39 protein-coding genes and 1 tRNA gene (2 of these 40 running past the window's edge) are annotated in these 57,671 nt (G+C 67.7%); 22 read left to right on the forward strand and 18 right to left on the reverse strand.

From position 1 onward, the window contains the following. The 3 genes in view from ML01_RS05600 to ML01_RS05610 are tightly spaced (each overlapping or abutting the next) and all read right to left on the reverse strand, a layout consistent with a single transcriptional unit that may run on beyond the window. Positions 1-390, reverse strand: partial view of a hypothetical protein gene (locus tag ML01_RS05600; protein WP_058554421.1) — the start only. Its footprint begins 633 nt before the window's first position; 390 of the gene's 1,023 nt are visible here — the first part of the coding sequence; its start codon is at positions 388-390; its stop codon lies off the left edge, out of view. Then, on the reverse strand, positions 387-1,460 hold the full coding sequence (locus ML01_RS05605) for an AAA family ATPase (protein WP_058554422.1): 1,074 nt from the start codon (positions 1,458-1,460) through the stop codon (positions 387-389). Before ML01_RS05605 ends, ML01_RS05600 begins: the two co-directional genes overlap by 4 nt. Further along, positions 1,460-2,803 (reverse strand): toll/interleukin-1 receptor domain-containing protein, encoded by a 1,344-nt coding sequence (locus tag ML01_RS05610; protein ID WP_058554423.1) that lies wholly within the window; start codon positions 2,801-2,803, stop codon positions 1,460-1,462. Before ML01_RS05610 ends, ML01_RS05605 begins: the two co-directional genes overlap by 1 nt. Positions 2,804-2,974: 171 nt before the next feature. Between ML01_RS05610 and ML01_RS05615 the strand changes: the two genes are divergently transcribed. Next, positions 2,975-5,185 (forward strand): DUF3376 domain-containing protein, encoded by a 2,211-nt coding sequence (locus ML01_RS05615; protein ID WP_058554424.1) that lies wholly within the window; start codon positions 2,975-2,977, stop codon positions 5,183-5,185. A gap of 231 nt (positions 5,186-5,416) precedes the next feature. Here the strand turns inward: ML01_RS05615 and ML01_RS05620 are convergent, their stop codons facing one another. The 14 genes from ML01_RS05620 to ML01_RS05685 all read right to left on the reverse strand — a co-directional run bounded on the left by ML01_RS05620 (position 5,417) and on the right by ML01_RS05685 (position 28,173). After that, entirely contained in the window at positions 5,417-5,668 is a 252-nt protein-coding gene (locus ML01_RS05620) for a ribbon-helix-helix domain-containing protein (RefSeq protein ID WP_058554425.1), read from the reverse strand. A 155-nt stretch (positions 5,669-5,823) separates the two neighbouring features. Then, entirely contained in the window at positions 5,824-6,273 is a 450-nt protein-coding gene (locus ML01_RS05625) for a hypothetical protein (protein WP_058554426.1), read from the reverse strand. Between the two features lie 62 nt (positions 6,274-6,335). After that, positions 6,336-8,567 carry a hypothetical protein gene (locus ML01_RS05630; protein ID WP_058554427.1) on the reverse strand — a complete coding sequence of 744 codons (2,232 nt, stop codon included), beginning with the start codon at positions 8,565-8,567 and terminating at the stop codon, positions 6,336-6,338. 120 nt (positions 8,568-8,687) lie between these two features. Then, entirely contained in the window at positions 8,688-9,320 is a 633-nt protein-coding gene (locus ML01_RS26890; RefSeq protein ID WP_082673986.1) for a toll/interleukin-1 receptor domain-containing protein, read from the reverse strand. Positions 9,321-9,332: 12 nt separating this feature from the next. Next, positions 9,333-12,029, reverse strand: coding sequence for a hypothetical protein (locus ML01_RS05640; RefSeq protein ID WP_058554429.1), 2,697 nt, complete (start codon positions 12,027-12,029; stop codon positions 9,333-9,335). A gap of 56 nt (positions 12,030-12,085) precedes the next feature. Further along, positions 12,086-14,665, reverse strand: coding sequence for a hypothetical protein (locus tag ML01_RS05645; protein ID WP_058554430.1), 2,580 nt, complete (start codon positions 14,663-14,665; stop codon positions 12,086-12,088). Positions 14,666-14,675: 10 nt separating this feature from the next. Then, positions 14,676-15,872, reverse strand: coding sequence for a hypothetical protein (locus ML01_RS05650; RefSeq protein ID WP_058554431.1), 1,197 nt, complete (start codon positions 15,870-15,872; stop codon positions 14,676-14,678). A gap of 169 nt (positions 15,873-16,041) precedes the next feature. After that, complete coding sequence (locus ML01_RS05655; protein WP_058554432.1) at positions 16,042-19,026, reverse strand: zinc ribbon domain-containing protein; 2,985 nt, start codon at positions 19,024-19,026, stop codon at positions 16,042-16,044. 17 nt (positions 19,027-19,043) lie between these two features. Continuing rightward, entirely contained in the window at positions 19,044-21,095 is a 2,052-nt protein-coding gene (locus tag ML01_RS29885; RefSeq protein WP_058554433.1) for an Hsp70 family protein, read from the reverse strand. A gap of 8 nt (positions 21,096-21,103) precedes the next feature. Then, positions 21,104-22,774, reverse strand: a complete 1,671-nt coding sequence (locus ML01_RS05665; protein WP_058554434.1) for an Hsp70 family protein — start codon at positions 22,772-22,774, stop codon at positions 21,104-21,106. Positions 22,775-22,933: 159 nt separating this feature from the next. Continuing rightward, positions 22,934-23,662: a hypothetical protein gene (locus tag ML01_RS05670; RefSeq protein ID WP_058554435.1), complete on the reverse strand. Its 729-nt coding sequence runs from the start codon at positions 23,660-23,662 to the stop codon at positions 22,934-22,936. A 631-nt stretch (positions 23,663-24,293) separates the two neighbouring features. Then, positions 24,294-24,485: a hypothetical protein gene (locus ML01_RS05675; protein ID WP_058554436.1), complete on the reverse strand. Its 192-nt coding sequence runs from the start codon at positions 24,483-24,485 to the stop codon at positions 24,294-24,296. 366 nt (positions 24,486-24,851) lie between these two features. After that, a complete protein-coding gene (locus ML01_RS05680) occupies positions 24,852-25,778 on the reverse strand; it encodes a nuclease-related domain-containing protein (RefSeq protein ID WP_058554437.1) in 927 nt (308 codons plus the stop codon). A gap of 118 nt (positions 25,779-25,896) precedes the next feature. Next, entirely contained in the window at positions 25,897-28,173 is a 2,277-nt protein-coding gene (locus ML01_RS05685; RefSeq protein WP_058554438.1) for a COR domain-containing protein, read from the reverse strand. A gap of 1,226 nt (positions 28,174-29,399) precedes the next feature. On the opposite strand from ML01_RS05685, the gene ML01_RS05690 reads away from it, so the two are divergent. From ML01_RS05690 to brxL, 20 genes are all read left to right on the forward strand, one after another. Beyond that, positions 29,400-29,651, forward strand: coding sequence for a type II toxin-antitoxin system Phd/YefM family antitoxin (locus ML01_RS05690; RefSeq protein WP_058554439.1), 252 nt, complete (start codon positions 29,400-29,402; stop codon positions 29,649-29,651). Between the two features lie 363 nt (positions 29,652-30,014). Continuing rightward, a complete protein-coding gene (locus ML01_RS05695) occupies positions 30,015-30,443 on the forward strand; it encodes a DUF29 domain-containing protein (protein WP_058554440.1) in 429 nt (142 codons plus the stop codon). A gap of 51 nt (positions 30,444-30,494) precedes the next feature. After that, positions 30,495-33,023 carry an alpha-amylase family glycosyl hydrolase gene (locus ML01_RS05700; RefSeq protein ID WP_058554441.1) on the forward strand — a complete coding sequence of 843 codons (2,529 nt, stop codon included), beginning with the start codon at positions 30,495-30,497 and terminating at the stop codon, positions 33,021-33,023. Between the two features lie 382 nt (positions 33,024-33,405). After that, entirely contained in the window at positions 33,406-35,592 is a 2,187-nt protein-coding gene (locus tag ML01_RS05705; RefSeq protein WP_058554442.1) for an AGE family epimerase/isomerase, read from the forward strand. 82 nt (positions 35,593-35,674) lie between these two features. Beyond that, a complete protein-coding gene (locus ML01_RS05710) occupies positions 35,675-36,919 on the forward strand; it encodes a toll/interleukin-1 receptor domain-containing protein (RefSeq protein ID WP_058554443.1) in 1,245 nt (414 codons plus the stop codon). 22 nt (positions 36,920-36,941) lie between these two features. Continuing rightward, positions 36,942-37,841, forward strand: a complete 900-nt coding sequence (locus ML01_RS05715) for a hypothetical protein (RefSeq protein WP_058554444.1) — start codon at positions 36,942-36,944, stop codon at positions 37,839-37,841. Between the two features lie 65 nt (positions 37,842-37,906). Further along, on the forward strand, positions 37,907-39,487 hold the full coding sequence (locus ML01_RS05720; protein ID WP_058554445.1) for a DJ-1/PfpI family protein: 1,581 nt from the start codon (positions 37,907-37,909) through the stop codon (positions 39,485-39,487). A gap of 23 nt (positions 39,488-39,510) precedes the next feature. Then, positions 39,511-39,762 (forward strand): hypothetical protein, encoded by a 252-nt coding sequence (locus ML01_RS05725; RefSeq protein WP_058554446.1) that lies wholly within the window; start codon positions 39,511-39,513, stop codon positions 39,760-39,762. Further along, a complete protein-coding gene (locus ML01_RS05730) occupies positions 39,759-40,304 on the forward strand; it encodes a BrxE family protein (protein WP_216819113.1) in 546 nt (181 codons plus the stop codon). The genes ML01_RS05725 and ML01_RS05730 overlap by 4 nt, the downstream gene beginning before the upstream one ends. Further along, positions 40,304-41,089, forward strand: coding sequence for a BrxA family protein (locus ML01_RS05735; protein ID WP_058554481.1), 786 nt, complete (start codon positions 40,304-40,306; stop codon positions 41,087-41,089). Before ML01_RS05730 ends, ML01_RS05735 begins: the two co-directional genes overlap by 1 nt. Next, positions 41,070-41,645: a BREX protein BrxB domain-containing protein gene (locus ML01_RS05740; protein WP_058554448.1), complete on the forward strand. Its 576-nt coding sequence runs from the start codon at positions 41,070-41,072 to the stop codon at positions 41,643-41,645. Before ML01_RS05735 ends, ML01_RS05740 begins: the two co-directional genes overlap by 20 nt. Positions 41,646-41,701: 56 nt before the next feature. Then, positions 41,702-45,346 (forward strand): BREX system P-loop protein BrxC, encoded by a 3,645-nt coding sequence (gene brxC, locus ML01_RS05745; protein WP_058554449.1) that lies wholly within the window; start codon positions 41,702-41,704, stop codon positions 45,344-45,346. Between the two features lie 5 nt (positions 45,347-45,351). Continuing rightward, entirely contained in the window at positions 45,352-47,598 is a 2,247-nt protein-coding gene (locus tag ML01_RS30095) for an Eco57I restriction-modification methylase domain-containing protein (RefSeq protein ID WP_216819114.1), read from the forward strand. 9 nt (positions 47,599-47,607) lie between these two features. Further along, positions 47,608-48,096 carry a hypothetical protein gene (locus ML01_RS05755; RefSeq protein ID WP_058554450.1) on the forward strand — a complete coding sequence of 163 codons (489 nt, stop codon included), beginning with the start codon at positions 47,608-47,610 and terminating at the stop codon, positions 48,094-48,096. A 136-nt stretch (positions 48,097-48,232) separates the two neighbouring features. After that, entirely contained in the window at positions 48,233-49,519 is a 1,287-nt protein-coding gene (locus ML01_RS05760) for an RNA-binding domain-containing protein (protein WP_058554451.1), read from the forward strand. Further along, positions 49,516-51,420: a hypothetical protein gene (locus tag ML01_RS05765; RefSeq protein WP_058554452.1), complete on the forward strand. Its 1,905-nt coding sequence runs from the start codon at positions 49,516-49,518 to the stop codon at positions 51,418-51,420. The genes ML01_RS05760 and ML01_RS05765 overlap by 4 nt, the downstream gene beginning before the upstream one ends. 86 nt (positions 51,421-51,506) lie before the next feature. Continuing rightward, entirely contained in the window at positions 51,507-51,800 is a 294-nt protein-coding gene (locus ML01_RS05770; RefSeq protein WP_058554453.1) for a hypothetical protein, read from the forward strand. Continuing rightward, complete coding sequence (locus tag ML01_RS05775; RefSeq protein ID WP_058554454.1) at positions 51,793-52,209, forward strand: PIN domain-containing protein; 417 nt, start codon at positions 51,793-51,795, stop codon at positions 52,207-52,209. Before ML01_RS05770 ends, ML01_RS05775 begins: the two co-directional genes overlap by 8 nt. Positions 52,210-52,224: 15 nt before the next feature. Continuing rightward, positions 52,225-54,780 carry a PglZ domain-containing protein gene (locus ML01_RS05780; RefSeq protein WP_058554455.1) on the forward strand — a complete coding sequence of 852 codons (2,556 nt, stop codon included), beginning with the start codon at positions 52,225-52,227 and terminating at the stop codon, positions 54,778-54,780. A gap of 6 nt (positions 54,781-54,786) precedes the next feature. Next, positions 54,787-56,949: a BREX system Lon protease-like protein BrxL gene (brxL, locus tag ML01_RS05785; RefSeq protein WP_058554456.1), complete on the forward strand. Its 2,163-nt coding sequence runs from the start codon at positions 54,787-54,789 to the stop codon at positions 56,947-56,949. A 101-nt stretch (positions 56,950-57,050) separates the two neighbouring features. On the opposite strand, the gene ML01_RS05790 is transcribed toward brxL, so the two are convergent. Further along, positions 57,051-57,125, reverse strand: a tRNA-Val gene (locus tag ML01_RS05790). A gap of 189 nt (positions 57,126-57,314) precedes the next feature. On the opposite strand from ML01_RS05790, the gene ML01_RS05795 reads away from it, so the two are divergent. Further along, on the forward strand, positions 57,315-57,671 hold the 5' portion of the coding sequence (locus tag ML01_RS05795; RefSeq protein WP_058554457.1) for an ATP-dependent RecD-like DNA helicase. It continues 1,878 nt past the right edge of the window; 357 of the gene's 2,235 nt are visible here — the first part of the coding sequence; the start codon lies at positions 57,315-57,317; its stop codon lies beyond the right edge, outside the window.

Raw genomic sequence — 57,671 nt, forward strand, 5'->3', positions numbered from 1 at the left:
GGCCGGCCCGGCCAGCCAGGCGGGCGGTTCGGCGTCCGGTGGGGCCAGATCCGCCAGCTCCGTGAGGGTGCAGGCGCGCGTGCCCTCGGGCAGCTGCGGGCGGCGCGGCGGCTGCGGGAGCGCGGGCGGCTCCGCGGGCGCGCCGCGCCGCTCGGAGGGCGCCGCGGCGTCCACCGCGGAGCCCGAGACCAGGTGCGGCTGCCGGCTCGCCGCCGTGTCGGCGGCGCTCGGCGGGCGGAGCCCAAAGCCCAGGCAGGCGGCGATGGCCGCGGCCTGCCGCGGCTCGCGGCAGTCGAGCCGGGACAAGGCCCGGGCCAGGTCGCCCAAGTGGATCTCGCGCCGACGCTCATCCCGGACGCGCGGGGCCTGCTCGGGGTCGGCCGGGCTCATGGCTGCTCGCGGCGCAGGGCCGGGTCCTTGGCCAGGACCGCCCGTTGCAGATAGGACCAGACCGAATCCTTGTCTTCGTCGACGCGGATGCCGAGCTGCGTGCAGGCGTGCACGGCGTCGAGCAGCTCGGCGGCGCCGGGCTGGCGCACGCGCTGTCTGTCGGCCTCTTTGCGCAACGCGAGCAGCACCGCGATGACGGCCTCCAGCAGGGCCGGGTCGGCGTCGGGATGATGGGCGCGCGCGATCCGCGTCAGCCGGGCCGCGTTCGGGGCTTCGATGTCCAGCACGACGCACCGGCGCACGAAGGCCTGCGGCAGCTCCCGCTCGCCGTTGGTGGTGATGACCAGCAGGAACGGCGACCGCTCCGGGGCGGGCGCGGCGATGACCTTTACCGCGCGGCCGTCGCGATGCGCAAAGAAGCCGGCCGGCAGGGCGAACCGGCGCCGGTCCAGCGGCAGCAGCAGGTCGTTGGGCAGGTCCGGCTCGGCCTTGTCGATCTCGTCGATCAAAAGGACGGTGCCGGGCGGGTCGGCCGGCTCCGGCGGGGCCAGGGCCGGGTCGTGCTCGCGCACCTGGTAGGCATCGGCGTCGAGCTCGCGCAGCCCGCGCCGGGCGGCGCTGTCGGGGTCGAAGGCCCACCAGAAGATGCCGGGCTCCAGGTAGCAGCCGTCGGGTCGCAGGCCGTGCTGCCCCTGCCGGGCCAGCGCCCGCCGGGCGCGCCAGGGGTGCAGGCCCCCGGCAGCGGCGGGCGCGGGCGCGGGGGGCCGCACCTGGGCGTCGTTGAGCCGGCGCAACTGGTCCACGTCGGCGGTCAAGGTCTCCAGCCGGGTGCGCGACGTGATGGTCTCGACGAGCAGGCGCCAGCCCTGGGCCGCGGCGATGGCATGGGCGAGCTGGGTCTTGCCGCAGCCCGGCACGCCCGAGACCAGCAGCGGTCGCCGGGTCGCCAGGGCCACGTCGACGGCGAGCGTGATGCCGTCGTCGAAGACGTAGGGATCGAGGCCGTGCGCCGGGCTGGCGGGGAGCAGGCCGCCCTCCGGCCGGTTGAAGATTCTGGGCGTGTAGTCCATCAGTCGCAGCCTCGGTAATAGTCTTGGAGATCCGCGTGGGCCATCCGCTCGGCCATGTAGGCGGCGCGCTCGGTGGCGGGCACGAGCGGCGGCTCGGCCTGACGCAGGCCGTAGAGGGACGGCTCGCCGGCATCCGCGCAGGCCACCACGACACCCAGGCGCCGATAGATTGCCGGCAGCGTTGCGAGCTCATCCAGCAGCCGGCGGTCCGGCCAGCCGCCGGTTTCCGGGGCGGTGGTCAGCACCACCAGGATGTCCCGCTGCCTCTTGTTGACCATGGCGTCCTGCTCCTCCGGTGGAAACATCGGCGGCAGATGCTTTTTGAAGACCTGGCGGCGAATCTCGCGCCTGACATCCTCCAGCGACTCCCAGCGCGACACCGGCACGCAGATCGGCGGCTCGCCCCGCCAGGCGCGTTGCAGATAGCGCTCCAGCGTGTAGGACTCGGTGTCGAGATCCTGATCCGACAAGAACAGGAGCTGGCCGCAGAGGGCCAGGGTGCGTTGGTCCTGGAGACCGAGCGGCAGGTAGGAGGCGGCGCCGGGATGCACCCAGAGGGCGCGCACCTGCTTGAAGATCTGCATGGCCTGCTCCCGCGGAAAGCCGAGGTGCAGGTGCCGCAGGATCTCCGAGAAGGCGCCGAAGCAAAGCGCCGGCTCATCGGCAGACGCCAGCAGCAGCCGCCGCGCCAGCGCCGCCGCAACGGCCTCGGCACGCGTGGCCCGCGGCGTCTGCACGGCGCAGTCGAGCGCGTCCGCGGCGGCCTCCAGCGCGTCCTGCGTGCCTGCCTGCGCCAGGAGCTTCGCGACCATGCCTTGCAGCAGGTACAGCGGCGTGGCGCGGGCGGCCAGGGCCTCGATGTCGCCGAGACCATCGCGGATGCGCTCGGCGATCCGGCCCGCGTCGCGCGGCAGTGTCTCGCTCTGTACCCGATCCAGGTCCAGCGCCCCGAAGAAGCTGGACTTGAGATCCGCGCAAGTGCACTCGTCCTCGATCGGGATCAGCAGCAGCCGAAACTCCGGGTCCAGCGCCCAACGCCAGCCCAGGATCGCCGCCTCCTTCGCGACCCAGTCCGAGCGCTCCAGTGCCCGCCTGGTCACCAGCATCACCGCGGCATGGCACTCGGCGAGCCACAGGTTCAGTTGCCGCGTCCAGTCGTCGCTCGGCAGCAGGCCGCCGTCGTCGTCGCGATCCATCAGCAGCCGGATCGGCACCTCGGGAAGCGCCCGCAGCCGCGCGCAGACCTCCCGCAGCAGCCGCCAGTTCGCGTCGTCGTCGGGGTGCCGATGCGCGACATCGTCGAGGCGGGAGCTGTGGCTGATGAAGAGCTTGAGGGCGGGCATCCGTGATCTGCTTCTGCGGCGGGCGATTTCAGCCGAATTGTAGCGCGCGCTTCCACGGGGAGCCGGCACCTGCCGCCGCACGGCTGCCCAGTGCGCTTGCAGCCGCGCCGCGCCTCCGCGAGCATCGCGCCCGTCGGCGGCCGTGAAACAACAGCGAGGCGGCGCACAGCCATGCCCAACACCAAGACCCTCACCCCGATCTTCTACGGCGGCGCTTCGCTCGCCGTGTTCCAGGCGGGCGTGGTCTACGAGCTGATGCGGCTGGTGCAGTTCTCGCACGCCGCCGGGGCGCCTGCGGGCGTGCCGCGGCTGGCCGTGGACGTGATCGCCGGCACGTCGTCCGGCGGTGCCGCGGCGCTGCAGCTCGCGGCGGGCGTGGCGGGCGGGGACATCGACGGCGTGCTGGCGCAGATGCTCGAGATCTGGCTGGTGCAGGCGGACCTGCAGCGGCTCTTTCCGGCGCCCGGCGAGCGCGCCGATGCGCTGCTGACGGACCGCGTGAACCGGCAAGTGCTCGCCGAGCTGCTGCGCCGCGCCGCCGGCGACCGGCACGCGCCGCTGCAGGCGGACCTCGCGTGCTGGCTCAGCCTCACCAACATGACGGGCCTGAAGGAGCCGGTCAGCATCCCGCAGCCGGCGCGCGACGGCGCCCCGCGGCAGGTCTGCACCTTCCCGACGCTCCGCCACGGCGAGCACGAGCGCGTGAGCGCCGCGGATCTCCGCGACCCCGCCCGGCACGCCGCCATCATCGACGCCTTCCAGGCCAGCGCCGGCTATCCGGTGGCCTTTCCGCCGGTGGTGCGGCCGAGCAGCCTGCTCGCCGACGGCAGCACGGAGCGGTTCGTCTACGCCGACGGCGGCATCCTCGACAACCAGCCCATCACGGTCGCGCTGGACGCCATCGCCGAGCGCCCGGTAGCCGACCGGCACCTGATCCTGGTGGACCCGGGCACGCAGTGGGAGGAGCCCGACTTCGGCGCCAACCGCCCGCAGGAAGCGGCCGGCGAGCCGCGCACCGACCCCTGGTGGGTATTCAGCCAGGTCGGGCCGGTGGCGCGCACCGACAGCGTCTATCTTGACCTGGTGCGGCTGCGCCACCAGCAGCGGCTCACCGCCGCGCTGATGCCGACCCCGCGGGAGATCCTGGACAACGCCGAGCTCCGCCGCGCGCTCGTCGGCATCCAGCGACGGCTGCGCCCGGGGCTGCCGGAGGCCGCGCTGGCGCTTTGGGATCAGGTCGAGCCCGCCCTCGGCGCCGCGCCGACGCACGATCGAGTCCGCACCCTTTGGTCAGACTTCGTGACGCTGGAGCGCTTCCCGCTGCGCGCGCGCCTGGGCGAGCGCCGCTTCCTGCACGGCGAGCCGCCGCGGGAGCAGGCGCCGGCGCTGGCCGGGCACTGGCGCGCCTACGACGCCGCGGAGGCTGCCCTGGCCGCGCTGGACCGTGATTGCGCCGAGGTCCGCCACCGCCTGCTGCGCCACAACCTCTGCGGCGGCGGCTGCGCCGGGCTGGATGCCGAGTGCATCGCCGCGATCACCGAGCTGCTGACCCGCCTCGTCGCGGCCAAGGACGGGCTCGAGGCCGCCCGCGACGCCCTGCTGCGCCGCCTGCTGCGCGCGGACCCCGCCGCACCCACGCCCGCCCAAGACAAGCCCGGCCAAGCGCCGAGCCCTGAGGAACAAGACCCCATCGCCCGATTCCTCGACTACGCCCGCGCGATGCAGGCCATCGAGGCCATGAGCGGCAACGCCTTCACGCCGCAGCTCACGACCTATCGCATCACCCCTTTCGACATCTATGCCCCGACCGCCCACTGCCGGCACCTGAAGCCCCTGGCCGGCGGCAACTTCGCGAGCTTCGGCGGCTTTCTCAGCCGGCGCTGGCGCATCAACGACTTTCTGGTCGGGCGGCTCAGCGCGCGGGCGCACCTGTTCCAGCGCGAGCTGCTGGCGGCCGCGGCCCGCGACGATTACCTGACCTGGCTGCAACAAGCCGACGCCGCCGTGCCGCTGCCGAGCGCCCTCGATGCCGCCGAGCGCGCCCTGATGGAAGGCTTCCGCGCGCACCCGCCCGCCCCCGACGGCTTCGCCGACGACCAGACCAAGCCCCCCTACCTGCTCGCCCCGGACGCGATGGACCCCGAGCGCTTGCCCGCCGCCGAGCTCGCCGCCACCCTGCGCGGGCTGCTGCGCTCCGCCCGGCGGCTGGCGCGAGCGCATCGCGGGATGGCGTATCGCGTCGTGGGCCTCGCCGCCGTGCCGCTGGCCATCGCCGAGCTTGCGCTCAGGATCGCCGAGGTCGCGCTGCGCCACTTTGGCCCGCAGCGGCGCGAGCCTTCCGCGATCCCGCGCCGCCTTCGCCCTCCGAACCGACGCCCCTAGCGACGGGATCTGCCCCGGTCCAACAGTTGGACCATGGCGCGGGCAGTCAGGATGCGTGTCGCGCCATGCAGTTGGAACCTGCCCGCCTTCCAAGCTGCGTACACAAAATCGGGCCGTGTCCCGCGCACCATGAGCGCGGAGAGCAGGACGTTGGAGTCGAGCACCAGGCGCATGCCGAACACCCGGCAACCAATGCGCAGGCAGTCGGGCGGCCGGTGTGGCCGATCGTATTCATTCCGTGGCGGCGCCGCGACGGACGGCCCTTGCCTCCTCGTCGAGGAGCGCTTCCAGCTCGGACGGATCCATCTCCCCGTTGCGATCCTTGAGCGTCTGGACGGTGCGGTCCAGTACACGCCAGCGCACGGCATCCTCGACGAAGGCCGCAAGCGCCTGCGGCGGCAATCCATGCTCGTAGAGGATGGCGCGGACATCGCGGTCGGTCTGCTCCGACACGAGGATATTCCAGAGAACGTGCTCGGACATGGCTGACATCTCCCGAGGCAAGCGGCCGATGGGCCGAGGATAGCCGAATGGGGGCCAAGCAGCCGCGCGGTCGGCCTGGCCACCGCCGGAGGACCGAAGCCGGGCACGCGGCGGACGAGCAGCCCCCCGCAGCGTCGGAGCGTCGGAAGGGCTTCTCAGCCGCAGGGATAATGAATCTCGAAGCCCGGAAACTCGATCGAGTCGAAGTACCCCGTGATCGCGTTAATGGCAGCCAGACCGCCGAAATAGGCCAAGCTCCCGAATCCGCCAAGTTGTGCTGCGTAGAAAAGCGCCATGAACAACGTCAGGGCACCAATCAAGCCGCCGCGAATGCCCGTGCCGAGCGCGCTGTTCTTGGGCTCGGGCACGATGTTCGCGTGAATCGCCAGAAAATAGTTCTTCACGGCAATCCAGCTCGCGCCTAGAAACGCTATGGTCAGCATCACGACGGCAACAGTGGGGAGAAACACCAGCGCCGGCAAAATGATGGCTTGCAGCAGCCATAGCAGGACTGCTCCAATCCGCTGGATGAGCACCGGGATCAGGCAGACGACAACGTACCAGATAATGATGATGACAACGATAGCGCCAATGACGTGGGGCATGACAGAGCGCTCCCTGAACAGAATTTGGGTTACGAAGTAGGCCGCGATGCCGCGGGCCTACATCAGCGTGATTGCAGAACCACCTGAACACGCTTGTCGTACTCGTCTAGAAAAATATCGCGCCGCAAATCTTGGTATCCGGGCGCGGACACCAAGACGTCGTAATGCCGGAACGCCGGTAGGCGCATCTGATCCTCATATGGTGGCACGACGTTCATGACCCTGACTCGTGCATGGCTCGGCGTTGGCTCGACGGTCAGGTACTGAAACTTCGGTTCCAGGCGAATCCACACATCTTGCCGCGGGTCGGTCATTACTACTTCCATCCGCTTTGGCACAAAATCCTTGTGCTCCACCAAGATGTCGACCACGTCCTTGCCAGGCCGAATCCCTGGATAGTACTTGGGCGCTATGTTCATAATCCGCACCTGCGCGTCCGCCGGATCGGTCTTGACGAAAAGCCGGCAGCATTCTTCTGCCGTTGGCAGGGGCTGTCTCGGCAAGCTAGGGGCGGGCGGCGTCGGGGATGCGGGCTGCGGGCGTTCCATCAGGGTGGGCGGAACTGCGGGCCGAGGTCGGCTTGGTGCTGGAGTGTCCTGCGCCGGACCTGACGACGCTGCCTTAGGACGGGGCGGCGCTGGTTGCGGAGGAACGGCAGCGCGGGGCTGGGCTGCGCTCTCCGACCGGGCCTGCCCCGCCCCGAACCTACCGTAGACAACCGTCTCTGCGCGGTGATCGGCCGGGGCTTGAGCGCCGAGTGAGCCACCTCGCAGCATGATTGCGCCGACACCGATGCTGGCCGCAGCAGCCAGGGCTGCGACGCCGGCCGTCAATCCAGCAGGCGTCGATAGAACCCGCACGAACCACTCAGCCCGAGGGCGGGGCGGCTTGCCGGCCCACAGCGCATTCGACCGACCGAGCAGCCAGAGCACAGGCTCCATGATCCGCTTCGGCGCAAAGGGGTCGTGCCGCGCCTCATCCGGCGTGCGCCCGAGGGCTGATGCAGTATAGAAATTGACCGTGGCGAACCGCGTCTCGATGCGGTGAACAAAGCCGCCTTCGTCCCATTCCCGCAAGCGCTGGGTGATAAGCCGGTTTCGACGAGCCTGCTCGGTCTTATCTGCGGTGGTCGCGCCGCCCGCGCGCAGCGCCTCCTCGCCAATCTCATCCTCCAGCCGAAAGGCATCGATCTTGGTGAGGACCACGGCCACCGGAACCTTGATCTTGGCAGTGGGCGACAGTCCAAACTGCCCTTCCAGAACATTGATCAACCGGGTCAGGAGCTCGTCGGGCGGAAAGCGGCTGGGGCTGATGTTGAGATTGCTCTTCAGTTGCTCCGCGTAGCGGGACCGAACCTCCGGTATCGAGAATGGATCGACCAGGAACAGGATGCCGGACGGGTAATCGAGAAAGCGGTGCGGAATCAGCTCGTCGCTGCGCTGAAACGCCTCACCGGCGGGGTCGTAGAGATACAAGGTCAGGTCCGGGCGGCCAGGCCCGCGAAACAGCAGATCGAAGGCGCGGGGTAGGGTTTGCACGGTTTTCTCGGGCGGAACCCCGTGGTCGATGCCCGCGATGACCGCATTGTAGGCCCGCTCCTGGTCCGGCGATACGAAACTGCCGTGCATGCCAAGGCGCGGGGCCACCGAGTCCCGCAGCTCCCGTGTCAGCGCGAACAGGTAGGCGGACTTGCCCACCTGCGGGCCACCGATGATCGGCAGAAACTGCTTGCGTGTCTCCGTGTGCTCTCGCGAGAGCATATTGCCGCACGTCGGGCACTGCGACTGCAACCTGCCGCGATTGGTGAAGACCGTACAAGGCAGCTTCGCGCCGCATTTACAGCGATGGAACAGGATGCCGAAGGACGAAGGGATGAGCCGCGAATGGGTCCTTGTGCAGGAGTCACAACGATAGACGGGCAGCGGCAGCCGGGTATGGCAATGTGGGCACACCGAGACAAAGCCGCGAACCAGCATCAGGATGCGCTCGAATGCGAGCACCGCGGTGAAGGCCAGGTAGATCAGTCCAAAGAACAGACTCAAAATCAGGACGTGGACGACCGTAAGCCCGAGCGTCGTCAGTGTGCCGAAGACGCGCACCGACAGCGAGGCACCCACCCACCATGCCGACGGCAGCTTCTCGATCAGGTTGTCGCCGAGTACCCAGGCATCTCTGCCGCGCGTCCAAAGGTCACTGGCATCGCGTCGATTGTTCGCGAAGGCCCCGGCGATCGTCGCGCCGAGGTCTGCGAAGCCCTTGCCGAAGAAATAGCTGCGATAAGCCGACTCTGTCATTGGTCTGGGCATGCCCTGATACCCCTAAGCTGTGCCGATGTCCCGGTGGCCGGCCCTGTCGCCGGCATCCCGCAAGCCCCGTTTCTCATCTCATGCGCCGTTCGTTCCGCAAGCGGAACATCAAACTGGACCGTCAGCCGTGCGGGACGAGAAGCTGCGGATGGCCTCGACAAGCTGTTCGAAGCCCCTGCTCCAGTCGCCGCGCAAGTCCACGCGGATGCGGTCCTGAAGCAATGGCGGCAAAACAGGGTCTCCGGCGGCCGTATCCAGGATGACGGGAATGAGCCCCTTGCCGTGGAGGCTGGCTTGATGCCAAAAAGCTTTGTATTCCTCGCGCTGCCAGGGACCGAGGCCTTCCCGGCCGATCAAGACCGCGACGCAGGGAATCGCAGAGACCTGCTGCTCCAGAGCATCGTGCCAGGATTGGCCAGGGTGGAGATCCCTTTCATCGAACCAGGGACAGATACCAGCCGCACACAAGCGCTTGTATACATAGCGTGCCTGTGGGGCGTCGGAAGTGCAGTACGAAAGAAATACCTGGAATCGGGTAGCGCCTGCTTGTCTTGCTTGTTCGGATCTATCGGCTTCACTAATGTGCGTGCGGTATGGAGAACGCTCCTGATGTCTAGGTGCTTGTCTTTGCTCATTGTCCGGTGTCACCATCATGTCTCCTGCGGACGTAAATGCATCCCTGACAGGGCCGTGGAAATTGATTGTCTGATGTACGTTAGTCTTGGGATCGGACCCGCTCATGGAAGTTTTCCTCTACGTAAGCCAGAGAATGCCAGAAAGGGTGGCACCAGCGGCCAGGATCAGCCAAAAGACAACCCAAGCATTCGCGTCAAGGGCTCGCTTCAGCAGCAGCGCGATGCGCTCGATATCAGGGTCTGCAATCTCTTTGTCGGTCGGGTCGCTCCAACGATCCAGCACCGCCATCAGGCTCTTGTTGCTGCTGCCGTAGCCTGCGGCGACCGCGTACAGTGCCTTGATGACGCGCTTGTACTGGAGGCGGTTCAGCGTTACCAGGAACGGGACGAAGGAAAAGCGGGTGCGGACCTTGAGCGGGGTGCTCGCCAGATCCGGTTCCTCGTCGCCAGCCGCCTCCTTTTCCTTTTCACGCGCATCCTTGATCTCCTGGATGCGCTGCTTCTCCGCATCGTGCAGCAGGCTCTCGAACATCACCCAACTCTGCAGTGCAAGTTGCTGCGTAAGCGCGGTGGCATCGGCGTCCGTCAGCCAGCCGAGCAGGGTGCGCTCGATGTTGGTCAGCGGGCGCAGGCTGTCTACCCAGATGGGGTATCGAATACCGTCATGCTGAAGCCAGGCGTCGCCGCCTTCCAGGGCGCGGCGCTCCGTCTTGAACATTTCGCGGAGCGCGCCGCGGATGAAGCCCAACTCGTCTTCGCGAACGTTGTCGACCACGCGGCGCAACGTTGCGGAGAACCGGTCGAAGTCCCGTCCTCCGATTGCTGCGAGCGCGGCCACCAATCCCACGCGAACCACCGGATGCTTCTCGGCTCGAAGCACCTCCTCCAGACGATCGTCAATGTCGGCTTGGTCGCCGGACTCCGGGTCAAGGAGCCCATACGCGAACACCACCGTGAGCAGGAGCTTCTCGCGATCGCCAGGTGCCTGGAAACGGGTTCGTGTCGGCTTCATGGCTGAGGCCTCGGTGAACCACTCGTCGAGAATCGCCAAGCTGCCCACGGGATCGGCGCGGTAGGCGATGGCGAGGCTGCGTGCGATCGCTCCGGTCAATTCAAGATGGCGGGTCATTCCCTTGAGGGTATCCTTCAGCAGCTGTGCGTGGAGGGGTACCAGCAGCGGCAGCGTCCATGACCCAAAGGCCTCCCGCACGACTGGGGCCGAGTCATCCGCAAACTCCTCCACGCGATCGAGCAGGTTCTTCGCCAGTCGATTCGCAGGGTCATAGCGGCCTGCGTATCCCACCGTCAGCGCAATGGTGGCTCGCAGATAATCCTCCGGGTTGCTGGTTTGCCGCTGTTGCTGCTGGAACAAGGCGCGAATGAAGCGGCGGGCATAGGCGTCTTGCTGCCAAGCCTCCAACCGGGCGAACAGCTGATCGTGCTTGTCGTACTGCCGCCAACGCGCCATGGCGCGTGCGGCCACCGCGCGCGCCCCGGCGCTAGGATGGGCGGCGAGTTTCAAGAGCTCGTTCTCCACGGCCTCCGGAGAGACGAGTCCGACGTCCGACAAGGAATCCGCGACGGCATCGCGAAGTCGCCTGCGGCGGTCTTGATCCCCGAGCAGCTCGCGGTCCGTGGTCGCGCCGTCGTCGGATACTGACTCCGATACCATTTTCACCAGCACTGGCATCGCGGCCAGGATCTGACGGCGACGGGAATACCAAGCGGCCTGCATGAGCAAGGAACGCTGCTCGGCAACCCGGCCCTGCACCAACCTGCTATTGCGCTCGATGGAGACGAACTCGAACAGATTGCCTTCAAGTGCCGCCAAGTCACAGTAGTCGGGCACCGTGAGAGTTGGATTTCGCTCTTTCCACGCCTCTTGATACAACCTCTCTACGGCGCGAAAGGCTTGGTCGTCGAGCAGCCCCTCGAAAAAGGAGAAGCCGATTGCCGCTAGCGGCTGCCCGCCGCTGTCGAGCGACCGAAAGGCCTGATCAATGGTTCGGGCCGGGTCCGCAGCGATCTCGAGCAGCGCGTCGACGCGGGCCGCATCTAACGGTCCAGTCTCCGCGCGGAGCGTATTGACGAAGGTGGCGACTTGCCCCGGGCTGCGCAGCCGAGCGGCGATGTCGCGAATCGAGGAGCCGCCGACCAGTGGATCGTCCTGCCCCGACACGCTGTCGAACGGCGCCGGCATCTCGGCTCGTCGGCGGATGACCTCCTCGCGCAGCAGCCGGGAGAGGAACTCCTGATCGTACACATCCTCCGCGGACAGTTGCCGTGCCCATGCGCTTTCCGCGTGCGCCGGGAGATCCCATTTGCGCAGACTCCCGTCCATGGTCGCGATGATGAAGTGCTTGCCGTCAGCCACCTGGAACAGCCGATCCAGGTCCCAATTCGCGTCCTGCGGTTGTAGATCGATCAGCAGGAAAACGGTCGGGTCCGCTTCGTTCCTGATCGCGCTGACCAGGCTTCGCGACTCCGATCCGCGCAGCCACTCCTTTACCGCCAGGGTCTTACCGTGTGCCACCTTGTTGATCAGCGTCCACGTCAGATAGCGAGCGAGCTCGGCCTTGTCGACCTCCGGCTCACCGGTGAGCAGGATGAGACGCTCTGCCTGTAGGCTCCTCAGCAGCTTTCCCACGATGCGCGGACCGATATAGACGGATGGCCGGTAGCGATCCAGTGATGGCGTGACGAAGTCCGGTGCACGGTCGAAGAATGTTTGATGCGTTTGATGGATATCGCGACCGGCGATCAGAACCTGATCGACGGATTCGTGCACATCGACGCGCATCTCGTTCGGTGCCATCAATCAACCTCCGCTTGACCAGCTGAATCAAGTTGCCACGAGGGCAAATAAGGCGCTCAGGGTTTCCGTTGCATAAGCCGCCGGAACTCGCGCGCCAGGCTCGATCCCATTCCGTCCCGACTTGCGCTGAGGCGGGAGAAGGACTTCATCGCTCTGTCGCTCGCGGCGGTGCCTTTGAACTTGGCATAGGCAAGCTTGTAGTCCGCGTCGGAGTACCGCTTCAGGACTACGATCAGGTTGCGCTCTATCGCTCGGTATACGGTCTCGTACGCGGGATTCTCTGCGAGCGCATCACCGAGGGAGAGCCAGTCGGCGATATACCGGCCCAGGTCGCCGGGATCGGCTTCTGGGAGATGGCGCTGCATCCAGGCCGGGTAGGCCTTGCTCAGCAGCTTTGATTGCGGCCTGTACAAGGCCAGCAAGAGCCGGTGATGCGGGCGCGAGTCATCGAGTCTGTCGGCGGACAGGGTGTCGAGCATTCGCTCGATGAAGAGCGCGTACTCTTCGTTGCTCAGGTTGGCGATGAGACCCCTGTGCTTGGCGAGATCGTCCAGCGGAAAGGGGTCGTTACGGTTCGCGGCGCGCGCCAATAGCTCGCGCAGTTGCAGTACGCCGGTGTCGAGCGCTAGGCCAGAGGTCTCTGCGACGCGCAGCACCTCGGCTTCAAGTTCTTCATCCCTGGGGGCCGTTGGGTCCAACGGCAGCGTATTGCTCAAGGCCGCGAGGCAGGGCTTCAGCAATTCGGGCGCCAGCTCCGCGAGCTCCCGGCGCGCGAAGAAGTGTCGGCCGAGCCTCAGGGCCGCCGCGCCGCGAGCCACGTGGGGCTGCAAGTGCTCGCGCATCCAGGGCATGACCCGGGCCCTGTCGGCTTGCGGAAGCCGGTCGATGACTTGGCTATGGTGGTCCATGAACGCCTGAACCGGGTCCGTCGCCGAGTCCATGCGCAGCGACCACTCCCGCAGGATTACGTCCAGCGCAAGCTTTGGGCGAGCCTGACTCAGCGCCCCGGTTGGGAACCCGGGCTCGGCTTCAAGGAAAGCACCCGCGGCCGCGGCGGCGAGCTGCGGGTCTACCGGCGAATCCGTGAGGCCGACGATGCCGCAGACCGACAGAAAGACATCGGCAGTGTCGGCGGCCGACAGCAGGCGCGGCAGTAACCGCGCAATCAGGGATGGACTGTGCTCAGCGACGCTTGCGATCCAGCCGACGATGTCCGGCTGCTCCAGTGCTGGCCTGATATTCAGGGTATCAGCGGCGTGGATCAGCGTTGTCAATGCGCGGTCCGCGGCTGCGTCGCCCTGGCGCGCAACATCCGCGAGCGTCTCTGCATGCCCGAGTACGAGCCGGGCCGTCTTGAGATCGGCGTCCGCAAGCGTCTCGCGAAGGATGGAATGCGCCTCCTCGGCAACACGGCGCCCGTCGTCGGCCCGCAGGTCTCGCTTCAAGAGCTCCACCCAGCCATCGAGGAGGCTTCGCTCATAGGCCGGGTCCGCGCCCGCGGTTGCCGTCACATGCTTGGCAAGCAGCCGGAACCACAACATGGGATGCGACAGGCGTAGCTCTTGAAGCAGTGGGGCTATGCGCGGGAACAGATCCCCCCAAATTCGCGTCGGCGCCGTGTCCAAAGCAAACTGGAGCAGATCCGCGGCGCCCGTTGGGTCCGGGGCTGCGCCCACGTCAGTCAATAGTGCGTACAGATCGGCGGCTCGTGCCAAGTCTGCGTCAATGGCTTGGAGATCGAACCCTTCGAGGAATGTCAGCAGTGCCGGGAGATCGCCTGATCCACGTCGGAGCGCCGCGACGGCGCGTTCGGCATAGCGCTTTGAAGACCTATACAGCCATTGTTCGTCGGCGTCGTCCGGCTCTGATAGCTGGCTGTCGCAGTTGTTGACCTCATCGAAGCAGTAGAATTGGTATTGCCGCTGGGTCGCGTCGCAATCAAGCTCGGTTCCGGCGACGGTGGCGGCCACGGCAGGCAATCCCATGCGGGCGTATTCGTAGCTGGAGACATCGAGCCCGCTTGCGAGACCACGCGGAAAGCAACGATGCAGCGTGGCCAACCACCAAACCGCGTCTTCCGTTGCAGTGCGGATCACCAAGGATCGTCCGGTGCGCTTGCTCAAAAAGCAGGCTTGAACCATGGCGCAGAGCCTGGATTCGCGGTCATCGCGCTGGCGCAGGAATTCGGCAAGGTGCTGCGGCGCAAAGGTGGGCCTCAGGCTAAGTTGCCCGGCCTCCAGCAATGGCAAGGGTTCCGGGCCTGCCTGATCTTCTTCCGGCAGCAGCGCCTTTTTCCACCCGTCCCAGGTGAAGTAGTCCGTCGGGTAAGCCGAGAGCTCGTCCGCCGGGAGCAATAGCGTGTGGGCGAACATGTTCCCTTCGCGGTTGGAATAGTCCACTCCAGTATAGCGGGTTGCATTCACGGCCAGGCGGCCCGAGGGGAGCAGATAGAAGCGATAGGCAAGCGGAAGCTCCGCGTCCGGCGGCCAGTTCAGCGGCCGGCGGTAGCCGCTGCGCCTGACCACGGCTTGCAGGTCGGCGGGATCGATGCCGTGCGAAGCCGCGCGTACCTGGAACCCGGCATAGCCGGTCGTTCCGTGCTGGCATGAGGTGTAGTGCACCTGTTGGACAGGCATGGAGAGTCTCCTAGCGTGACGTCTTGATCAGTCCGTGCTGGGCCAGCAACCACAGAAACGGGTCCACGACCCGGCGGGGAACGATGTTCTTCACGTTGCGTGCCGCATCAGGATGACCGCCCAAAGCGGTCAGCGCGAAGAAGCCGGAGCGCTTGAAGTGCGTACGGACCTGTTGCAGCAGGTATTCCGAGTCCCACTCGGCGATCAGGCTGCGAACTTCACCGTCGACGGCCACAAAGTCCCGGCGGTCGAAGCGGGTGCTCGGGCTCGGCGCCGCCTTCAGCGGCGATTGCGGGTCGAGCAGCACCTCGACCGCATCGACCTTCGACAATGCAACAGCGAGGGGTGTAGGGATCTTGGCGTCGTTATCGAGGCCGCGCCCCCGGCGAATGAGCGTGGTTACGCGCGTGACGATGTCGCTGGTCTCGGCGTCGACGAGAGGTAGGCCCATGCTCGCCGGGAGGCGATCCCGCACCGGGCCGAGCTGCAGCGGATCGATCAACAGTATGATGCCGTCGGAACGATAGATGTACTTGTTCACAACGTTCATCGTGTCTTCTGCCTTTAGGTCTTCGCCCGCGGTGTCGAAGAAGGCCAGGCTGATGGACCGCTTGATGCGGTCGCCGCCGAGCAGACCCTTGCCGGTGAAGGTCAACGAGAAGGTCATCGGCAACTGGTTTGCACGCACCTGCAGGGCTGAAAAGGTTCCTTCAATAAGTTTGTGCTGATTGAACAACGGGTCGAAGAAATCGTTGCGGTAGCGGCTGATCGTGGCATCGTTCATCGGTTGCAGCAGCATGTCCATACGTGGGCCCACGTGTCGCTTGAGCTGCTCGATGAGAACCGGCAAGTAATGGCTCTTGCCGGATGTCTTGGCCCCGATCAAAGCGATGATGTAGTTGCGGTGCTCCGCAAAGGTATGCGGGAGCTCCTGGTGGCAATGCGGGCAGAGCCTTTTGTGGCTCTTCTCGCTGCAGTTGGGACATTGTTGAAACAGGACAAACCGCTTACCCGGCGCAGGCAGCACCCTGCCCGTAAGAACCTTGTCCTCCCACCGTTTGATCAGTACCGGATCGGGTTGGGGCGAGCAGAGCTGCGGCGGGCTTGCACAGCGAAACGGCGTGGCATTGAGCTTGAACGTCTCGAAGCAGAATGGGCAGACCTCGGTGGACACCGCGCTCCTGATCGAGCCGCGCGTGCGTTTCATCAACTGCTTGATTGGGCGTATCACCGGGTACTACTCCTGGCCTGCGTGATGCTGTCGCACTGCGATGGCAATGTGTCGCAACGGGCGCGCGAGGACTGCGGATCGCCGCACGGCCGACCGACGATGTCGAGGCACTGCCGTGCACTGCTCGTTGTCATGACCGGCGGGCTCATCCGACGCGCATCTCGGAGGCGGCCCCGGGCAGGAGCCGCACCTCGGCCGCGGCAGCCTCGTCGCGGAAGAACAGCTTCAGGTGAGTGTCTGCATCCAGACGTGACCGGTCGATCGGTATCCACCCGCTGCCCTTGATCAATTCCAGCTGCGCGATGGTGGCCAGGGTCATGCCGTCGCCGGGGGACAACGGCAGCGCCCGCGGCTTGCCGACCAGCAACAGGTTGCTGAGGCGCAGGTCGGTATCCGCCCGCAACTGAATGCCGACCTCCCTGACCCAGGGCAGGAGCGGCAGGTAGCGCCGCCTGACCAGCTTGTAGCGGACGATCCGCTCTTGGCCCATCCGCTCGATGCATTGAGCCGGCGCCGAGTAGGGGCCTTTTGGTGTAGCCGCCGCGTAAACCGAGAAGTAGTGCGGCCGCTCTTCGACCGCATGCAGCTCCCAGCATCCCTTGCGTTCGTACGCTGCCCTCGAGCACCGGGTAGCCGTCGCATCGCCGTCCTCGGGCGAGATCGGAAAGCGGTCGTAGCGATACAGCATCAGTACCTCGTCGACGGTGCTCGGCCACGTCCAGGTCAGCACGATGGTGAAACCTGTGCGACGGGTACGCAGGGCGTCGATACCGTCGAGCAACGCGATCTCGATCGAGCGTCCGACCACCGCGAGGTCGCCGGCTATGACCAGCGGGAGCAGATAAGTGATGCTGCCGGCGGGCCTGAAGACGCAGTGATCCCGCGCTTGAATGGGCACAAGTGTTCCCAGCCGCTCCGTCCCGGCCGGGTCGAGCGTGTCGCCTTCCCGTGCCGACGGGGGGTGCGGTGATTGCAGGAGCCGCATCTCGCCAGCCGTGGGGGGCGTCCAGCGGACGCGAATGTCCGCTCCTTGGCGCTCGTAGCGGAGATCGCGCACGGGCTTCGGCGGGGCTGCCGGTACGGCGCTGCGGGTTGTTCCCGCGGTCGTCTGGTTGCGCCCGGCATGCGCGGGGTCGGCAAACAGCGCACTGACGCGATAGGTGTGTCGCACGCCATTGACGAGGCCGCTGTCGACGCAGCTGTCTCCGGCAGGGATCAGCTCAATGGATTGGGACGGCGCGGCTGCCTCGCCGGCCCATCGCTCGACCCGTGCCCCTATGGAGCCGGACGGCCGCCGCCACGAGAGGGTTACGCAGCCATCCCCGGGAACCAAGGCGAGATCCGCCACCTCGGACATGCGCAGATGCGGACCGGTGCTCGCGGCGGCAGCAGACGCAATGGTCCCGCGCAGGGCGTAGACGGCGTAGTACCAAGCCGTTCCCGTGGGTGCGGTGGCATCGCTGTATTGGTGGTCACGGGTTTCTTGCAACCGCACGCCGTCATCGGGTGCGTTGGGAAAGCCGTCGGCCTTGCGTACCACCAGGTACAGCAGCCCGGCCTCGACGGGTGCCCAGCGGAGCGCGAAGCCCGAACCCTGGGGCTTCACACTCAGCTCCCGTGGCGCCGCCGGCGGGAATCTCGCCAGCGCCTGCTCGGCGTCCGTGCAGTCCCGTTGCAGGGTCAGTGCCTCCTCGAAGGCGGCTATGGCGCCGGCTCGGTCGCCGGATGCCTCCAGCCGTCTCGCCTTCGTCAGGCAGGCTGAGACCGCACCCAGCGACATCGTGAGCCGCGATTGAACGTCGCGGAAGGCGTCTTGTCCGAAGCGCGGCGCGGCTTCTGCCAGTCGTCGCCGGGCGGCATCGAGCTGTCTCGTTGCCAGCAGCTTGTCGATTGCCCGGACCTCGCCCTCGATCGCCGCGATGCTCTCCCGCAGCGCGTCGCACTCGCGGCGGGCGGGCTGCCAATCGGGCCAGATGGCGAGCACGCGGTCATAAGTCCGGCGGGCTTCCTGAAGCTTGCCGTCGGCCGCCGCCGCCTTGGCTTCCGTCATCAGCGCGCGCACCAGCGGCCCGTCGCCGGTATCGCAGCCGCAGCTCGGGCACTTGAAGGTCGTGGTAGGTACCGCCGCGCCGCAGCGCGGGCAGGTCTCATCGAGGGGCTCGCCGCATTGCCGGCAGTGGGCGTCGCGGTGTGCGGCATCGGCGATGGCGCCGCAATAGCCGCACAGGCGCAAGCTGGCAGCCTTGGCTGGTCCCTTGGTGGCGCCTTCGATGGCCCAGCCGCGATTAGCGGCATAGTCCAGCACGAAGGACCGGGCCAGCTCCGGCGTCGCACCCCGGGCGACCGCCTGGCTGGTCAGTCGGCTCTGAACGTCGAGGGACAGGTAGCGATTGCGTCCGGCCAGCTCCAGGTTGGGTTTCATGCCTTCCAGGATTTGCTCGGACAGTGTTTGGTCGTACTTCGCCTTCTCCGCGCCATCGGCAAACAGGCGCTTGCAGTGGCCGAGCAATTCGCTGCGGGCGCTGGCCTGCACATCCGTCTTGCCGCTGCGGCGCAGCTCGCCATAGAGCGCATCGGTCTTTTCGATCAGCGCGGCAGGGGAATTGTGCGGCTCCAAACCGAGCAGCTCGTACAGGCTTTGGTGCCCGAGCACAGCCAAGTTCTCGCGGATGTTGCGGGCAACGACCGCATCGAGCCGTGGCCGGACCTTCGGGGTTTCCGGTGCCGATCGCGCGAGCCCCGCCGCCTTGATGCGCTGCTCAATCTCGGGCTGTCCGACGACGCCGCGGAAGTTGTTGGCCAGGTGCTTCAGGTCGTCGTCGGTGTACCCGCCGTGCGCGGCCAACAACGCAATCTGCTCGTCGAGCTGCGTCAACTGCGCTTGACGCTCGCGCTCGAACAACCGCTTGGCGGCGCGCGCTTCCTCCAGCACCGTGTCCGGATTCAGCATTACCCGGCGCAGATCGCTCAGGTGCTCCAAATGCGCCGCAGCCGCACGCTTGAGCTTGGGCGGGCCGGACAGCCGCAGCGCCGACCACTCGCGCTGCTTTTCCTTGATGCGCCGCTCGATGGCCAAGGGGTCCAGGACTTCCGGGTCCAAGCCGAGGGCGATGTAGTAGTTCTCGCGCATGGCCCCGGCTCCCTTCTCTACTTGCGGCTTGCCAGCGAAAAGGCCGTCCCGCCTTCGGTCAATTCCTGCGCAATGGTCGAAAAGGCCTCCGTCAGCCCTTCAAGGCTCGTGAAGATGCTGCCCTGGTCGGTGGAGGCGATGGCGTCGAGGAAGCCTTGATCGACGCCGCCGAAGCCGATGGCGATGATGTCGATGCCGGCCTTGTGGCAGCGCTTCGCGCGATCGATCGCCAAGCCTTGGTTGGACCAGACGCCATCGGCCAATACAAGCTGGTACTTGGTGCCGGAGACCGCGGACATGGTATTGAGCGCTTGGTCGAATGGATGCGCCCCATTACCGTAGCCCACTGACCCGATCTCCAGCCGATCGATGGCGTGACCCAGCTTGCGCGCGTCCTGGCAGAGCGGGCAAACGGTGTCCACGCGATCCGCGACGACCATGATGCCCACCGACGCATGGGTCAGATCGAGATTGCGGACAAACTCATGGGCGGCTCGCTGGGCTTCGGCCAGAGGCTCCCCGGCCATGGAGCCGGACAGGTCGAACGTGAGAAAGACGCTGATGTGCTGCGGCTGCGGCTCGCTCGGTGGCGGCAGCAGGAAGCGCTCCGGCACATCGTCCGGCAGCGGCTCGACCTTCATCGCGAGTTGCGGGCCGCCGCGCAGTTGTGCGGACACCTTGACGGTGCCGCTCAGGTCGTAGGCATAGTCGATGTCGACGATGGCCTCGCCGCGCTGTCCGGCGAGGGGAATCTCGGCGCTGTAGAGACCGAGAAAGGTCGGCTCATCGGGGCGGACACTCTCGCCCTGGGTCATGAAGATCTCGAGGCGGTTGCCGCGGCCGAGGCGAAAGCGGAACGGCCGGCGCTCCGTGCTCGGTATGTCGCGGTTCTTCGGCAGGATGATGCTGTTGATGTAGGCGGTCCGATCCTGGTTCTCCGCGATCATCCCCAAGCTGTGGTTCGTCACGTCCACTGCCCGGCGCCCGCCGATACTGAATTGCGCCGTATTGGGTCGGTGCTGTGCGGCAAGCAGTGCTGCACCGCGCGCGACGGCCTCGTCGACGTTCACGCCCGTCATCGGCTCCTGCCCGAGCTTGCGCCGGATGAAGTCGTGCACCATGGGCATGCGGGTCGATCCGCCGACGAGCAGGATGCCGTCGAGGCACTCCGCGCGGATATCCATGTCGTCGAGCAGGGTCTCCGTCAACCAGGTCGTGCGCTCCGTGAGGTCGGCTGAAATCGACTCGAATTCGGCGCGCTCGATTGCGTAGCGACCGCGATGTCCGCCATGCGCGATGCCGATGATTGCACGCTGCGCCTGAGTCAGGCGTTTCTTCGCCTGCTCCGCCTCGACGAAGAGATCTGCGCGAGTGGCTGCATCCTCAAAGGGATCACGGCCAAACTCGTCCTCGAAGCGCTTGGCGGCCCATTCGACCAGCCGATCATCCCAATCCTTGCCGCCGAGCTCGTGATCGCCGACCGAATTCAGGACGCGAATCTCATCCGCATCGATCCGCAGCAGGGTCAGATCAAAGGTCCCGCCGCCAAGATCATAAACCAGGAGCGTCTTGCCGGAATCCGCGGCACCTTGGCGCAGCCCGTAAGCGATTGCCGCAGCCGTCGGCTCATTGACGAGCTGCAGCAGCTCCAATCCGGCCTGCTCCGCGGCCCTGCGCGTCGCCTCGCGGTGCGGGTTGCGGAAATAGGCGGGCACGGTGACAACCGCCTTGGCGACCCGCGCGCCGAGCGCACGCTCTGCCTGCTCCCGCAACCGCGCGAGCAGCAGGGCGGAGAGATCGACCGGGGTCCAATCGCGCCCTTGTGCAGAGAAGAGGAAGTTGGCATCGCCCATGTGCCGCTTGAAGAAAGCGGCGGTCTCCCCTTGCCCAACCGCTTGCAACGCCTTGGCCTCGGCACCGATGACGATACGCTCGGGTAGAAAGCAGATGACCGACGGCGTCGTCGAGTCTCCCGCGGCGTCGGCGATGACGCGGACTTGGTCATGACGCTCGGCAACCGCAACGACCGAGTTCGTGGTTCCGAGGTCTATACCGATGGGTTTGCTCATGTCGCGCCTCAGCTGACCTTCATCGCGAGGGCGCGGCTTCTGGCCGCCGCGACCGCTTCCTCCGAAAGAATGCTCTTGGTCGTGAATTCGGCACGCACCTCCCGGTGCGTCGTGGGGTCCCGGCCGTGCACCTTCAGCAATCCGTCGGACGTGAGCTCGAACGTCACCTCGATCGGAGATCCCTGCGGCAGTGCGTGCACGAACTCCAACTGGGCCTCGCCGAGCAGCACGCATTGCGCCTCGGGGTCGAGCAGCACCTCGGCGTCCTTGCGTTGATCCAGATTCTCGAAAACCTCCAGGCTTGCGGCGGTTTGCGCTTCTTCGTGGGTCTGAAAGGCGCGGGTAATGCTCCTCGGCACCTGATCGTCGACATAGACCAAGTTCGTGACACCGACGCGGCCGCTGGCGTCGATGACCTTGAGTCCGAAGCTCTTCGAGCTGACATTGATGACCTCGGTGTCGACCAAGCGCTTCAGGCCCGGCAGGGCGAGGCCGTGCGCCTCGGCCACCTGCTGTTTCGCCTGTTCCCGCATGGCTGCGGAGGCGCCCTCGGTGCTTTCGTCTGCACCCTGCGAGCCCGACAGCTCGCTGATGCGGATCTCGATTTCATCGTTCAGTTGGCAGCGATAGCCGAACAGCGCGGCACCCTTGGCGACGATCTGATTCGGATCGAGGCGCTTGACCTCGGTGCCGGCGAGCTCCCGCTCGACGCGCTCCTTGACCTGCGGCATATAGGTCGAGCCCCCGACCAGCAGCAGTGTATCGATGCGGTCGAAGCCTTTGCTCGCGGCGCGTTTCAGGAGGTCCCGCGTCAGCGAGATTGTCTGCTCCAGGCGTCCGGCGGTAATCTCATTGAAACGCTCGCGTGTCAGCTCGACGGTGGCGCGCTCCGACTCGAACTGTACACGCTGCTGATGGCTTTCGCGTGAGGTCAGTGTCTTTTTGCAGCGTTCTGCGTCGAGCAGCAGCTCTTGGTAAGTCTCTGGATCGCTGACGACGCGATCGGCGGCTATGCCCGTTTGCGTCTCGAACTCCTGGGCCAGGTAGCTGACGATATCGCTGTCCCAATCCTTGCCGCCGAGCTCCCTCTCTCCGCCCGTTGCGATGACCTCGATGCGACCCTCGCGCACATCGATCAAAGTAACGTCGAAAGTCCCGCCGCCGAGATCGTACACCAAGACGCTTTGCGGCCGGTCGAGATCAATGCCGTACGCGATCGCCGCTGCCGTGGGCTCCGGGATGACATAGCGGACGTTGAGCCCCGCGATGGCGCCGGCCTGTCTGGTGGCTTCCTTCTCATTGGTGCCGAAATACGCGGGGCAGGTGATTACGACATCTTCGACCGTCTCTCCGGTTTCGCCTGCCGCGTCGTTCGCAAGCTTCTGCAGGATCTTCGCGGAGATCTCCTGGGGCTTATAGCACTGCTTGAAGACCTCAAACTCCCACTCCGCGTCACCCATCGCGCGCTTCACTGACTCGACGACGCGATCGGGGTAGAGATGCGCAACATCCTTTGCGTGCTGCCCCACCACGATGCTGTCTTCGCTCTCAAAGAAGACCACGGAGGGCGTGGTCGACTCGCCCTCAGCATTGGGGATGACCACGGGCTTGCCGTGCTCGTCCACCCAGGAGATACAGGAGTAGGTGGTTCCCAAATCGATACCGAAGACCTTTTTCATGGCGCTGCTGCCTGCTGTATTGATTGCTGAACCGGTGGGGAGGCACAAAGCGTGTGGTTCGCGCCGGTGTGCCGACGCCGCGGCCGCGAAATGGCCTCGTGGTCTGTCGCTCATCGGCGAGACCCGACGAATGCACTAAAGCTGCGCCGATCGTCATCGCTACCGCTCGGCTGGCGTCACTGTTCCGCTTTCCGGTGCCGGCCGGTCGGGCTCTTCGTAGTCCGCCGCGGAAGCTTCCGGGGCAGGGCCGTCGCGGCTGCCGGGTGGCTGCTGACTCGCCGTGGAATCCTGTGCGTGCACAGCAGGCGTGGGCGGCGCGGAGGCTTGCGTGTCGGAAACTGACGACTGAAACGCGTCGGGCTGCTCGCGCAGCCGATAGACGCTGACATGCTCTTTTCGCAGCAAGATTCTTCCGTATTCGAAACCGGCGCGGAGACGTGCGGCGATCCTGCCGTCGGCGGCCGGATCGTCGCAGTGCTCTACGACGGCCGCAAACTGCCGCATGGGATCGAACGGCACGCCCGGTGCGGCAGCGTCGAGACGCGAGACGCCGCTGTCGAGCAGCAGCAGCTCGATGTCTTCCGCCAAACTCCGGAGGGTCGCCGAGACTTGCTCGGGCGTCGGTGCGGGGCGACGGTCGGGCAGCTCGTCTGCCAGCTTGAGGGCGTCGGAGCTGATGCGGATCAGTCTGGTGAAGATCGGGCGCAAGGCGGCGCCGATGAGATCTCGCTTGTGCTCCTGAAGCTCGGCGTGCAGCCGCTCGATCTGCTGTTCCTTGAACGAATCGTACTTCAGCTTGTCCTCGAAGCCCCTAGCCAAAGCTTCGATCGCCTGCGCGATGTGCCGCAGTCTGTCGTCGGGGGAGCTGGCGCCGGCTTCGGGGTCCATGGGCTGCGAGGCCTCGCGTGTCGTCGGAACGGGAAGGATACCAAGGACGCAGAGTGCGAGTGGTCAGAATCGACCGATGGCCGGTGTAGGAAAAGGCGACAGCGGGACGCGGCGAGCACCAGGAGGTACGCGCGGGGCGGGACAGCATGACCTGTGCCGCTCCTGACTCATTTCCCGCATGGCGGCGAAGTTGTTTACGGCGAGCAGCTCCGGTTGGTGGGGCACAGCGAAGGCTGGTGTCGTCCTTAACCAGTGGCACGACACGCTGGCGAACATCGGCGTCGCGCGCTCTGCTGGCCATTGCGCCGAGACCACGCTGGCGCCGGTGAAGTTGACGGCAAACAGGCGGCGCTTGCTGCTCGGCGTGTCTCCACAGGCCCCACGGAAGCCGCGCGCGGACGTGCCGATCAGTCGCCCGGTGGCAAGCCAGACGGCTCGACAGACTCGCTCGCGGCTTGAACCTGGCGAAGAGGCCCAAGTAGCGCATGTTGAGGATCATTGGCCGCGAGAGTGGCGTGCGTGTTGACCAGTCGCGCAAAGAATAAAGAGGGCCGGACCTTGGGGGCGGGCGCTCTGTCCGCGACCGCGGGTCGTGCCGGGGCGGCTGCGGCGGGGCTTGCCGGTCTCCCGCTCAGCCCTGGCTCGCGCGTCGCGCCGCGTTCAAGGCCTGCTGAAGCGTCAGCGCCGGCGCATGCGGGTCCCAGTCCTGCTGGCCGAGCCGTTGGCTTGCCTGATACAGGCGCTCGGTGACCGGGATCAACACGTTGTTGGAGCTCTCGGGGATCTGGTCTTCTCTGCGAATCGGCTCCGACTTTGTGCTCATGGGCGCCTCTCCTGGTTGTGGATCGCGCAGGAAACATGCGCGCTGTTCAGCAACGTGGATCGGAAATTTCATGCTCGCTCGAACGTGCGGGCGGCTCCGAGGCAGGTAAGCTGGACCATAACGCTGTCGTGAGGCAGCGAACAGAGATGCGCGCGCCCCACATTGCCCGCGCGGCCAGCGCTATCTTGCCGTCCGGGGCGGGTACTGCCGGCAGAGCCGGCGAATGCGGTGCCGAGGCAGAGCCTCGGCACCAGCGCGAGGGGCGCGGGAGCGGCCGGGGATGCGTTCCGGTGCAGGATCCGTTGATCGACAAGACGAGCAGGCGGGGCTTGCCTGGCGCGGCGGGGCTGGTGCTGCTGTCGCCGGTCACCGCTTGGCCGGGCCTTTGGCATCGGCGTTGCCGTCCGGCCCCGGCAGCCGGCATAGTTGCTCAACCTGGAAGGCGATGCGCTGTATGTCGGCCTTGTCGAGCGGTGCGCGGTCGCGGCCGGGCTTCAGCATGAAGCCGCTGTTCTTGGGGTTCATAGTCCAGACCTCGCTCGGGCTGGTGACCGCAACGTACCAGCCGGGCAGGGCAATGACCGGGCGCGCCTTCACGGTGATTCCCGTCGACTTGGTCAGCCGCTCCGACAGCCAACGCGCCTGGGCGGCGGCCTGCTCCGCGGTCTTGGTGTCGGTCCAGTCCGGAAAGTGCAGGGCCTTGCCGTCGAAGCTGACCCGGGCGTTATCCAGCGCGCGCCCGGTGGTGGGCTTGAGCCGGTGCTTGGTCTCGATCGCGAAAACGCCACCGGGGGCGATCACGACGTGGTCGATGTTGAAGCCCGGCGCCTGGATGTCGTGCAGCACGCGGCCGCCGCCGGCGATGACGGGCTCCAGCAATTGCGCGGTGGCCCACTCGCCGTCGCGGCCGTCGCGATAGGCCGTGATCTGCTGCGCGAGGCGGATGCCGCGGACGATGCAATACCCGAGCGTCAGGAGCAAGGTTGCGCCATAGATCACGAGGGTCGTGGTCCAGCCGGGGGGCTTGCCGAGGGTCTCTTGCAACAAGTAAATGGCGAGCAGCATGAGGGGCAGGAACCCGATTGCAAACAGCAGGCTGCCGAGGTCCCAGCGCAGCTCTTCAATCCGCTCGGTCAGCCCGTACGCCGGCGGGCGCAGCAGCTCCGACGTGAGCGGGGAGCGGCGCTTGCGGCGGCGGTTCAGCGCTTTCCAGGTCAGTACCGCGACGAGCAACAGGAGCATCGGCAGCAGCACCACGACTACAACGGCGGCGGGGAGGAGCAGGCTGTTCATTTGGGCTGTCCCCGGCCTGTCGGCAATGCAGGGTGCATGGCCGCGATGGTGCGCAGGCCAGTCGCGGCTGCGAGTGGTCGCGGGCCAGATCTCATCGGCCTCGGCTTGCGACGGCGGCTCACGCAATCCGCTCCCGAATCAGCGCCCGCACGGCCGCGAAGTCGTCCTGGGCCAGCAACTCCGGCTGACGGGGGATGAGCATGTCGTTGGCGACGGTGAGCATCTTGACGATGTCCTGGTGGAAGCCGGTAATGGCCTGCCATTCGGCGACGCCGTCCTGGCCGAGCAGGCGCAAGGCGTCGGTCATCGAGTAATTGCTGAGCAGGGCTTCGAGGCGCTGGCATTCGTGGCGCCAGTGCTCCAGGTGCGCGACGCGGTCCGGGAGGCTCCGCAGGCTGAGGTCATCCTGCACCAGCGGCACGATGCGGCGGCGGAATGCTTCATCCCGCTCGCCGGCGGCGCGCCAGATGCCGTGCAGCTCGGTCATGCAGAAGGGGGAGCGCAGATACTCCGCGCTCAGGATCACGAGCACGCAGCGGCCGGCGGCGAGCTGCTGCATGAAGCGGCGGATGCTGTCGCCCCAGTTCATCTCGTCGCGCTCGCGGATCACGCGGATGCCGTCGCGCGCGAGCAGTGCGTCGCAGAGGCGCTGCACCAGCGGGGATGCTGCCTCGCGCCGCCAGTTGTAGGAGACATAGACCTCGGGCTGCGCCGGCGGGCTCGGCGGCGGTGCGGTGAGATGCAGCGGTGGGGGGCCGTCGGGGCCGTGGCGCTGGGGGCGTCGTGCGTGCGCCGGAGGCTCCAGGGCCGATCGGGCGGGGTCCGGGCGCGTGTCGGGCGCCCCGGGCGCGGCGCGCTCCAGCCGACCGGCCCAGCCGTGGTGCTCGTTCAGCTCGCCGATGCGCTCGATCAGATTCTCCAGCAGCGCGCCGGCCTGCTCGCCCTTCGTGCGCAGGGCGAGCCGGCCGCCGTGGCCCTCGGCGTCCGGCTGCTCGTCGATCTCCGCGGCCGAGTCGGTGCGGGCGTCGTACAGGGACAGGCCATAGCGCCAGTAGTCCGCGTCCTCGCCGGCGAGGTCGCCGAGCTTGGAGAGCACGGTGCGGGTGATGGCCGGGGTCAGGAAGGGGAAGACGAAGGCCGCCTCCGCCAACTGGCCGGTTTGGGCATCCCAGCGGTTGGCGATGCCGCGCGCCACGGTGTCCCGGGTCGGCAGCAGGTCCGGGGCGACGTACTCGGTCGCGTCGGCATCGCCGGAGCCCCGGCGATGAGCGAAGCAGATGCCGCTCTGCTCCATCAGCCCCAGCAGCACGCGCTGGTCGGCCGCGGTGAGCGGCTCGCGGTGCGCGGTGGGCCGGCCCCACAGCAGCCGGTCCAGCAGCGGCCGGGTGAAGCGGCCGGCGAGGCCGGGGCCGCGCAGGATGGCGTGGACGCCGTCCTCCCGCGTGAAGAGCGCGTAAATCTCCCGTAGGGCCCAGGACTGGTCCAGGATCATCCGGTCGCCGAAGTGGCCGGGCTGGTACCAGACCTCGCCGGCGCGGTGCAGCACCTCGGCGTAGCCGGGCGGGTCGTGCACGCCCTGCTGCTCGCACAGGGCCGCGAAGTCCGCGAAGGGCACGAGCCGGTGGCGGCGCTCGGCGGTGCCGGGCAGCGCCGCGTCGGCGTCGCGCCAGGCGCGCAGTTGGTCGCGCACCCGGAGGCGGTTGCTGCCCATCATCGGCTGGCCCTGGAGCCCGCGCAGCGCCGTCACGGCGAGCCGAAGCGCCTCCAGCAGCGCGTCGCGGCCGGTCTGGTCCTTGGCGCTGTAGCCGAGTGGCTGAAAGCAGCGCCCGTCCGCCGCCAGCGCGTGCAGGGCCGGCGAGTCGGGCGGGCTCGGGCGCCGGCCGAGGCCGCCGTCGCACTGGTTCTGGACGATCAGGAGCGGGCTCTGCGCACCGCCCAGGTGGCGCACGTAGTCGAGCCAATAGCCGAGGGGTTGGTTCTCAAACTCCAAGTCGCCGTGCTTGTGCACGCCCTGCTCGCTGTCCGGCGTCCAGAGCACGACGAAGATGGCCCGCGTGCGCATGAAGAGCGCATGGGTTCCGTGGTAGATGTCCTGCCCGCCGAAGTCCCACAGGTTCAGCAGCGCCGGCGGGCGGTCCGGCATCGGCAACTCCGCGGTGCTGACGCCGATGCCGTGGGTGGAGTCAGCGGCTTCCTCGAAGGGGAGGCCCCGCAGCCGCCGGCAGAGCTGCGTCTTGCCGATGCGGCCGTTGCCGAGGACGATGACCTTGACGTCCCGCAGGGGCTCGGCGCCGGCGGCGACATCGGCGAGGTGGGCGCGGAGGCGGGGGAGGCAGTTGTCGTCGCCGTCTTTCGAGAAACGCGAAAATACCTCTGGGGGGATATCTGACAGCAAGGACCCATCGGTTATCTCAAGGACTTCCAGCGCTGGGGACGCGACCAGTGCCGAGGGAAGTTGCGCGATTCGCACGCAGTCGCAAAAAAGCCGCCTCAGCCGGGGCAGGGCGGCAAGCGGACGAAGATCGCTGACTTTCGTAAACGAGCATTCCAACATGGTCAATGAAATCAATGCGGCGAGGGGATCGAGGCTCAACACCTCCGTCCCCCCACAATTGAGAGTCTCCAATCTCGATAGCTTCGCCAAGGGCTGAAGATCCCTGACCCGCGTATGTCTGAAGCGCAGGTATGTCAGCGCGGTGAGTGCAGCGAGGGGGGAAAGGTTCGAGACCTCGGTGTTCCCGAGATCGAGCCAGGTCAGCGCTGTGAGTTCGGCGAGCGGAGACAGATCGAAGAGCCGGCTAGAAGAGCAGTTAAGCCAGGTCAGCGCCTTTAGCCCGGCGACCGGGGACAGGTCCGAGACGTTGGTCGTCGAGCAATTGAGCCCGGTCAGCGCCCTGAGCTCTTTGAGGGGAGATAAGTCCGAGACGCGAGTGCCCCCGAAGTTGAGCTCGGTCAGCGTCTTGAGTTCGGCGAGAGGGGACAAGTCCGCGAGGTCGGTTGCAGAGCAGTCGAGCGTGCTCAATCGCCGCAGCCGCCTGATCTCCGCAAGTCGACCCTCAATCCGGTTGTCAACTCCGTCGTGCCGCGATTTGAGTCCACCCCGCAGCACTAGGTGTTCTAACCACTCCAGCTCAAACAACTCTTCGGGCAACCGGCTCAACCCGAGTCCGCCAAGGTCAAGCCTCCCCGTCCGCGCCTCCCGCTCCGCCGCGATACGCTCCAGCGCGATCTGGTACCCGTCGCAGTCCATGTTGTCGTCGCCCTGGTTCTGGTGTGCGTGCGCCATGGCCCCGCAGTTTAGGCTGGGTTGCGGGACGAAACCCAGCGGAAGACCTGGTGCCGCGGTGCCGGGTTTCGCAAGCTCAACCCAGGCTATGGCGCTCCTGGGCCTGCTGCTCGTGCTTAACCGGCGGTCGTGCGCGGCCCCGGCGGCACGGCCGCGAAGCGGGGCACCGGCGCTCAGCCCTGGAGCGACGGCGACAGTATGCCCTCGCCGGGCGAGCCGCGGCGTGCCCGTGCGTCTGCCGGGTGTCGCGGCAGGATCGGCCCCGCCGGCCCCGGTGCGTGGTCTAATCTCGAATTCCAAGAGGCACCGATGTCACAAGCCCGTTGGAGGTGTCGATGCAGATTTCAGTCACCGAGGCCAGGCGGCAACTTGAGGAACTGGTGCGCCGCGCCGAGGCCGGAGACGAGGTGGTGCTGACCCGCCGCGGTCAGGCCGCGGTGCGTCTGGTTCCCGTGCGGGCCAGGCCGGACAGCAGCGCCCGGCGGCAACTGTTGGAGTCTCTGCGCGCATCCGCCGTCGCTTCGGCTGGTCCCGGCGCCGCGCGCAGCCAGGATTGCCTCTACGGCGATGATGGCCTGCCCGAATGATTGCGGTCGACACATCAGCCCTGATGGCGATTCTTCTGGAAGTCGCCCGCGAACAGGGTTGCCCCCTGCTCTTCGTCGGTCGCGACTTTGCCGCGACCGATATCGAGGCAGCGCTTCGACTACAGCGGTCTGACCCTGCATAGGTGCTGTCTATCGCACCGGCATCGCCCGGGCGCCGGTCGATCAGGCCCGGCTGCTTTAGGAGTGGCGACGCCGACGGGGCGCTGGATCGACGGTGCCTGGCCGAGCCCCAAACGCCCATCAGGGCTGACCCGGGCGCGCCCCGCCGCTTGACGCCCGCGCGCTGCCCCGACATGCTGCCGGGTCAGTGGTACATCCCCGCCGACAAGGCAGCGAGCGACCATGAGCCGATATGAGCATGACGTGATCGCCTGGGCCGAGGAGCAGGCGGCGCTTTTGCGCGCGGGCCGCTTCGGGCAACTGGACATTGAGCACCTGGCCGACGAGATCGAGGACGTGGGCAAGGGCGAGCAACGCGCGCTGGCGAGCCGCGTGTCCCTGCTGCTCGCTCACCTGCTGAGGTGGCAGTACCAGCCCGAGCGACGCGGGGCTAGTTGGCAGGCGACCATCCGGGTGCAGCGCCGGGCGCTCGCCGCGCATCTGGCCAGCGCACCAAGCCTGAAGCGGATGCTCGCCGACGCCAACTGGGGGACGCGCATCTGGGGCGATGCGGTGGCGAAGGCGATCGATGAGACCGGGCTGGACGGCTTCCCCGAGGACTGCCCCTGGTCACTCGAGAACATCCTGGCGCGGGACTGGCTGCCCGACTGACCCTATCGGTCGCGACGGATCCGATCAAATCCACCGGCAAGGAACTCGGCAATGGCACTGGTCAGATTCGTCTATCGCACCGGCATCGCCCAGGCGTTGCTCGACAATGCCCGGCTGCTGGGCAGTTGGGACGCAGACGGGCGCTGGACCGACGGCGCCTGGTCCGAGCGGCCGATGGCGCCCATCATCGCCGACGACGGCCGCCCGGCCTTCGCGGCGGAGCTGGACCTGGTTCCGGACCCCGCCGGTCGGCCCTTCCGCTGGGGCGTGCGGCTGGATGGGCCGGGCGGCGCTGATCAATGGGGCATTGTCACGCAGCCGGACGACCCCGCCGCCACCGAGCAGGTCTGCCTGCTGACCCTGCCCGCCGATCTGCCCGACCCTGGCGAGCCCATCGAGGCCGTCTACCACCTCACCCACGCCGGCTGGCTCGGCGCGAACAAGCGCTTTTCACCCGGGTCGGATGTCCCCAGCATTCGCTTCGCGGTCTGGGCGCCGAACGCGCGGGCGGTGGAGGTGGTCATCGGCCGCACCTGGCGCGACGGCGATGCCGAACGCAGGCCGCTGGAGGGTCTGCCGCCGGCGCAGCGCTCCATCCCGCCCGCCGAGATCCGCGGCGGCTATGTGCACGACGACGGCGACGGCGCGCATCCGGACCTTGGCCCCTTCGCGATGAGCCGCGGCGCGGGCGGGGTGTGGGAGACCGACCCCGCTGATCCGGCGCTCGCGTCCTTCGCGGCCTTCGACCACCTGCCGTATCTGTTCCGCATCACCAAGGACGACGGGCAGGTGGCCTACCGGACGGATCTCTATGCCCGCTGCCAGATCGGCGCCGGGGCGACCAAGCCCGACGGCCCCTGGCGCGGGCGGCTGCTGGACCTGGACGGCGTGCGCGGCTGCTCCGCCGTCATCGACCCGGACCGGGTCACGGCGCTGTTCGAGGAGCCGGTCTACCCGGAGCGGGAATGGCTCGACGCCGCGGACTTCTGGGCCGACGAATTCGACCCGGCCCGCCCGGTGCCGCGGCGCATCGAGGATCTGGTGATCTACGAGCTGCACCTGGGCGCGCTGGGGTTCGGGCGGCCCGGCCCGGGCACCATCGCGGACGCCATCGCGCTGCTGGATCATATCGAAGGGGTCGGCGCCAACGCCGTCGAGCTGCTGCCCATGGCGGAGTTCGGCGGCGGGCACGAGAACTGGGGCTATGCGACGTCGCATTACTTCGCCATCGAATACGGCGGCGGCGGGCGGGACAAGCTCAAGTTCTTTATCCGCGCATGCCACCGGCGCGGCATCGCCGTGATCATGGACGTCGTCTACAACCACTATGTGCACGACGGCGAGCGCGCGCAGTGGCTCTACGACACCAACGACCATGCGCGCAATCCCTACTACTGGTACGAGGGCGCGCCGGGCGACTATCCCGCCTTCGACGCGGCCGTCGCGCCCGCGAGGCAGGGCACCGGCGGCTATCTGGACAACCTGTCCACCGGCTGGGCGCCACGCTATGGCGAGCCCATGGTGCGCAAGCTCTTCGCCAGCATGGCCCTGTCCCTGTTGGAAGAGTTCCACATCGACGGCTTTCGCGTGGACCAGACCACGTCGATTCATGCCTACAACGTGCTGCATGCCGACGGCCGCCCCGTGCCCGCGGCCAACCAACTCGGCGCCAAGCTGCTGCGCGAATGGACCCGCACGCTGCGGCTGGTGCGCCCGGACGTGATGCTGATGGCGGAGGATCACTCCGATTGGGACGCCGTGACCCTGCCCGCCGACCAGGGCGGGCTCGGCTTCGACGCCGCCTGGTACGCGGACTTCTACCACCACCTGGTGGGCGATGGCGACGGCCATGAAGATGCCGCCAAGCTGTTGAAGCAGGCCGGCTTCGGCGACGACCGCCCGCTGCCGATGGACCGCTTCGCCGGGGCGCTCGCCGCCAGCGGCAGCGGCAAGGTCGTCTATTGCGAGTCCCATGACGAGGCCGGCAACGGCGCCGGCACCGCCCGCAACATCGTCGTCGCTATCAACGGCGCGCCGCTGACGGGGGAGACCCGGCGCTGGGCCGAGGCGCGCTGCCGCTGCGTCTTCGGCATCACGCTCTTCTCCGCCGGCACGCCGATGTTCCTGTTCGGCGAGGAGGTCGGCGCCGACGCCCCCTTCCTGTACGACCGGGTGCTGGACTTCAAGCCGGACCTGCATGGGCTGCGCGAGGGCGCCGGCGCCGGCATGTACGCCTTCTACCGGGATGCCATTGCGTTGCGGCGCCGGAGCCCCGCGCTCTGCGGGCGGGACATCGAGGTCCTGCACGTGCACAATGCCAACCGCGTCATCGCCTTTCGGCGCTGGGGCGACGGCGAGGACTGGCTCGTGATTGCGACGCTCGGCAATCGCCCGTTTCTCGCTGGCTATGAGATTCGCCATCCTGCCATCCAGGGCGGGCAATGGCAGGTGCTGTTGAACAGCGATGCCTTGGCCTATGGCGGGGGCGGCGTCGGCGACGGCCGGCGCGTTGTTGCGGAGGACGGATCGATTACGGCCCTGCTGCCGGCGAGCAGCCTGGTCTTGCTGCGGCGCGGTTGATGCGCTTGGCGCGGCGGAATCCGGGCTGCCTGTGTGATGTGGCTGGTGCCGAGGCTCTGCCTCGGCACCCGGGCTTGATGGCTCTGCCATCCGCGGCGATTGTGCGGCAAGACGCCGTGGAAGAAGGCATCCGAACTGGAGGCGCGCATGACTGACGCCGATGTCGAGGTCGTCGAACCTCGGCCGCATCGGCGCAGAGCGCCAAGAGAGGCGTGACACCGCGGGAGCGGTGTCACGAGAAAGACCAGCGATGCCTTAGGCCTATGGCGGGGGCGACGTCGGCGACGGCCGGCGCGTTGTTGCGGGGGACGGAAGACGCGTGACACCGCGGGAGCGGTGTCACGAGAGATCAACGGCAGGCCAAATTCAGCAGGAGTAAGCAGTGGAACGAGTCAAGCGCAAGCACTTCAGCCAGTCCCTGACCATCCTCGGCCGGGTGAAAGAGATCCTGCCGGCGCACGAGGGCTTTCCGAAGGGGCGGTTCGTCGTCGAGACCCGCGGCGGCGACTTCACCGTGCATTGTCAGCAAGCGAGTTGGATGGCATCGCTCAGGAATCTGGACGATCTCGATCGGACCCGCGAACGGCGCTCCAAGCAAGATGCCGATGGCAACTTTGAGCAGCCCAACCTCAACAACGCCCTATTCGTGGGCGACATGGTTGCCGTTCAGGGCACGTTGCACACTCATGGCGGCAACGAAGGCGACGACGAGCCCGACAAAGAGCGCTACGACGGTCTTGTCATCCACCTGCTGCACTCCAGTCGCGATCATCTGCACTTCGAGCACACCCGCTGGTGGATCGACCAACTGGTGGTCATGGCCAACAAGTGGCTGGATGATCTGTTCGGCGACAAGCGTACCTACCAGCTCGATGATTTCGCGGCGCTCTATCGCACCAACCTCAACATCCTGGGCCTGCCCACCGACGACGATACGCAGGAGATGGCGACGCTGTCGCGCCTGATCTACGGTCTCGCCAGCGCCTTTCTGGTGACCGGTGACGAGCGCTATTTCCAGGCCGCGAAAGCTGGCGTTCAATTTCAGCAGCAGGCCTTTCGCAGCTATTCCGCCGACGGCCGCTTCTGCCTGTGGTATTCCGCGATCAAGCGGCAGCGCTATCTGAATCGGCGCATGCTCGACGCCGAGGCCGGCGACGACGCCGGCGGCATTCCGCTGTACGAGCAGATCTACGCCCTCGCGGGCCTGGCGATGTATTTCCGCATCACCGGTGACTGGGAGGTGCTGCAGGACATCCGCCGCACCATCTGCGCCATGCTGACCCTCTGGGGCCATTGGCCGGAAGCGGACGGCAAGCCCCGCTTCGACGGCTTCTTCTCGCACATTGACCCGGTGACCTTCACCCCGCGCGACAACAGTTTGAACCGCGGCGGCATGCTGGGGCCGCGCGACAACCGCGAGGCGAAGAACTGGAATTCCATCGGGGATCACATCCCCGCCTACCTGATGAACATGGTCTTGGCGCTCGATCCGCTGCCCTATGAGGACGGCAAAGGCGATGCTGCGGAGCGCCGGCGCGATCTCGAAGAGCTGCTCGGGCACTGCGTGCTGATCCTCGGCGACACGGCGCGCCTGATCCGCGAGCACTTTCCGCGGACGCACTCCCCGCTCGTTCAAGAACGGTTCGACAAGGACTGGAAGCCCGTGGAGAACTGGGATTGGCAGCAAAATCGCGGGGTCGTCGGGCACAACCTGAAGATCGCATGGAACCTGACCCGGGTCGGCAATTGGTACCAGGCCCGGGGCGGCGCCGACAACGAGCAGATTGCCGCGGACTGCTACGCGCGGGCCAAGACCCTGGCCGAGGACATGGGCGTGCTCGGCATCGACCAGATCCGCAGCGGCGTTTTCGATGCGCTGGAGCGCGTGCCGCCCGACGATGGCCTGCCGATCCAGTTCGGCTGGTGGAGCACGAAGGACTTCTGGCAGCAGGAGCAAGGCATCCTCGCTTATCTGATCCTGCTCGGACATGACCCTGAGAACACGGACTTTCGCAAACAGGCGCAGGAGCTGTCGGCGTTCTGGAACCTGTTCTTTCTGGACCGCGAGCGCGCCGGCGTGTTCTTCCGCGTCAACGACAACGGCCAGCCGCTCATCGAGGGCAAGTACGGCAACATCGGCGACCATTCCAAGTCCGGCTATCATGCCTTCGAGCTCGGGCTGCTGGCACACGTCTACCAGATGGCCTATTTGCCGCGGGAAGACCGCCAGCACACGGTCTTTGCCCTGCATTTTCGCCCGGATGCAGACAGCGGGCTGGCGGCGCTGAACGTGGCGCCGGATGCGCTCGCACCTGGGGTTTTGCGCATCCGCGACGTGAGCATCAACGGCGTCAACCGCCGGATCTCGAAGACGGATCACGAGACCCTGCGGGTGCCGCTGCGCCCCGGGGATCTCGGCAAGAAGGTCGTCGTGCGGCTGGAGGTGACCGAGGAGGCGTTTCGGCAGATGGCGCTCGATGAGCCGAGCAAGCCCCATCTGCCGGGCGAGGCGCCGGGCTGCCGCAACGAGCCCTCGGCGCCCTTGGAGGCGGATGAAGCCCGGACATAGCCGGGAGGGGCGCTGTGATTCGTAACGATCTCAGCCTTGGTTTGACTGTGCCATTTGGGCGCTCTGCAGCGAGGTATCGCGCATGATCGGCATCTACGCCACCCCGGACGCGGCCTATGCCGCCGCCGAGACCCAAGCCGCGCTGTTCGCGTCCTGGCCGCAGTTGGCCACGGTCGCGAGTGACGGCGCCGTGCTGCCCGAGCTGCCGTTCATCGGCGACGGCGCGCGGCCGGCTTGGGATGACCTGCTCATCGTGCTGTTTGGCGCCGCCCCGCTGCCGGCGGCGTTGCACGGGCCGATTCAGCGCGAGATCGACAACGCTCGGCGGGAAAAACGGGCGAGCCGGGTGCTGCCGGTGTCTACGCTCGACGGCCACCGCCGGCCGCCGGCGCCGATGGAGGCGGTCTTCGCGCTGCATTGCCCGGAGCCCTACAACGCAGCCGGCGCCCGGCTGGCCCGTCGCGTCGGTGCGCTGCTGGCCTTGTGGCTGCGCGGCGACGACCGCAAGGTCTTCGTCTCCCATCGGCAGGCGGATGGCCAGGCTGTGGCGATCCAGATTACCGACTATCTTCAGAAGCACGGCTACGACGCCTGGCGGGACGAGGAGCGTCTGGACGGGGGCGATGTCGTACAGGACGAGATCGAGCGCACCATCGCCCAGGCCAACTTGCTGCTGCTGCTCGACACGCCTCGGGCCGGCGAGTCCGAATGGGTTGCCCGCGAGATCGATGCGGCCATCGCCGGGTTCGTGCCCATCGTCTCCGTCGTGTTGCGGCCGACCGGCGCCACCGGCTCCGCGGCCGAGCCAAGCGTGTACGGCGCCAAGGAGCTGCGCAATGTCAGGATCGAGGCGGACACCGACGCCGCCGGCGTCGTCGAGCCACTGACCGACGCCCGGCTCGCGGACCTGCTGGCGGGTGTCGAGCATGCCCTGAGCAGCCTGCTGCGCAGCCAGATGGATCTTGCCTCCAAGGTGGAGCAGACCTTTCGGGACTTCGGTTTCGACTGGCAGGCGCTGGACGCGCAACGCTTTTTGTATGCCGGTGCCAAACAGGAGAACGAATGGACCTTCAACCGCTTCCTATCGCACTGCTCCTCGCTGCCGCCGACCCATCTGTGGTCCGTGCAGGCGCTTCGGCGCTATCGGCCGGAGGGCGGCGATCCAAGCCGCCATGCGTTCAATCACCGGCTCTTCATCTACGACGAGCAGCCGGTGCCGGACCCGACGCTGAAGCGACTTGCCCGCGATCATGAGGCCTATCGCGATCCGATTCTGCGCCTGCTGCACACGTCAAGGCTCGCCGCGTTTCTGAGCAAGTACCAGTAAGGCGCCCGATGAGAGTCAAGCCATGAGCGACACCACCCTATCCGAACAGCTCGACCCCGATCTGACCGGCGTGCGCGTCGGACTCTCCGGGGCCATCCCGGACCAAACTGAATGGGCCGGCCGTGCCCTGGACTGGGAGATCCTGAACGCCGTCAGCACCCTGGCCGACACCGTCTTCAGCGGCGGCGGCACCCTCGTGCACGGCTCGCACCCGAGCTTCACCCCGCGCATCCTGGCGCAAGCCGCCCCCTATGCCGAGGAGCGCGGCGAGCCCGTCGTCACCTTCGTCCTCTCGGGCCTGTTCGCCGATGGCGCCCTCGCCCGCCAGCTCAAGGACCCGCGCTACCAGGGCGTAGTCGACCTGATCCTCGTCGACCCCGTCATCCCGCCGGGGCACGAGGGCCACGGCGCCGAAGACCCGGCGGTGCGCAACGCCAGCCTCACCGCCATGCGCGAGCGCCTCGTCCAGGAGATGGACGCCATGGTCATCATCGGCGGCAAGCGCTGGGCCGACAGCGCCAACAAGCCTGGCACGGCGGAGGAGCTGGAGCTGGCCCGCGCCCGGGGCATCCCCTGCTATCCGCTGGGCGGGCTCGGCGGCATGGCGCAGGAGCTGGCGGAGCAGCCGGACTATCAGGTGCTCGCTGCCGCCGAAGCCGAAGATCCCATGGCTCAAGAGGACTCGGCCAAGGCCATGAACACCTGGTCGGCGGACGATGAGGCCCCTCTCGAAGCCATCGCCACGCGCGGCGTTCGCACCTTCACCGCAACCGCCACCCGCACGCTGGAAGCCCGGACAGCGACCATGCGTCGGCCCACGCTGAGCCAGGCGGACGACGCGCTCATTCGCGCGACGCCGGACTACGGGCGCGCCATCGGCATCATTGCGAAGCACCTGCGTCCTCAGCTCCGCCGCGATTGACCGCCTATGCTGAATCACTACCGACCGGTTGCGATCGGATCGGCGCATCGAATGAGGGAATCGTCATGACCGAAAGGCCTCTGCAAGGCAAGAAGATCGCCATCGTCATCGAGTCGGAATTCGTGCCGAAGGAGATCGCGACCTACCGAGAGCGGTTTGCGCAATACGGGGCAGAGGTGGAGCTGCTGTCCCGGCTCTGGGGCAATGCGGAGCTGACCTTCATCAGCGATGTGCAGGAGGCGGGCGAGACGCCGGAGACGCTGACGGTGGATAAGGACTTCACCGAGGTCGATCCGGATGACTATGCCGCGGTGATCATGGCGGCTAACTACACCAGCGTGCGGCTGCGCTGGCTGGCCGACACTGATGTGGAGCAGGACGCCGACGGCAAGCCCGTGATACACGGCAACAGCGGGCGCCGCTCGCCGGCGGTGCAGTTCTTCTGCCGGGCGATGCTGAACCCGCGCATCGTCAAGGGCTTTCCGTGTCATGCGCTGTGGATCCTGTCGCCCGTCCCGGAGGTGCTGGCAGGCCGGCGCGTGACCTGCAACCGCGTCATGCTCGGCGATGTGCAGAACGCCGGCGGCATCTACGTGCCGCCGATCAACGGCGTCGTGGTGGACGGCGACATGGTCACCAACGACAGCGCGGACCACAGCGCGGAGCTGGTGGACGCCATCCGCGACCGGATCCTGGCCATCGAGGCCGGGCAGGTGCCGCCGGTGCTCTCCGTGGCGACGACACCATCGGCACGGCCGTCCACCGCGCCGGTGGTGGCCCATCCCAAACCGCGCCGCATCCTGATGCTGATCTCCGAATGGGGCTACTGGGGCGAGGAGCTGGTGGGGCCGCTGGAGGAATTCGATGCGGCCGGCTACGAAACCGTCTTCTGCACCCCCACCGGCAAGCGCCCGAATGCCATCACCGTGTCGATGCTGCCGGAATACATCGACCCGCCGCTCGGGCGCTCGGTGACCTCGGCGGAGATGGCGGCGAAGGTCGCCGCGCTGGATGACCCGGCCACGGCGCAGGGGCAGCGGCTGGAGTCACCGTTGAGCCTGGCGGACTGGTACCCGGAACGGCCGTACTGGGCCGACCCGCAATTCGTGCGCCGGATGGAGCTGTATCACCTGCACCTCGACGCTGCTAATGCCAAGCTCGCGGACTTCGACGCGCTGATTATCGTCGGCGGCAGCGGGCCCATCGTCGACCTGGTCAACAATCAGCGCGTGCATGACCTGATCCTGGGCTTCTACCGCGCCGGCAAGCCAATCGCGGCAGAATGCTACGGCGTCGCCTGCCTCGCCTTCGCGCGCAACCTCGAAGACCGGCTGCCGATCATCCGCGGCAAGCGGGTCACCGGCCATTGCCTGGAATACGACTACAAGGACGGCACCGGCTTCATGCGGGCGCGCGGAGAGTTTCTGGACTTCAACATGGGCCCGCCGCCCTATCCGCTGGAGTACATCCTGCGCGACGCGACCGGGCCGGACGGGGCCTTCATCGGCAACTTCGGCCATCCCACCAGCGTCATCGTCGATTATCCCTTCATCACCGGCCGCTCGACGCCGGATGCCTACCTGACCGGCCGTAAGCTGATTGAGGTGCTGGATGGCGAGCCGCCGCTGCTGCGGTTCGGCTGGTAGCCCGGGCGCCGGGAGGAGACGCGATGGCGGCGGCATACGCGCTGGGGGTTGCCGATCTGCTCGCCGAGGGCACTGGCCTGCGGCTGGAGTGCACGGTCCAGCTTCGCGACGAACGCCTCGCCAGTGATGCGTTCTGCTCGGTCGGTGCACGAATGTTTGACGGTGTTTGGTGTGTCAAGCCTCTGCTTGCTCATGCTTGTGCAGGGGCTATCTTGAAGCCGGAGGGGTATGCCTTGACGCGCATGTTGCTGAAGCACAAGCTCGCTGCACGATGAGCCACCTGAGCGCAGCACAACCGCGCCCGCCGACGGACGCCGGGCGGATGCTCGACATCGCACGGCTGCGGGTCTTGATCGGTTACCTTGGGGAGCGCGACCAGCAGGGCTGGTGGCCGAGTGCGTTTCTGTCGCCGAGCAGTCAGGCGTTCCTGCGCCCGGTGTTCCCGCGTACCTTCGCGATGGCGGCTTATCGGGGCGTGGTGGAGGCGGCACGCCGAGCGCATGACGAAAGGCTCGGTATCGGCCGGGCCCTGCACCTGTTTCGCCTGCCCGAAGCCGTTGAGCAGGGCGTGGCCGATGCGGTTCGGGATCTGCTGCCCGAGCCGGGCTGGGATCGCGATCTGGCCTCCGTGGAGACCGCGCTCGGTCGGCTGCGGGCCATGACGCTGGAGCCCGCGAGCGTCGTCGGGGGGCCGGTTCGGATCGGCACCGCGGCCGAGCTCGCCGGCTGCGACTGGCTGCCCAAGACGGCGGCCTGCTATTGCGCCGGTTTTGTCGACGGTGTCGCCGTGTATCCATACTTCCTGGACGTGGCCTGATGCAGGCCGCGCCCTATACGACCCGGCTGCAGGCGGGGCTCGGCTTGTTGTCGGAATCCCGGGCGCTGCTTGCGCTGTGGCAGCCGGGCATGACCGCCGGCGACCTGTATCGGGTGGCACTCGCGTCCGGCAGCTTTCCCAACGTCTCGGCGCGACGTCTGCGCAACATCGTCGCCGAGGGCTTCGCACCCAGATTCCTGGCCCCCGGCGCTGTCTCCGCCGGGCATCTCAAGCGGATCTGCGCGACCTTGCCCGCGGACGAGCTTGCACAGCTCATGTTCCTATACACCTGCCGCGCAAATCCGATCCTCGCGGACTGCGTGCGCGAGCTGTATTGGCCGGCTCGGGCCGAGGGTGCCCGGCTGCTGGCCCGCGAGCACGTGATCGGGTTCATCCAGCGCGCGCTGGATGACGGCAAGACGCGGGTGCGCTGGGCCGACGGCACCGTGCGGCGCGTGGCCCATTATCTGCTCGGCTGTTGCGCGGACTTCGGTCTGCTCGGCAAGGGCTCCCGCGTCGGGCGCGAGATCCTGCCGTTCGCCATCGCGCAGCGGGTGGCGGCCTATCTTGCGCACGAGCTGCACGTTGCCGGCAGCGGCGACGAGGCGCTCGTGGCCCACGCCGACTGGCAGCTTTTCGGACTCGATCGCCGCGGCACGCTCGAGGCATTGCAGCGTCTCTCGCTGCACAACTGGTTCATTCTCCAGTCGGCGGGCGAGGTCACCCACATCGGCTGGCGCTGCCGCACCATGGAGGCGTTCCTGGATGTCCTCGCTGAAGGCTGACTTCGCGGAGCTGATGCACCGCATCTGGCAGGGGCGCGAGCTCTCGCACGCGAGCTTCGAGCCCATCTTCTACCTGGTGTTCCACCCGAGCCGGATCATCGAGGTCAAGCGGCAGCTCCCGGCCTGGACGGCCAAGCTCGAGAACGAGGGCTGGACCGTCGAGCAATTTTCCATCGCCGAGGAGATTGCCGCGATTCACGCCGAGGCGCCATTGCGTCAGGTCTGGCTCCAGGCCGAGCAGAAAGACCCCCTCAACTGGCAGAAGGCCAACAGCGCGCTGGAGAACGCGCTGGTCAAGACCGGCCGACTGAAGGCGCGTCTCGGCCAGGCGCTGGAGCGGCTGCAGGCACAGGATCGGGCGATCCTGTTCGTTACCGATCTCGAAGCGCTGCACCCGTACCTGCGGATCGGCGCCATCGAAGGCGACCTCCAGGGCAAGTTCCAGGTGCCGACGGTCTTTCTGTACCCCGGCGTGCGCACCGGCAAGTCCCGGCTCAAGTTCCTCGGGTTCTACCCGGAGGACGGCAACTATCGTTCCGTGCATGTCGGGGGCTAACATAGGGCCTTTACCGATGCTTCCGGCGGCACTGTCCCGGATGGCCAGGAGAGCCCATGCACATTCGCGAGCTGTTCGACCCGAGCAAGGACATCTACCGGACCATCGAGAAGGTCATCAGCTACGGTGCCGCGCAGGAGGACAGGCTGCGGGCGGAGGTGGCCGAGTACATCGTCACCGAGAGCATCGACGAGCAGCTTGAGGCCCTGCTGCGCAAGATGCAGGCGGCCATGGAGGCCGGCGGCGTCACCGAGATCGGCGTCTGGGTGTCCGGCTTCTACGGCTCCGGCAAGAGCTCCTTCACGAAATATCTCGGCCTCGCCTTCGATGACGGCATCGAGATCGACGGCAAGCGCTTTCTCGAGTATCTGCGCGACCGGCTGCTCCGGCCGGACACCAAGGCGCTGCTGATTACCGTCAGCAAGCGCTTTCCCGCCGCGGTCGTCCTGCTGGATCTCGCCACGGAGCAGGTCGCCGGAGCGACCTTGGAGGTCGTCTCTACGGTCCTCTACTACAAGGTTCTGCAGTTCGCCGGCTATTCCCGCAATCTCAAAGTCGCCGCCTTCGAGCGCAAGCTGCGCAAGGACGGGCGCTTGGACGAATTCGTCACTCTGTTCCAGCAGGAAACCGGCGAGCCCTGGTGCAACTACCAGAACGACGAGCTGGTGGTGGACAGCCTGCTGCCCGACCTCGCCCACCGGCTCTACCCGGAGCTGTTCCGCAGCCCGCATGCGTTCAGCGCCGCAAGCCACGACAGTATCTATCTGATGAAGGACCGGGTTGCGGAGATCCTGGACATCGTCCGCGAGTACACCGGCAAGGACTACGTGCTGTTCGTCATCGACGAGGTGGGCCAGTATGTCGGCAGCAACCAGAACAAGATCCTCGACCTGCAAGGACTGGCGGAGAACCTCAAGAACCTCGCCGCCGGCCGCGCCTGGCTGATCGGCACCGCCCAGCAGACCCTCACCGACGACAACCCGAGCGCAGCCCTCAACAGCCCGGAGCTGTTCAAGGTCAAGGACCGCTTCCCGATCCGCGTGAATCTCGAGTCCGGCGACATCAAGGAGATCTGCTGCCGCCGTCTGCTCGGCAAATCGGCCCGAGCCGCCGAGACCTTGGGCGCCCTGTTCGACGCGCACGGCCAGGCCCTGCGGCACAACACCAGGCTCGAGGACGCCAAGTTCTACGATGCGGACTTCGACCGCCGCACCTTCACCGACCTTTATCCCTTCCTGCCCGCGCATTTCGACATCCTGCTGCACCTGCTCGGGGCGCTTGCCAAGTCCACCGGCGGTATCGGCCTGCGCTCCGCCATCCGCGTCATCCAGGACATCCTCATCGAAGGCACCGATGCGGAGCCCCCGCTGGCGGACTGCCCGGTCGGCCGGCTCGCTACCTGCGTGACCTTGTTCGACGCGCTGCACAAGGACGTCGAGCGCGCGGTGCCGTCCGTGTACCAGGGTATCGGCAAGGTGCGTATCCAGTATCCGGACTCCTCGCTGCACCAGGGCATCGCCAAGACCGTCGCCGTGCTGCAGGTGCTCGGCAACCTGCCCGTGACCCGGCACAACGTCGCGAGCCTGATGCACCCCGAGATTGCGGCGCCGAGCCGCGCAGACGCCGTCGCGGCGGCCATCGACGACCTGCTCGGCCACCCGCGGGTGCCGCTCGGCGAGCAGGACGGGGGCTTGAGCTTCTTCAGCGAGAAGCTCAACGACATCGAGCAGCAGCGCGCCGAGCTGCCGCTGCGGTCGCCGCAACTGCGGGGCATCCTGCACGAGGCCCTGCGCAACCTGTTCAGCCCGCTGCCCTCGGCACGACTGCACGACTCGCTTGCGGTCACCGCCGGACTCAAGGTTCAGGCCGGCGCGCAAACCGCGGGCCTGGCCGGCGAGCGGGAGCCGATTCAGATCATCGCCGAGCTGGTGCCCGCCGCGGACTACGCCACCGCCCGCACCCGCCTGCTGGATGAATCGCGGCACAAGACCGCGGAGCGCAGCATCTTTCTGCTCGGCCGCGGCACCGATGCGCATGACCGCCTCATTGCCGAGGTCTACCGCAGCCGGAGCATCGTCGAGCTGCACCGCAACGACCCCGATCAGGAGGTCAAGGACTACTGCGCAAGCCAGGCCGACCGCGCCGCCCGGCTGCTGAGCGAGCTGCAACGGGGCCTTCAGGACAGCCTGACCAAGGGCTCGCTGCTGTTCCGCGGCCAGGCCACCGCAGTGGACAGCCTGGCGCCGGAGCTGCTTGCCGCCGCCAAACAGCAGCTCGCCAGTGCGGCCGGGCAGGTGTTCGATCGCTATCCCGAGGCCCCGGAGCGGGTGGACACCGCGGTGGCGGAGCGCTTCCTGCGCACGGGCAACCTGATGGGCATCACCAGTCAGCTCGATCCGCTCGGCCTGGTGCAGGTGGGCAGCGGCGGCCCGAGCATCCGCACCGACCACAAGGCCATGGTCAGCATCCGCGACCACATCGACCGCACCGGCACCGTGGAGGGCAAGCGGCTGCTGGACCACTTTGCCGCCGCCCCCTTCGGCTGGTCGCCGGACACCACCCGCTACCTCCTTGCCGCCTTGCTCGTCGCCGGCGAGATCAAGCTCAAGGTCGCCGGCCGCGAGATCACCGCCAACGGCCAGCAGGCCGTCGACGCGCTCAAGACCAACGCCAGCTTCAAGGCCGTGGGCGTGGCGCTGCGCTGCGACCGGATCGCCAACGAGGTGCTGGTGCGCGCCGCCGAGCGGCTGACCGAGCTGGTGGGCGACCTCGTCGTGCCGCTGGAGCCCGACGTCTGCAAGGCCGCCGCCAAGCACCTGCCGCAGCTCCAGCACCGCATCGCCCCCCTGGCAGAGCGGCTCACCGGCCTGGCCCTGCCGGGCGCCGACCGGGTGCGCGCCCTCAACCAGCAGATTGCCGACCTGTTGTTCACCGATGCCTCGGATGCCCCGCAGCTCCTCGGCGCGCCGGATTCGGAGCTGTTCGAGGCCCTGCAATGGGCGCGCGCGGCGCACCTGGCCCTGGAGCAGGGGCTGGCCGCCACCGTCGCGGACCTGAACCGCCACCGCGACGTCATTGCCGCCCAGCCGAGCTCGGGCATCCCCGGCCGGCTGCGCGAGGACAGCGCCGATGACCTGGAGCTGCTCACCGACCGCCTCGGCCGCCCGGACTTCCATGCCCATGCGGCCGATCTCGCCACCGTGCTGAGCGGGCTCCAGGCGCGGGTGGCCACCGCCGTACAGGACATGGCCGCGGCCCAGACCGAGAAGCTTCGGACGGCCGAAGGCGAGCTGGCACGCCTGCCGGAGTGGACGGAGCTGACGCGCGCAGAGCAGGACAACGCGCTCCGGCAGGTGGCGGCGCTGGCGGTGACCGCGGAACCGGACCTGGACGGCCTCGGCCGGCTGCGCAACAGCGACTTCGATATCAACGCAACGCTCGACGATTTGAAGACGCGCATTCGCGCCGACGGCAGCCGGCGGCGCGCCGAGCGGGAGCGGGCGCCTGCTCAGCCTGGCGGTGACAGCGACAGCGCCGCCGCCGGCTCGCCCAACGGCACGGTCCAGCTCCCGCTCAAGGTCACCAGCCGGGACGAGCTGCAGCGGCTCATCGCCCGGCTCCAGGACATCCTGCACGGCCTCCCGCAGGACGACGCCCTGGACATCCGGTTCGCGCTCGGCGACGACGCGCCGCACGACTGAGCCCCATGCCCTTCGACCAACCGACACGCAACCGGCTGCAGGCCTTCGTCGCCGCGGCCAGAACCCTGCTCACGGCCGATTTCACCCGCCGCTTGCAGCAGGACTACGGTTTGGACCCCGCGTCCGGCACGGTCACGGACCTCGACCGCCTGGGCCATCTCGATGATGCCCGCCTCGCCACCGCCCGGCTGCTGCGGGAAATCCTCGCGCACTACCTCGCCAACCATGCCGGCGGCAACGGCAACGCGCGGCAACAGGTGCTGCAGCGCATCGCCCGCGAGCAGGCCTTCACCGCGCTGAACCGCCTCGCGGCACTGCGCATGCTCGAAACGCGCGGGCTGCTGCGCGAAAGCGTCGGTCACTGCAACGACGCCGTCGGCTTCCAGTCCCAAGGCTTCCAGCTCTACCAGCGCCTCGCCGGCCATGCGCTCGGCGAGACCGGCGATGCCTTCCGCGTGTTTCTGCTGAGCCTGTTCGACGAGCTGGCGCTGGACCTGGGCGTGCTCTTCGACCCCGACGCCCCGCAGGGCCGACTGCTGCCGGGCGAGGCGACGCTGCTCAAGCTGCTCACGCTGATCAACGACACGGAGATCGAGCCCCTCTGGGCCGAGGACGAGACCATCGGCTGGATCTACCAGTACTTCAATGCGCCGGAAGAGCGCCGCGAGATGCGCGACTCCGGCCGCTCCGGCCCCCGCAACAGTCGCGAGCTGGCCGTGCGCAACCAATTCTTCACGCCGCGCTACGTGGTCGAATTCCTCGTGGACAACAGCCTCGGCCGCCTCTGGCTGGAGCAGACCGGCGGCCGCACGGCGCTGCGCGAGCGCTGCCGGCTGCTGGCACTGCGCCCGGACGAAGACCTGCCCGCACCGGACGGGTCCGTCCGCGACCCGCGCGACATCCGGCTGCTGGACCCCGCTTGCGGCTCCATGCACTTCGGGCTCTACGCCTTCGACCTATTCGAGATCATCTACCGCGAGGCCTGGGACCTGCCCGGCATCGGCGACGCGCTGGCGCGCGCCTATGGCTGGTCCGACACGGCGGAGCACGTGCCGGTGCCCGAGTCCGTGCAACTGCGCCGGCAGCCGACGGTGCGCAGCTTCAAGCTCGCCGCAGACCTGCCCGTCGCCGAGGCCGTCGTGGTCCTGGCCCGCTACGGCCCGGACGCCATCGCCGGCCGCCCGCTCATCTACCACCGCAGTGAGGCCGACGCGCTGCGTGCGACCAATCCGGACACACTCAGCCTCAGCGTGCCGTTGGCGGACTTCGACTACGCCGCCGCGTTGCGCGAGCGCTGGTTCAGCCCCGACACCGGCGCGATGTTCCTGGACCTGGCCGGCTGCTTCGACTACGCAACCCGGGCCCCGCTCAGCCGCGACGAGGCCCGCGAGCGCTTCGAGTGCGACATCCCCCGCCTGATCATCGAGCACAACCTCCACGGCGTGGACATCGATCCCCGCGCCGCGCAGATCGCCGCCCTCGCGCTCTGGCTGCGCGCCCAGCGCGCCTGGCACGCGGCCGGCGTGCCCGCCGCCGACCGCCCGCTCATCCACCGCGGCCATGTCGTCGCCGCCGTGGCACCGCCGGCGGCGCCGGAGCAGCGCCAAGCCTTCGCCGCCGGCCTCATGGACCTGGACGCCGACCTCTTCGACGCCACCCTCAAGCTCCTGGAGCACCTGCCGGAGCTCGGCGTGCTGCAGCGCCTGGAGCAGGCGCTGCCGGCGCTGGTGCAAGAAATCTACGGCCAGCACGGCCCGATGTTCGCGGCCGCCGACATGGCCCAATGGGACAAGGCCGAGCAGCGCCTGCGCGCCGCCTTGGAGCGCTGGCTCCACGCGCTCGGCACCAGCTATCGCGGCCGGCTCTTCGCCCAAGATGCGCTGGCCGGGCTCAGGCTGCTGGACCTCACCCGCGAGCGCTTCGACATCGTGGTCATGAACCCGCCCTTCGGCGCGCTCAGCGTCAACGTCAAGGCCCAGCTCGGCCGCGCCTACCCCCGCAGCAAGCACGACCTGCTCGCCATTTTCGTCGAGCGCGGCCTGGAGCTGCTCCGCCCCGGCGGCAGACTCGGCGCCATCACCTCGCGCACGGGCTTTTTCCTGTCCAGCTACCGCCGCTGGCGCGAGGAGATCGTGCTCGGCATCGCCGCGCCCGAGGTCATGGCCGACCTCGGCCACGGTGTGATGGACGATGCGATGGTGGAGGCGGCGGCCTATGTGTTAAGGAAGCGCGATGACGCGCGAGCACAATAGCCGGCGAACATGAGCCAGAACCTGACCAAACCCCCATTGCAACCGGTGGACGCACTGATCGTGAGTGTCATCGGCGACTACTGCGAGCTGGACCTCGGGGAGTATGGGCGGGGCCGTCTGCGGCAGTCGGACAGCAGGGCTCGGAATGAGCGCGCCCCCCTGGAAGGGCTCGCCCCTTACGCGAAGGGCCGGCGCCTGCGGGTGATCCTTCACGCCCGACACCGCGAAACCGCGACGAATCCCTACTGGTTCGTCACCGAGCGCTGGGCCGATGACAATCCCTGGCCGAATCTGGAAGCCGGTCTCGCCCGTGGCGTCATGGACGATGCGATGGCGGCGGCCTATGTCCTGCGCAAACGCGAGTCCGAGTCCTTGGGGGCTCGGTGCCGCGGGCCGTATCATCTGGGGAGACTAAGAGACGCCGATTATTGGCCGTCCATGGCCAAAATCGGCACGGGTTCGCAGGACGTGATCCCGCGAGCCCTTCATTTTCAGTAGGTTAAGGCCGCTGAAAATGGCGGGGCATCCTGCCCCGCGGGAAACGCCGAGTACTTCGGCGTTTCCCTAAGCGGGCATCTTGGCGTGGTAAAGCAGCCCAACCGCAGCACCGGAACAGCAACAGTGACCGACCGCAATGACCAAGGCTGAGCTTCTCGAGCTGATCAAGCAGGGCGAGAGCTCCGGCGTCGAATTCAAGCGCGACGACGTGCGCCCGGAACAGCTCGCCCGGGAGGTTGTCGCGCTGGCGAATCTGCACGGCGGCGTGATCCTGCTCGGGGTCGAGGACGACGGCAGCATCAGCGGCATTCGGCGTGAGGGTCTCGAGGAATGGGTCATGGACACGGTGCTCGGGCGCTACGTGCACCCGATGATCCTGCCCTTCTACGAGACCATCCCCATCGATGACGGCCGGCGTGTCGCCGTCGTCACACTCACCGCGGGCACCGCCAAGCCCTACGTCGTGCGCTGGCAGGACCGCGAGGAGGTCTTCATCCGCGTCGGCAGCACCACCCGCAAGGCGACTCGCGAGCAGCAGGCACGGCTCTTCGCGCTGGGCGGCATGCTGCATCCCGAGGGGCTTCCGGTCTCCGGCTCCAGCCTCGACGATCTCGACCTCGACCGGCTGCGCGACTACCTGGAGCGCGTGCTGCAAGACCCGGACGTGCCGGACGCCGCCGACGGCTGGACCCGCCGTCTGCTCGGGCTCGGTTTCATGGCCGCGCGCGACGGCGGCCCGCCCGTCTGCACCATCGCCGGCGTCGTGCTGTTCGCCCGCCGGCCGCGGCGCCTGCTGTCGCAAGCCGGCGTGCGCTGGATGGCCTTCCCGGGCAGCGCCATGGACTACGCGGCCAGCGACGACGCCGTGCTGGACGAGCCCCTGGTGGCCCAATGGCGCAGCAAGGGCGGCGCCGTGAGTTTGGAGCGGGGCGGTCTCGCGGAGACCATGCTCGAGCGCATGCGCCCCTTCGTGTCAACGGAGCAAGGCGATCTCGCCGACGGACTGCGTCGCGAGCGCCGTTGGCACTATCCCCCCGCTGCGCTGCGCGAAGTGCTCATCAACGCCCTGGCGCATCGGGACTGGACCCGTGCCGGGGATGTGGAGGTCGTCGCCTACGCCGACCGCCTGGAGGTGAAGAGCCCCGGTGCGCTGCCGAACGGCATGACCGTGGACAAGATGCTGGCCGGCCAGCGCTCGCCGCGCAACCCCCGCATCGTGGACGTGCTGCGGGACTTTGGCTACGTGGACGCCCGTGGCATGGGCGTGCGCGGCAAGGTGGTGCCGCTGCTGCGGCGCGAGAACGGCGTGGACCCGGAGTTCGAGGCCACCGACGATTACCTGCTGGTGCGGTTCTGGCGCAGTGCGGCGGCCCGCGAGCGCGCCGGCTTGGGCGAGCAGGGCATGAAAGGCGTGGTGCCATGACGCTGTTTCTGCGGCTGTTGGAGGCGGAGGACAAGGCCGTGGCGCTGGCGGAGGCGGTGGGCGCGGTGCGTGCCGGTGACGCGGACGGGCGGGTGTTCGCGTTGGATCCGGCGGAGTTTGGGCAGGTGCCGGGGGCGCCCTTCGCGTATTGGATTACTGATACCGGCCGGCGGGCCTTCTCCTGTTTTCCTTGTCTGGAGAACGCGCGACGGTCTGCGGCCGGAGGGATGAAATCTGGCGAAGATACGAGATTTCTCCGTCTGTCTTGGGAGCCCATTGCAAGTGGGCGTTATCGACCGTTCGCAAAGGGCGGGGCGTTTGCGGCCTACTACTCAGATGTGTATTTGGCCGTGGATTGGCTCAACGACGGAGCACAGAGCGTCGCCTTTTACCAACAGAACCGCGATGTCAAAGGAGGTCTTATTCGCAATCGTGAGTACTATTTCCGCCCCGGCCTCACCTGGCCGCGTCGCACATCGAGCGGGCTCGGCATGCGGGTGCTGCCCGCGGGCTGCATCTTCGCGGATAAGGGGCCGGCCGCGTTCGTCGCAGACGACGACCCTCAATCGCTGCTCGCGCTGCTGGCGATCACCGTCTCGGCACCCTTCCGGCAACTTGTAGAGCTCCAGCTTGCAGCCGCCGACGCTGCAGCCCGTTCTTACGAAGTCGGCGTCATCCAGCGCACCCCGGTCCCCGACCTGTCGCCCGACGACACCCGCCGCCTCGCCGCGCTCGCCCGCCGCGGCTGGTCGCTGAAGCGCACGCTGGACACGGTCAACGAGACCTCCCATGCCTTCCTGCTGCCGGCGGCGCTGCGCCCGCGGCTCGGGGACTTCGACCCGCCCGCCATCGCCGCGGAGCTGGAGCGCATTCAAGCGCAGATCGACATCATCGCGTTCGGCCTCTACGGTTTTGGTTCGGCGGACCAGGCTGGCGTGGCGGGCGTGGACACGGCTGCCGGTGACGCCGCCGCGAGCGACCCGGACGACGAGGACGACGCGGACGCCGGCGCCGCCACCGACCCCGCGGCAGCGGAGGCGGACCTGCTGAGCTGGGCGATGGGTGTCGCCTTCGGCCGCTTCGACTGGCGCCTCGCGACCGGCGAGCGGGCGCCGCCGCCGGAACCCGAGCCCTTCGACCCGTTGCCGGCGCTAAGCCCCGGCATGCTGCCGGACCCATCGGCACCGGACCCATCGGAACCGGGCGCCGAGCCCTTCCACGCCCACGCCGGCATCCTGGTGGACGACCGGGGCCATCACCACGACCTGCCGGCCCTGATCGAGTCCGTGCTCGCGCGGGTGGACGCCCCGCTGTCGCTCGCCACGGACGTGCGCCGGTGGCTGCGCCGCGACGCCTTCAAGGAGCACCTGCGCCGTTATTCCAGGAGCCGGCGCAAGGCGCCCATCTACTGGCCGCTGGCCACCGCCTCCGGCAGTTACACGCTCTGGCTCTACTGGCCCACGCTGACGGACCAGACCCTGTACCGGGCCGTGAACGATTTTATCGAGCCCAAACTGAAGCGCACCGGCGAGACGCTGCGCACGCTGCGCGCCGACACCGCCCGCGGCGGCGCCGACGAGCGCGAGCTGGCGCGCCTGACTGACCTGGAGGCGGAGCTGATGGACCTGCGAGCGGCCCTGCTCGACATCGCCCCCGGCTGGAAGCCGCATCACGACGACGGCGTGCAGATCAGCGCCGCGCCGCTCTGGCCCCTGTTCCGCCACGGCCCCTGGCAGCGCGTGCTGAAGGATACCTGGCAGCAGCTCCAGCGCGGCGACGACGACTGGGCGCGGCTCGCCATGCACTACTGGCCCGAGCGCGTGCGCGCAAAGTGCCGCAGCGACCGCTCGCTGGCCATTGCGCATGGGGTGGAGGCGCTGGACGAGCCTGCTGCGCGTTAGGGTGCCGGCCTTGGCTGCGCGGCTTGCGTTGGTCGCGCCACTTGGCTAGGTTCCGGAGCTGGTTCAGGCAACCCGATGAGCCTTCGATGCAAACACTGACGATCGACTATGACATCGACAGCAGCCGCGACCTCGTCGTGAAGCTACCCGCGAGCGTTGCGCCCGGCCGGCATCGCATCGAGATCGTCATCGATCCGCAACGGCCCAAGGAGTCGGCTCCGGCGGCTGCGGGCGGCGTCGAGACGCCGGACCGCGCAGCGCGCTGGCGCGAGCTGCTTGCGTTGCGCGAACAGGCCATCGCCGCGGGCATGCCGCTGCTGGACTGGGACGGGATCGATGCCGAGGTAAGAGAGCGGCGGGGCGACCTCGCGGATGACTGAGGTCTTAACGTACATCGACGCAAATGTCCTCATTGCCGCGTTCCACGCCGACAACGCCATCAGCGCTGCCGCCATGGCCGTGTTGCGCGCTCCCGCGCGGCGGCTGCTCGTCGGCGATGCCCTTTGGCTGGAGACGGTGCCGAAGGCGCGCTTTCATCGACGTGATGCTGAAGTCGCCTTCTATGAAGGCGTCTTCGCGCTTGCGCATGAGCACATCTCCTGGTCGCCGGCCATCATCGAGCGGGCTCGTGAGCTGGCCTCGCGTTACGGTTTGGCAGCCATGGATGCGGTGCATGTTGCGTCGGCACTGGTGGGTGGTGCGGACGAGCTGGTGACCGGCGAGCGCTGGGACAAACCGATGTTGCGCGTTCGCGAATTATCCGTGCAGTCGATTCGCCTGCGCGGTTGAGCTGGGGCAGAAGCGATGTCCATCGCCAATTTCGTCCAGCAGGAGGTCCTGCGCCCGCGCCTGGAGCGCCATCACGTGCTGGTGGTCTACGACCCGGCGCGGCGCTGGCGCGAGGTCTGCCTCGGGCTCGCGAGCGATGCCGTGCAGGTGGTGGACGCCGGCGCGGGCAGCATCTTGGCGCGGGAAGCCGCCATGGCCTGCTGCGTGCGGCTCGGCCGGCCGGGCAACCCGGTGCAGGGGCTCCTGGTGTACGTGCCGGCGGCGCGGCCGGCGACGGACGAGGCGCGGCAGCGCGACCCGTTTTCCATCTACGAGGCCGCCGGCGCGGTGTTTCCGGACGGCGACGGCGACAGCTATCTGGATCTTTGCCTCAAGGCCAAGCCGGATCACAAGACCGCGCTCAGGCGGGTCTTCGCGGATGATCCCGAGCCCGGCTTCGCGATCGTCGATGCCGTGGGCGGCGGCGTCGGCTGGCCGCGGCTGCGCGGGCTGCTTGAGGTCGAGTCGAGCCGTGACGTGCTGATGGCCCTGCTGGCGCCGAACGATGCCCAGGAGGCGGCACTCAAGCAGGACGATACCTGGGTGGCGGAGGCCAAGGAGCTGTTCCTGTCCGCGCTCGGGCTCAAGCTCAAGACCCGCGCCAAGCACTGGTCCACGATTGCCGCGGAGTTGTGGCGCTTCCTGCTGTTCAGCGAGTTTGTGCTCGATCTGCCCGGTGCGTCGGCGGCTGCGGAGGCCGACCCGCATGGCCTGCCGGCGGCGCTGGCGGAGGTGCCCAGGGCGCCGGCGGCGGCCCGGCCGTTGGTGGAGGATCTGTGTGCGCGCCTGCGCGGCAACGAGCGCACGCGCCAGCTCTACATGGACCGCGCCGAGGTGGTCGAGGGCCCGGAAGGTCTGAATCTCCGCGCGCTCTGCGCCGATATGCCGGACCCGGGGGTGCGCGACACCTTCGAGTTTGAGGAGCGGACCTTCCTGCGCCAAGCCGTGGCCGCGCTGGCGGCGGACGAGCCGGACCGGGTGCGCGCCATCGTCCAGCGTCAGGCGGGCTCCGTCTGGGCCGGGCGGGGCGAGCAGCAGGCGCACTGGGGGCTGGTGGCCGCGGCGCTGCAGCTCACGGAGACCTGCGACGACTGCGAGCGCGAGCTGCCGGCGCACACCCGCTCCATGGCGGCGCTCATCGACTTCTATGTCACGCGGCTGCGCGAGGTGGATCGCTGCCAGCGGGAGCTGGAGCAGGCGGCGGGCGATGTGCTGGACCTGGACGGCAGCATGGATGCCCTGATCGAGCAGGCGCGCCGGCGTTACCGCAAGCTCGCCGAGCAACTGCAGTCGGTCTTCACCAAGCATCTGGAAACCGAGGGCTGGCCGCCGGCCGGCCGCCTGGCGAACGCCGATGTGTTCGATCGCTGCGTCGCGCCGGCGCTCGGCCAAAGCGGGCGGCGGGTGGCGCTGTTTCTGGTGGATGCGCTGCGCTATGAGCTGGGTGTCGCGCTGCAACGGCAGCTTGCGGAGGACGAGCCGGTGGAGCTGCTGGCGGCCGCGGCGCAGCTACCGACCATCACGTCGGTCGGCATGGCGAGCCTGTTGCCGGGCGCCGGGTCGCGGCTGCGCCTCGCCCGCGTCGATAACGCCCCCGTGCCGATGCTCGGCGACACGCCCGTCGGAAACCTGGCGCAGCGCCTGGACGTGCTGCGCAAGCGCTTCGGCGACCGCTTCGAGGCGGTGAAGTTGACGGAATTCGCGCGCGGCAAGGCGAAGCTGCCGGCGCACATCGACCTGCTGGTGCTGCGCAGCGTCGAGATCGACCATCACCTGGAGAGCGACGCCGAGAACACGCTGAAGCTCATCCACGACACGCTGAAGCGCATCCGCGTTGCGCTGCATCGGCTGCGGCAGGCGGGCTTTCATGAGGCGGTGATCGCGGCCGATCATGGCTTTTTCCTGAATGCGCAGGCCGGGCCTGGCGATGTCTGCGCCAAGCCGCCGGGGGACTGGGTCAGCGTGCATGAGCGCTGCCTGCTCGGCGCCGGCCGGGGCGACGCGAGCCACGTGCTGCTCAGCGCGGATAAGGCGGGCATCCGCGGGGACTTTCCGCAGCTCGCGGTGCCGCGCAGCCTGGCGCCGTATCGGGCGGGGCTGTTGTACTTCCACGGCGGCGCCTCCTTGCAGGAGGCATTGGTGCCGGTGCTGACCCTCAAGCTCACGCCCGTGGCACCGCCGCCGGCGCAAGCGGCCGTGAAGCTCCGCTACAGGCGCGGTGCCAAGCGCATTACGACGCGGTTGCCGGTGGTGGAGGTGCTGGTGGAGGCGAAAGACCTGTTCGCGGCCGTGGCGGATTTCGAGATCCTGCTGGAGGCGCACGACGGGCAGGGCAACGTGGTGGGCGAGGCCAAGGCCGGTGGACCGGTGAATCCGGCCACGGGTACCCTGGTCTTGCAGCCGGGGCAGAGCCAACAGGTGACCATCCGCATGCAGTTGGAGTTCGAGGGCGGGTTCCGGCTGAAGGCGCTGAACCCGACGACGCTCGAAACCTACGACGAGCTGGCGCTGGAGACCGATTACTCGGTGTAACGCTGCATGAGCAAGCCGACCGAAGCCGCGGAGGCGCAGGATGCGCTGGACCGCAAGCTGAACGAGGTCTTCGCGGGCAAGGTCGTTCGCAAGGATCTGCTGCACCGCATCAAGAAGGGCACCAATGTGCCCACCTTCGTGCTGGAGTTCCTGCTCGCGCGCTACTGCGCCAGCGACGAGCCCGCGGAGATCGCCGCCGGCATGGAGGCCGTGCTGGCGACGCTGCAAGAGAACTACGTCCGCCCGGATGAAGCCAACGCCGCGCAGTCCCGCGTCGCCACCCGGGGCAAGCACCGCTTCATCGACAAGGTGCACGTGCGCTACATCGAGAAGGAGAAGCGCCACTGGGCGGCGCTGGAGAACTTCGCCTCCCAGCGCATCGCCATCGGCGAGCGGTTCTATCGCGACAACGAGCGGCTGCTGGAAGGCGGCATCTGGGCGGAGGTGGTGGTCGCCCACAACGACGTGGACGCCGACAACTATGCCTTCTACGTGGAGGACCTGAGCCCGATTCAGCTCAGCCGTTTCAACTTCGAGCGCTATGGCGAGGGTCGCGCCGCGTTCACTCGGGACGAGTGGCTGGATGTTGTCCTGCGCTCCGTCGGCTTGGAGCCGACGCGGCTCGACCGGCGGCGCAAGCTGCATTTCATCGCGCGCCTGGCGCCGCTGGTGGAGGCCAACTTCAATTTCATCGAGCTTGGCCCGCGCGGCACCGGCAAGTCCTACTTCTTCAGCGAGTTCTCACCCTATTCGACCCTGATCAGCGGCGGCCAGGCCACCAAGGCGGTGCTGTTCTACAACAACGCCCGCAGCAAGATCGGCCTGGTGGGCTTCTGGGATACGGTGGCCTTCGACGAGGTGGGCGGCATCAAGGTCAAGGATCCGGACACCATCCAGATCTTGAAGGACTATATGGCCAATGGCCGCTTTTCGCGCGGCGTCGAGGTCATCGCCGATGCCAGCATGGCCTTTGTCGGCAACATCGACCAGTCGATACAGCAGATTGTCAACTCCACGGAGTACGACCTGTTTCTGCCGCTGCCGCCGCAGTTCGACTTGGCGGTGATGGACCGCTTCGCGTGCTATCTGCCGGGCTGGGAGATGCCGAAGACGGCCAGCGCCTATCTCACCAACCGCTACGGCCTGATCACCGATTATCTCGCGGAGGCCTTCCACTACCAGCTCAAGCACACCAACCGTTACGAGGAGGTCAGCCAGCGCATCCGGCTCGGCGGCAACGTCGAGGGCCGCGATGAGAAGGGCATCAAGAAGACCGTCAGCGCCTTGCTGAAGATCCTCCACCCGGTGGCGCCGCCGAGCGAGCAGGAGCTCGACGAGTATGTCGCCTACGCCGTGGAAGGCCGCCGGCGCATCAAGGAGCAGATGAACAAGCGCAAGCCGGATGACGAGTTTGCGCGCATCGATCTGACCTATTTCGACGCCGGCGGGAACGAGGTCAAGGTGTACTGCCCTGAGACCCGCAATGCGCCCGCGACGCTGGAGCCGATGCGGCGGCGTTTGCACGAAGCATCGGCGGACGCGGAGCCGGCATCCGAGTCTGCGCCGGCAGTCCCGCCGGCGGACGCGGTCGCAGCCGCCCATGCACCCGCTCCCAACCCCGAGGACGCCGTGCCGCCGCAGAGCGGCGAGGCATCTACTCCCACCCGGGGGCCGCTGCAGGAACAGCACTTCACCATCTACTACGGCGCCACCGGCTACACCTACGAGTCCATTTTGGGGCCGTATCTTGCCGGCGCCAACGCGGTCGAGATCGAAGACCCGTACATCCGCGCGCGCCACCAGATCGGGAACTTCGTGCGCTTCTGCGAAGCGGCGGTGAAGCAGCCCGGGCTGCGCCGAATCACGCTGACGACGAGCTATGACGAGCACACCGATGTGAAGGCCCTGCACGAGGCAATGGAAGCTCTGAAGCAGAGCCTGCTGGAGCTGGACGTGGTGCTGGACGTGCGCATCAACGAGCATCTGCACGACCGCGAGATCCGCCTGGATAACGGCTGGTGCATCAAGATCGGCCGCGGGCTGGACTTCTACCAGAAGCCGGACGGCCGACACGTGATCGGCGCGACCGATTTCAGCCTGCGGCCGTGTCTGGAAACCAAGGTGGACATCTATCGGCGGGGGTCCGACAAGGGTCACCCGGCGTCGTGACGCCTGTCCATGCGGCAGCGTGGCTCGGGCCCGATATGGGCCCCGGATGGGCCCGCACAAAAAAGCCGGCCCGATGCCGGCTTTTAAGTGCTTGATTAGACTGGTGGGCGCGGCTGGGTTCGAACCAGCGACCCCTGCCGTGTGAAGACAGTGCTCTCCCACTGAGCTACGCGCCCGAAGCCGCGAAGAATAGCCCGTAGCGTGGGGATGGTCAACGCTCGGGACTGGCGCCGAACCTGGTGCCGAAACTGGCGCCGATCGAGCGCCGACGCGCTTGGGCGGCCAAGGTGGCGTCGCGGCGGCGGACAAGGCGCTATGCTGCGCAATCCAAGCCAAGACGCTGATTTGAGTCGGTACGCGCCACGATGCCCGCGCCTGCCCCCGATGCTGCCGGCCATGAGCCCGGCGCCACGCCGCTGGAGCGCCTCGCGGGCGCCGTGGAGCGCGTCACCTTCCACAGCCCGGAGAGCGGCTTTTGCGTGCTCCGGCTCAAGGTGCGCGGCGCGCGCGACCTGGTGACGCTGACCGGGCAGGCGGCGAGCGTGACGGCCGGGGAGTACGTGGAGGCGGACGGCTGGTGGGTGAACGATCGCAAGCACGGGCTCCAGTTCAAGGCGCGGCAGCTCACGGTGATCCCGCCGAGCACGCTGGACGGCATCGAGCGCTATCTCGGCTCCGGCATGGTCAAGGGCATTGGGCCGCATTTCGCGCGGACTCTGGTG

The organism is Thiohalocapsa sp. ML1, assembly GCF_001469165.1.
Taxonomy (GTDB): domain Bacteria; phylum Pseudomonadota; class Gammaproteobacteria; order Chromatiales; family Chromatiaceae; genus Thiohalocapsa.

Coding starts and splice junctions, on each gene's coding strand:
- ML01_RS26890 (WP_082673986.1), bottom strand. CDS start 9,320: ATGAGCGGGTCCGATCCCAAGACTAACGTACATCAGACAATCAATTTC.
- ML01_RS05775 (WP_058554454.1), top strand. CDS start 51,793: ATGACTGAGGTCTTAACGTACATCGACGCAAATGTCCTCATTGCCGCG.
- ML01_RS05640 (WP_058554429.1), bottom strand. CDS start 12,029: ATGGCACCGAACGAGATGCGCGTCGATGTGCACGAATCCGTCGATCAG.
- ML01_RS05620 (WP_058554425.1), bottom strand. CDS start 5,668: ATGTCCGAGCACGTTCTCTGGAATATCCTCGTGTCGGAGCAGACCGAC.
- ML01_RS05715 (WP_058554444.1), top strand. CDS start 36,942: ATGAGCGACACCACCCTATCCGAACAGCTCGACCCCGATCTGACCGGC.
- ML01_RS05765 (WP_058554452.1), top strand. CDS start 49,516: ATGACGCTGTTTCTGCGGCTGTTGGAGGCGGAGGACAAGGCCGTGGCG.
- ML01_RS05680 (WP_058554437.1), bottom strand. CDS start 25,778: ATGAACAGCCTGCTCCTCCCCGCCGCCGTTGTAGTCGTGGTGCTGCTG.
- ML01_RS05725 (WP_058554446.1), top strand. CDS start 39,511: ATGGCGGCGGCATACGCGCTGGGGGTTGCCGATCTGCTCGCCGAGGGC.
- ML01_RS05625 (WP_058554426.1), bottom strand. CDS start 6,273: ATGCCCCACGTCATTGGCGCTATCGTTGTCATCATCATTATCTGGTAC.
- ML01_RS30095 (WP_216819114.1), top strand. CDS start 45,352: ATGCCCTTCGACCAACCGACACGCAACCGGCTGCAGGCCTTCGTCGCC.
- ML01_RS05615 (WP_058554424.1), top strand. CDS start 2,975: ATGCCCAACACCAAGACCCTCACCCCGATCTTCTACGGCGGCGCTTCG.
- brxC (WP_058554449.1), top strand. CDS start 41,702: ATGCACATTCGCGAGCTGTTCGACCCGAGCAAGGACATCTACCGGACC.
- ML01_RS05780 (WP_058554455.1), top strand. CDS start 52,225: ATGTCCATCGCCAATTTCGTCCAGCAGGAGGTCCTGCGCCCGCGCCTG.
- ML01_RS05770 (WP_058554453.1), top strand. CDS start 51,507: ATGCAAACACTGACGATCGACTATGACATCGACAGCAGCCGCGACCTC.
- ML01_RS05610 (WP_058554423.1), bottom strand. CDS start 2,803: ATGCCCGCCCTCAAGCTCTTCATCAGCCACAGCTCCCGCCTCGACGAT.
- ML01_RS05690 (WP_058554439.1), top strand. CDS start 29,400: ATGCAGATTTCAGTCACCGAGGCCAGGCGGCAACTTGAGGAACTGGTG.
- ML01_RS05655 (WP_058554432.1), bottom strand. CDS start 19,026: ATGCGCGAGAACTACTACATCGCCCTCGGCTTGGACCCGGAAGTCCTG.
- ML01_RS05645 (WP_058554430.1), bottom strand. CDS start 14,665: ATGCCTGTCCAACAGGTGCACTACACCTCATGCCAGCACGGAACGACC.
- ML01_RS05665 (WP_058554434.1), bottom strand. CDS start 22,774: ATGAAAAAGGTCTTCGGTATCGATTTGGGAACCACCTACTCCTGTATC.
- ML01_RS05675 (WP_058554436.1), bottom strand. CDS start 24,485: ATGAGCACAAAGTCGGAGCCGATTCGCAGAGAAGACCAGATCCCCGAG.
- ML01_RS05740 (WP_058554448.1), top strand. CDS start 41,070: ATGTCCTCGCTGAAGGCTGACTTCGCGGAGCTGATGCACCGCATCTGG.
- ML01_RS05755 (WP_058554450.1), top strand. CDS start 47,608: ATGAGCCAGAACCTGACCAAACCCCCATTGCAACCGGTGGACGCACTG.
- ML01_RS05710 (WP_058554443.1), top strand. CDS start 35,675: ATGATCGGCATCTACGCCACCCCGGACGCGGCCTATGCCGCCGCCGAG.
- ML01_RS05735 (WP_058554481.1), top strand. CDS start 40,304: ATGCAGGCCGCGCCCTATACGACCCGGCTGCAGGCGGGGCTCGGCTTG.
- ML01_RS05605 (WP_058554422.1), bottom strand. CDS start 1,460: ATGGACTACACGCCCAGAATCTTCAACCGGCCGGAGGGCGGCCTGCTC.
- ML01_RS05695 (WP_058554440.1), top strand. CDS start 30,015: ATGAGCCGATATGAGCATGACGTGATCGCCTGGGCCGAGGAGCAGGCG.
- ML01_RS05650 (WP_058554431.1), bottom strand. CDS start 15,872: ATGAAACGCACGCGCGGCTCGATCAGGAGCGCGGTGTCCACCGAGGTC.
- ML01_RS05720 (WP_058554445.1), top strand. CDS start 37,907: ATGACCGAAAGGCCTCTGCAAGGCAAGAAGATCGCCATCGTCATCGAG.
- ML01_RS05630 (WP_058554427.1), bottom strand. CDS start 8,567: ATGACAGAGTCGGCTTATCGCAGCTATTTCTTCGGCAAGGGCTTCGCA.
- ML01_RS29885 (WP_058554433.1), bottom strand. CDS start 21,095: ATGAGCAAACCCATCGGTATAGACCTCGGAACCACGAACTCGGTCGTT.
- ML01_RS05760 (WP_058554451.1), top strand. CDS start 48,233: ATGACCAAGGCTGAGCTTCTCGAGCTGATCAAGCAGGGCGAGAGCTCC.
- ML01_RS05670 (WP_058554435.1), bottom strand. CDS start 23,662: ATGGACCCCGAAGCCGGCGCCAGCTCCCCCGACGACAGACTGCGGCAC.
- brxL (WP_058554456.1), top strand. CDS start 54,787: ATGAGCAAGCCGACCGAAGCCGCGGAGGCGCAGGATGCGCTGGACCGC.
- ML01_RS05730 (WP_216819113.1), top strand. CDS start 39,759: ATGAGCCACCTGAGCGCAGCACAACCGCGCCCGCCGACGGACGCCGGG.
- ML01_RS05700 (WP_058554441.1), top strand. CDS start 30,495: ATGGCACTGGTCAGATTCGTCTATCGCACCGGCATCGCCCAGGCGTTG.